The 57,671-nt window shown below is 65.0% G+C and carries 41 protein-coding genes, 1 pseudogene and 1 riboswitch (2 of these 43 only partly in view); of the genes and pseudogenes, 16 read left to right on the forward strand and 26 right to left on the reverse strand.

Annotated features, from left to right (window positions below; all coding sequences use genetic code 11):
• The 7 genes from E7811_RS10970 to E7811_RS11000 form a co-directional block, all read left to right on the forward strand.
• Nucleotides 1–437 carry the 3' end of an ABC transporter ATP-binding protein gene (locus E7811_RS10970; RefSeq protein WP_136394665.1) on the forward strand. 553 nt of this gene lie to the left of the window's left edge, so the window shows 437 of its 990 coding nt (coding positions 554–990); its start codon lies off the left edge, out of view; the stop codon is at nucleotides 435–437.
• On the forward strand, nucleotides 434–1,438 hold the full coding sequence (locus E7811_RS10975) for an ABC transporter ATP-binding protein (protein WP_136394666.1): 1,005 nt from the start codon (nucleotides 434–436) through the stop codon (nucleotides 1,436–1,438). The genes E7811_RS10970 and E7811_RS10975 overlap by 4 nt, the downstream gene beginning before the upstream one ends.
• A complete protein-coding gene (locus tag E7811_RS10980) occupies nucleotides 1,435–2,508 on the forward strand; it encodes a C45 family autoproteolytic acyltransferase/hydolase (protein ID WP_136394667.1) in 1,074 nt (357 codons plus the stop codon). Before E7811_RS10975 ends, E7811_RS10980 begins: the two co-directional genes overlap by 4 nt.
• Nucleotides 2,509–2,542: 34 nt before the next feature.
• Nucleotides 2,543–3,520 carry a sigma-54 interaction domain-containing protein gene (locus E7811_RS10985; RefSeq protein ID WP_136394668.1) on the forward strand — a complete coding sequence of 326 codons (978 nt, stop codon included), beginning with the start codon at nucleotides 2,543–2,545 and terminating at the stop codon, nucleotides 3,518–3,520.
• A 146-nt stretch (nucleotides 3,521–3,666) separates the two neighbouring features.
• Nucleotides 3,667–5,025, forward strand: coding sequence for an acyclic terpene utilization AtuA family protein (locus E7811_RS10990; protein WP_136394669.1), 1,359 nt, complete (start codon nucleotides 3,667–3,669; stop codon nucleotides 5,023–5,025).
• A gap of 8 nt (nucleotides 5,026–5,033) precedes the next feature.
• A complete protein-coding gene (locus E7811_RS10995) occupies nucleotides 5,034–5,363 on the forward strand; it encodes a DUF4387 domain-containing protein (RefSeq protein ID WP_136394670.1) in 330 nt (109 codons plus the stop codon).
• A 548-nt stretch (nucleotides 5,364–5,911) separates the two neighbouring features.
• A complete protein-coding gene (locus E7811_RS11000) occupies nucleotides 5,912–16,054 on the forward strand; it encodes a non-ribosomal peptide synthetase/type I polyketide synthase (RefSeq protein ID WP_136394671.1) in 10,143 nt (3,380 codons plus the stop codon).
• Nucleotides 16,055–16,072: 18 nt separating this feature from the next.
• Here the strand turns inward: E7811_RS11000 and E7811_RS11005 are convergent, their stop codons facing one another.
• The 14 genes from E7811_RS11005 to E7811_RS11070 all read right to left on the reverse strand — a co-directional run bounded on the left by E7811_RS11005 (nucleotide 16,073) and on the right by E7811_RS11070 (nucleotide 34,791).
• The gene (locus tag E7811_RS11005) at nucleotides 16,073–17,674 is read right to left on the reverse strand and encodes a glycoside hydrolase family protein (RefSeq protein WP_136394672.1); all 1,602 of its coding nucleotides are present in this window, start codon (nucleotides 17,672–17,674) and stop codon (nucleotides 16,073–16,075) included.
• Nucleotides 17,671–19,203, reverse strand: coding sequence for a glucosamine inositolphosphorylceramide transferase family protein (locus E7811_RS11010; RefSeq protein WP_136394673.1), 1,533 nt, complete (start codon nucleotides 19,201–19,203; stop codon nucleotides 17,671–17,673). Before E7811_RS11010 ends, E7811_RS11005 begins: the two co-directional genes overlap by 4 nt.
• Nucleotides 19,196–21,679 (reverse strand): condensation domain-containing protein, encoded by a 2,484-nt coding sequence (locus E7811_RS11015; RefSeq protein ID WP_136394674.1) that lies wholly within the window; start codon nucleotides 21,677–21,679, stop codon nucleotides 19,196–19,198. The genes E7811_RS11010 and E7811_RS11015 overlap by 8 nt, the downstream gene beginning before the upstream one ends.
• A 181-nt stretch (nucleotides 21,680–21,860) precedes the next feature.
• The gene (locus E7811_RS11020; protein ID WP_136394675.1) at nucleotides 21,861–23,099 is read right to left on the reverse strand and encodes a glycosyltransferase; all 1,239 of its coding nucleotides are present in this window, start codon (nucleotides 23,097–23,099) and stop codon (nucleotides 21,861–21,863) included.
• Nucleotides 23,096–23,974: a glycosyltransferase family 2 protein gene (locus E7811_RS11025; protein ID WP_136394676.1), complete on the reverse strand. Its 879-nt coding sequence runs from the start codon at nucleotides 23,972–23,974 to the stop codon at nucleotides 23,096–23,098. The genes E7811_RS11020 and E7811_RS11025 overlap by 4 nt, the downstream gene beginning before the upstream one ends.
• Nucleotides 23,965–24,228 carry a hypothetical protein gene (locus E7811_RS11030; RefSeq protein ID WP_136394677.1) on the reverse strand — a complete coding sequence of 88 codons (264 nt, stop codon included), beginning with the start codon at nucleotides 24,226–24,228 and terminating at the stop codon, nucleotides 23,965–23,967. The genes E7811_RS11025 and E7811_RS11030 overlap by 10 nt, the downstream gene beginning before the upstream one ends.
• A gap of 38 nt (nucleotides 24,229–24,266) precedes the next feature.
• The gene (locus tag E7811_RS11035; protein WP_246020371.1) at nucleotides 24,267–25,037 is read right to left on the reverse strand and encodes a sugar transferase; all 771 of its coding nucleotides are present in this window, start codon (nucleotides 25,035–25,037) and stop codon (nucleotides 24,267–24,269) included.
• Between the two features lie 166 nt (nucleotides 25,038–25,203).
• Nucleotides 25,204–26,634: an oligosaccharide flippase family protein gene (locus tag E7811_RS11040; protein WP_136394678.1), complete on the reverse strand. Its 1,431-nt coding sequence runs from the start codon at nucleotides 26,632–26,634 to the stop codon at nucleotides 25,204–25,206.
• Nucleotides 26,631–28,031 carry a hypothetical protein gene (locus E7811_RS11045; RefSeq protein WP_136394679.1) on the reverse strand — a complete coding sequence of 467 codons (1,401 nt, stop codon included), beginning with the start codon at nucleotides 28,029–28,031 and terminating at the stop codon, nucleotides 26,631–26,633. The genes E7811_RS11040 and E7811_RS11045 overlap by 4 nt, the downstream gene beginning before the upstream one ends.
• 97 nt (nucleotides 28,032–28,128) lie before the next feature.
• A complete protein-coding gene (locus E7811_RS11050) occupies nucleotides 28,129–28,830 on the reverse strand; it encodes a 4'-phosphopantetheinyl transferase family protein (protein WP_136394680.1) in 702 nt (233 codons plus the stop codon).
• 1 nt (nucleotide 28,831) lies between these two features.
• A complete protein-coding gene (locus E7811_RS11055) occupies nucleotides 28,832–30,007 on the reverse strand; it encodes a glycosyltransferase (protein ID WP_136394681.1) in 1,176 nt (391 codons plus the stop codon).
• Nucleotides 29,991–32,183 carry a GumC family protein gene (locus tag E7811_RS11060; protein ID WP_136394682.1) on the reverse strand — a complete coding sequence of 731 codons (2,193 nt, stop codon included), beginning with the start codon at nucleotides 32,181–32,183 and terminating at the stop codon, nucleotides 29,991–29,993. The genes E7811_RS11055 and E7811_RS11060 overlap by 17 nt, the downstream gene beginning before the upstream one ends.
• Nucleotides 32,180–33,385, reverse strand: coding sequence for a polysaccharide biosynthesis/export family protein (locus E7811_RS11065; RefSeq protein ID WP_168732995.1), 1,206 nt, complete (start codon nucleotides 33,383–33,385; stop codon nucleotides 32,180–32,182). Before E7811_RS11065 ends, E7811_RS11060 begins: the two co-directional genes overlap by 4 nt.
• Before the next feature lie 509 nt (nucleotides 33,386–33,894).
• Nucleotides 33,895–34,791 (reverse strand): LysR substrate-binding domain-containing protein, encoded by an 897-nt coding sequence (locus E7811_RS11070; protein WP_136394684.1) that lies wholly within the window; start codon nucleotides 34,789–34,791, stop codon nucleotides 33,895–33,897.
• Between the two features lie 159 nt (nucleotides 34,792–34,950).
• On the opposite strand from E7811_RS11070, the gene ugpB reads away from it, so the two are divergent.
• The 4 genes from ugpB to ugpC are packed head-to-tail and all read left to right on the forward strand — an operon-like array spanning nucleotide 34,951 to nucleotide 39,095.
• Nucleotides 34,951–36,264: a sn-glycerol-3-phosphate ABC transporter substrate-binding protein UgpB gene (gene ugpB / locus E7811_RS11075; RefSeq protein WP_136394685.1), complete on the forward strand. Its 1,314-nt coding sequence runs from the start codon at nucleotides 34,951–34,953 to the stop codon at nucleotides 36,262–36,264.
• A gap of 52 nt (nucleotides 36,265–36,316) precedes the next feature.
• Nucleotides 36,317–37,198 (forward strand): sn-glycerol-3-phosphate ABC transporter permease UgpA, encoded by an 882-nt coding sequence (gene ugpA / locus E7811_RS11080; RefSeq protein ID WP_136394686.1) that lies wholly within the window; start codon nucleotides 36,317–36,319, stop codon nucleotides 37,196–37,198.
• 8 nt (nucleotides 37,199–37,206) lie between these two features.
• Nucleotides 37,207–38,043, forward strand: coding sequence for a sn-glycerol-3-phosphate ABC transporter permease UgpE (ugpE, locus tag E7811_RS11085; protein WP_136394756.1), 837 nt, complete (start codon nucleotides 37,207–37,209; stop codon nucleotides 38,041–38,043).
• Nucleotides 38,043–39,095 (forward strand): sn-glycerol-3-phosphate ABC transporter ATP-binding protein UgpC, encoded by a 1,053-nt coding sequence (ugpC, locus tag E7811_RS11090; RefSeq protein ID WP_136394687.1) that lies wholly within the window; start codon nucleotides 38,043–38,045, stop codon nucleotides 39,093–39,095. Before ugpE ends, ugpC begins: the two co-directional genes overlap by 1 nt.
• 172 nt (nucleotides 39,096–39,267) lie before the next feature.
• On the opposite strand, the gene E7811_RS11095 is transcribed toward ugpC, so the two are convergent.
• The 5 genes from E7811_RS11095 to E7811_RS11115 all read right to left on the reverse strand — a co-directional run bounded on the left by E7811_RS11095 (nucleotide 39,268) and on the right by E7811_RS11115 (nucleotide 44,583).
• Nucleotides 39,268–39,708, reverse strand: a complete 441-nt coding sequence (locus E7811_RS11095) for a 6,7-dimethyl-8-ribityllumazine synthase (RefSeq protein WP_136394757.1) — start codon at nucleotides 39,706–39,708, stop codon at nucleotides 39,268–39,270.
• Between the two features lie 69 nt (nucleotides 39,709–39,777).
• Nucleotides 39,778–39,910, reverse strand: a riboswitch (FMN riboswitch).
• A gap of 320 nt (nucleotides 39,911–40,230) precedes the next feature.
• Nucleotides 40,231–41,040: an SDR family oxidoreductase gene (locus E7811_RS11100; RefSeq protein WP_246020373.1), complete on the reverse strand. Its 810-nt coding sequence runs from the start codon at nucleotides 41,038–41,040 to the stop codon at nucleotides 40,231–40,233.
• Entirely contained in the window at nucleotides 41,037–42,524 is a 1,488-nt protein-coding gene (locus E7811_RS11105) for a sugar ABC transporter ATP-binding protein (RefSeq protein ID WP_136394688.1), read from the reverse strand. Before E7811_RS11105 ends, E7811_RS11100 begins: the two co-directional genes overlap by 4 nt.
• A 22-nt stretch (nucleotides 42,525–42,546) precedes the next feature.
• Nucleotides 42,547–43,485, reverse strand: a complete 939-nt coding sequence (locus E7811_RS11110; protein ID WP_136394689.1) for a substrate-binding domain-containing protein — start codon at nucleotides 43,483–43,485, stop codon at nucleotides 42,547–42,549.
• Nucleotides 43,486–43,605: 120 nt separating this feature from the next.
• A complete protein-coding gene (locus E7811_RS11115; protein WP_136394690.1) occupies nucleotides 43,606–44,583 on the reverse strand; it encodes an ABC transporter permease in 978 nt (325 codons plus the stop codon).
• 204 nt (nucleotides 44,584–44,787) lie between these two features.
• Between E7811_RS11115 and E7811_RS11120 the strand changes: the two genes are divergently transcribed.
• The 5 genes from E7811_RS11120 (at nucleotide 44,788) to E7811_RS11140 (ending at nucleotide 49,902) form a co-directional block, all read left to right on the forward strand.
• A complete protein-coding gene (locus E7811_RS11120; RefSeq protein ID WP_168732996.1) occupies nucleotides 44,788–45,597 on the forward strand; it encodes a transketolase in 810 nt (269 codons plus the stop codon).
• On the forward strand, nucleotides 45,597–46,565 hold the full coding sequence (locus E7811_RS11125) for a transketolase family protein (protein WP_136394692.1): 969 nt from the start codon (nucleotides 45,597–45,599) through the stop codon (nucleotides 46,563–46,565). The genes E7811_RS11120 and E7811_RS11125 overlap by 1 nt, the downstream gene beginning before the upstream one ends.
• Before the next feature lie 72 nt (nucleotides 46,566–46,637).
• On the forward strand, nucleotides 46,638–48,107 hold the full coding sequence (locus tag E7811_RS11130) for an FGGY family carbohydrate kinase (RefSeq protein WP_136394693.1): 1,470 nt from the start codon (nucleotides 46,638–46,640) through the stop codon (nucleotides 48,105–48,107).
• 38 nt (nucleotides 48,108–48,145) lie between these two features.
• Nucleotides 48,146–49,078 carry a sugar-binding transcriptional regulator gene (locus E7811_RS11135; RefSeq protein ID WP_246020375.1) on the forward strand — a complete coding sequence of 311 codons (933 nt, stop codon included), beginning with the start codon at nucleotides 48,146–48,148 and terminating at the stop codon, nucleotides 49,076–49,078.
• A gap of 38 nt (nucleotides 49,079–49,116) precedes the next feature.
• Nucleotides 49,117–49,902 (forward strand): SDR family oxidoreductase, encoded by a 786-nt coding sequence (locus tag E7811_RS11140; protein ID WP_136394695.1) that lies wholly within the window; start codon nucleotides 49,117–49,119, stop codon nucleotides 49,900–49,902.
• 128 nt (nucleotides 49,903–50,030) lie between these two features.
• On the opposite strand, the pseudogene E7811_RS11145 reads toward E7811_RS11140, so the two are convergent.
• The 7 genes and pseudogenes from E7811_RS11145 to E7811_RS11175 form a co-directional block, all read right to left on the reverse strand.
• Nucleotides 50,031–50,126 (reverse strand): annotated as a pseudogene (locus E7811_RS11145) (IS5/IS1182 family transposase); the annotation flags it as partial.
• A gap of 170 nt (nucleotides 50,127–50,296) precedes the next feature.
• On the reverse strand, nucleotides 50,297–52,933 hold the full coding sequence (locus tag E7811_RS11150; protein WP_136394696.1) for a nitrate reductase: 2,637 nt from the start codon (nucleotides 52,931–52,933) through the stop codon (nucleotides 50,297–50,299).
• Nucleotides 52,933–53,268 (reverse strand): nitrite reductase small subunit NirD, encoded by a 336-nt coding sequence (nirD, locus tag E7811_RS11155; RefSeq protein ID WP_136394697.1) that lies wholly within the window; start codon nucleotides 53,266–53,268, stop codon nucleotides 52,933–52,935. The genes E7811_RS11150 and nirD overlap by 1 nt, the downstream gene beginning before the upstream one ends.
• Nucleotides 53,265–55,691 carry a nitrite reductase large subunit NirB gene (gene nirB / locus E7811_RS11160; RefSeq protein WP_136394698.1) on the reverse strand — a complete coding sequence of 809 codons (2,427 nt, stop codon included), beginning with the start codon at nucleotides 55,689–55,691 and terminating at the stop codon, nucleotides 53,265–53,267. The genes nirD and nirB overlap by 4 nt, the downstream gene beginning before the upstream one ends.
• Before the next feature lie 6 nt (nucleotides 55,692–55,697).
• A complete protein-coding gene (locus E7811_RS11165; RefSeq protein WP_136394699.1) occupies nucleotides 55,698–56,498 on the reverse strand; it encodes an ABC transporter ATP-binding protein in 801 nt (266 codons plus the stop codon).
• Between the two features lie 5 nt (nucleotides 56,499–56,503).
• Complete coding sequence (gene ntrB / locus E7811_RS11170) at nucleotides 56,504–57,388, reverse strand: nitrate ABC transporter permease (RefSeq protein WP_136394700.1); 885 nt, start codon at nucleotides 57,386–57,388, stop codon at nucleotides 56,504–56,506.
• Between the two features lie 12 nt (nucleotides 57,389–57,400).
• Nucleotides 57,401–57,671, reverse strand: the 3' portion of a protein-coding gene (locus E7811_RS11175; protein WP_136394701.1) for a CmpA/NrtA family ABC transporter substrate-binding protein. 1,019 nt of this gene lie beyond the right edge of the window; only the last 271 of its 1,290 coding nucleotides appear in the window; its start codon lies beyond the right edge, outside the window — the gene reads right to left on this strand; its stop codon occupies nucleotides 57,401–57,403.

Genomic DNA, 57,671 nt, shown 5'->3' on the forward strand with positions numbered 1-57,671 from the left:
CCGACGAACCCACGACCGCGCTGGATGTGACGATCCAGGCGCAGGTTCTGGAACTGATCACCGACATCCGCGAACGGCTGGGGATGGCGGTGGTGCTGATCACCCATGACCTTGGCGTGGTCGCCGAACATTGCGACCGGGTGATGGTGATGTATGCAGGCCAGGTGGTCGAGGAAGGGCCGACCGATCAGGTGATCGGCCAGCCGCGCCACCCCTATACGCGGGGGCTTCTGGCCTCGATCCCGCGGCCGGCGCTGCGTGGCCAGCCGCTGACCCCGATCAGCGGGCAGGTCCCCGATCTGGTGGGCCTGCCGCCGCAATGCCGGTTCCATTCCCGCTGCCCTCTGGCCCGGCCCGAATGTCTGGTCGAGGTGCCGATGCGCGATGCGGGGCCGGGGCGCCGCGCCCGGTGCCTCAGACTGGAGGATGTGGAATGACCCTGCTTCGCGTGGACGGTCTGTCCAAGGAATATGAGGCGCGCCGGTCCCTTGCGCAGCGCCTGACGGGCGTGCCGCGCAGCGTCGTGCGGGCGGTGAACGACGTATCCCTGACCGTCGAGAAGGGCGAGGTTCTGGGCCTGATCGGGGAATCGGGCTGCGGCAAGTCCACGCTCGGCCGGGCGATCCTGCGCCTGCACGAACCGACCGCGGGCCGGGTCACCTTTGACGGCACAGATGTGACCGCCCTGTCGCCCCCCGATCTCAAGGCGATGCGGCGGCGGATGCAGATCATCTTTCAGGACCCCTACGCCAGCCTGAACCCCCGCCGCACCGTGGCCGAGATCGTAGGCCTGCCGCTGGCCTTGCATGGCATCGCCGAAGGCGAAGAGGCGCGCGCGATCACCGCCCGCGTGCTGGAACGCGTTGGCCTGCGCGCGGGTCAGCTTGACCGCTATCCGCACCAGTTTTCCGGCGGCCAGCGCCAGCGCATCGGGATCGCCCGCGCGCTTGTGTCGAACCCCGAATTCATCGTCTGCGACGAACCCGTCTCGGCGCTGGACGTGTCGATCCAGGCGCAGATCATCGCGCTATTGCTGGAACTGAAGCGCGAACTGGGCCTGACCTATCTGTTCATCAGCCACGACATCTCGGTCATCGGCTATCTCGCCGACCGGGTGGCGGTGATGTATCTGGGCGAGATCGTGGAAACAGGTCCTGTGGACCGGGTGCTGGACAACCCGCGCCACCCCTATACGCAAAGCCTTCTGTCCGCCGTGCCCGAGGTGGGGCCGCGCCGGGCGAAGGCGCGCGTGCGGCTGCAGGGCGACCTGCCGTCGCCCCTGAACCCGCCGAAGGGTTGCAAGTTCCATACCCGCTGCCCGCTGGCGATCCCGGCCTGCCAGACGCTTGCCCCCGAAAGCCGGACGGTGGGGCCGGGCCATGTCGCCGCCTGTCACCGGCTCGACGAAAACCTGACCCTTCTGGAAGGCGCGCGATGATCGAGGTTTCGGCATCGGGCCCGGCCTATGACCGGGGTCGGGCGCAACAGGGCGCGGCGCCGGTCGAAACGGTGCGCCGCGCGACCGTGGCGCGCGTGGAACAGGCCCGTGCCGATGGTCTGATCGACGCCGATGCCGTGGCCTACCTGGCTGCGCAACGCCGCTTTCACGAAAAGCATGATCCCGAAAGCCTTGCCGAACTTCGCGGGGTGGCGGACGCCTTTGGCCTGGCCGAGGCCGACATGTTCGCGCATCTGCACCTTGGCACGCTGCGCGACATAAAAGGCGGTGCTGCGCTGATCGACGGGTGCAGCGCGATTGCCATTGGCGGTGGCCCCGAGGGGCCGATGGTGTTCAAGAACCGCGACTTTTCGGGCGCGCATCTGGGCATCCAGTGCGTGCTGCGCCATGCCGGGCCGGACATCGCCACAGGGCAGGTCCTGAGCCTGGGCAGCCTTGGCAGCCTGGCGGCCTGGTCCTCGGGGATCAATGCGGCGGGGCTTGCGGTGGCCGACACGCAGGTTGCGGTCAACCGCCACCGGGTCGGCTGGCTGCGGTATTTCCTGCTGCCTCGCCTTCTGGCGCGCGCCGCGACGGTGGCCGAGGCGCTGGCGATGATCCGCGCCACGCCCCATGCGGGGGGCGGCACGCTGGTTCTGGCCGATCGTTCCGGCGCGACGGCCTCGGTCGAACTGTCGGCGCGCGGCCCGGCGATTGCCGAAGGCGGCCTGCAATGGCGCACCAACCATTACACCGACGCGGCGACCTGCGACGAAACCCTTGGTGCCGATGGCGACCGGATCGCCGGCAATTCGCACGCGCGTTACGATCACCTTGCCCGCGTCCTGCCGGGCCACGACTGGACGCGCGCCGCCGCCCGCGCGCTGATGTCCACGCATCCCGGCCCAAATGGCGGCACCGAGGGCGCGCCGATCTGCCAGCACGGAAACGGAAGCGACGGTGCCGAAACCATTTCCTCGGTCGTCTATTCGTGTAGTCTGGGGGAAATGGAGATCAGCGAAGGCACGCCCTGCCTTGGCCGCTGGCAGCGGATGGCCCCCTGCCGCTGACAGGTAAGGCGCGGCCGGGCATCCGGAAGACGGCATGGCGGATTACAGCAACGAACTGGTGGGCACCTCCCCGGCCATCGAATCCCTGCGAAAGCTGGTCGACAAGATCGGCCGCAGCCCGACACGCACCGTCCTGATCTATGGCGAGACCGGCACCGGCAAGGGCCTTGTCGCGCGGATGATCCATCAAGTGTCATCCCGCGCGGCGCGCGATTTCGTCGACATCAACTGCGCCGCGCTTCCCGCAAGCCTTCTGGAATCCGAACTGTTCGGGCACGAGAAGGGCGCCTTCACCGGGGCTGTGGATCGCAAGCTGGGGCTGGTGGAGGCCGCCAATCAGGGAACCGTCTTTCTGGACGAGATCCGCGAGATGGACTTGACGCTTCAGGCCAAGCTGCTGACGCTGCTGGATACCCAGCAATTCCGCCGGGTGGGTGCGGTGAAACCCGTCAAGGTCGACGTGCGCTTCATTGCGGCGACGAACAAGGTGCTTCTGTCCGAAGTCACCTCGGGCCGGTTCCGCGAAGACCTCTACTACCGGCTTCAGGTCGTGGCGGTGAACCTGCCCGCCCTGCGCAACCGGGGCGACGACGTTCTGACACTGGCGCGGCACTTCATCGCGCGGTTCAACCGGTCCTACGGCCGCGCCGTCCGCGGGCTTGCACCGGAAACCGAGGATATCCTGCAACGCTATGCCTGGCCCGGCAACGTGCGCGAGCTGGAAAACCTGCTGGAGCGAATCTTCATCCTTGAAGATGAGAACGAGATCCTGCCGCGTCACCTGCCCGACCGGATCCTGCGCAGCGTCGCGGGCACGAAGGATCAGCCCGCCCAACCAGTGGCGACCGACCCGACCGATTACCACGCCGCGACCGAAGCCTTCCAGCGCGGGCTGATCGGGCAGGCGATGTCGACGGCGGGCGGCAACCCGCAAGAGGCCGCACGGCTTCTGGGCCTGTCGCGCCATGCGCTGCGTCACCAGATGATCAAGCTGGGCCTGCTGAAGGCCTGATCCGCCACCGCGCGTGATCCCCACACCACCGCGCGGAATTCGCGCAGTCGCCCCCCGTCCGGGCTGCCCCCGCAGGCCAAACCCGGCACCGTTCTGGCACGGTTTGCGCATAGGAAAGGGCACCACGCCAAGCGCGAGAGGAAGACATGTCGTCCATCAGGATCATCTGCCCGAACGGGCACCTGGGCTTTGCCCCGCTCAAGACCGAAAGTTTCCGCCTGGCGGTGGAAACCCGTCCCGATTTCATCGCCGCCGATTCCGGCAGCGACGACATCGGCCCCGTGCCCCTGGGCAATGACAGCTGCGCCAGCCCCCGCGCCTGGCAGGAACATGACCTTGAGGAAATGCTTCTGGCCGCCCGGCGCATCGGCGTTCCGATGCTGATCGGTTCGGCGGGGGATACCGGCACCAACAGCCGCGTCGACATGTATGTTCAGATCATCCGCGACATCGCCGCGCGCCACAACCTGCCCCCGTTCAAGCTGGGCTGGTTCTATTCCGAGGTCGACCGCGACCTGATCCGCGCGAAGATCCGCGGCGGATCGCCCGTGCGCGGCCTCGACGCCCGAGACGACCTTTCTGAAGCCGAACTGGACGCAACATCGCGTGTCGTGGCGATGGCCGGGGTGCATCCCTTCGTCAAGCTGCTTGAGGAAGGCTGCGACGTCATCATCGGCGGCCGGTCCTCGGACAGCGCGATCTTTGCCGCCTGCGCGCTTTTCAAGGGCTTCCCCGAGGCGCAAAGCTATTACCTCGGCAAGGTGCTGGAATGTGCCTCGTTCTGTGCCGAACCCTATGGCGCCAAGGAAACCGTGATGGGCGAGATCACGACCGACGCGGTCGAAGTCACGGCGATGGCCCCCTGGCAGCGCTGCACCGTCGCATCGGTCGCCGGCCACGCGATGTACGAACGGTCGAACCCGTTCCACGAATATGTGGCGGGCGGCCTGCTGGACATGACCAACTGCCGCTATGAACAGGTCGGCGAAAAGACCACCCGCGTGACGGGGATGGAATTCGTCCCGGCCGAGGATTTCCGGGTGAAACTGGAAGGCTCCGGCAAGGTCGGCGAACGCTTTGTCGGGATGGCGGGCATACGCGACCCCTATACCATCGCCAATGTCGATGCGGTGATCGACTGGGCGCGCAAGCAGACCGAGGAACGCTTTGGCCCCGAGGGATGGGAACTGCATTACAGCGTCTTCGGCCGCAACGGCGTGATGGGCGACATGGAACCCCTGAAGGACAAGCCGGGCCATGAACTGTGCGTCGTGGTGCAGGGCGTGGCCCCCACCCGCGAAATGGCCGAAGAGGTCTGCATGACGGGCACCCGGCAGATGTTCTATGCCCGCCTGCCCGATGTGAAGGGCACCGCCGGCGGCGTCTCGTTCGTGCTGGACGAGGTGATGCAGGCCAGCCCCGCCTATCGCTGGACACTCAATCACACGATGTCGGTCAGCGACCCGCTGGAGCTTTTCCCCACCCATACCGCCGTTGTCGGCTGAGGCGCGCGATGAACACCCGCAAGAAACTTTCCGATCTGGCCAAGACGATCCGGTCCAAGAACGCAGGGACCGACAAGATCACCTTCGACATCATTTTCCGCGAACGCGACACCTATGACATGGTCAAGCGGTCGGGCGTGCTGACCCGCGAAAGCGTGTGCCGCATCCTGAACGTCGATCCGGCGCGGCTGACGGATTTCGTCGAATACGACCCGGCCTATGCGATCAAGTTCACCATCCTGCGCGTGCGCCCTTCGGGCAGCGCGGGCGATGGCGACATCTTCGGCGCGCAGCAATACGCGCCCTTCCTGGATGTCGATGTCGACATCTCGGCCTGATCCCCGGACCTTGGCGGTGCGGGCCCGGAACCGGGCCTGCCCGCACCGGTGCGACACCGGATTTCCGGTCCATCGCGCCACGATGCTGCCCGGTCGGGAAGGCCTAACCGGCGCGTCGGGCGAATCACGATCCGAATCGTTGGCCGGGAGTGGCTGGACCAGCCGGGCCCTCACCGGCCCGCCCGTCACCAATGGATGTTTCCGATGAACGAATTATGTCAATATTTGGGCAAGACCCCCAGATATTGCGGACGCGATCCCAACCCGTCCTGCGTTTCCCGATGATGAACAATACAGGGCCAAAACCCTGCGAATGGCGTCATAACCGCACATTTTTGCTTAAGAAATCCGAAATTCGCACGACTCCGGAGTCCACAGGCACAAGGAATTGATCTAGCCTGAACCCATGCCGGAACCGAGTGCGCGCGGCGGTTATCGGCGTGAAATGGGGCGGGAATAAGGCCTGTTTCCAGTTGCATTTTTAACCGGCGAAGGCCGGGTTATTTCTTGGCCAGTTCCCGTCACCTCTTTTGGGGTGGGGCTGCAAAATGACAAACTCGGAACGCTTGGCCTTGCGCGATCTTGGCTATGATCGGTCGCTTGGCCTGTTCGACTGCATCGCGCGTGTACGTGACATCGAGCCGGATCATCCGGCGCTGATCTGCGGCGAACAGATCGTCACCTACCGGGAATTGCTGGATGATGCCGACCGCGTGGCCGCACGTCTGATCGCAGCCGGGGTCCGGCATGGCGACCTTGTGGCGCTGGTGGGCGGGCGGTCGATCGCGACCACGGTGACGATGCTGGGCATCCTGCGCGCCGGTGCCGGATATGTGCCGATCGACCCCGCCTATGACGCCGAGCGGCTGTCGCTGATCATCAATGACACGCGCCCCGCGGCGATCCTCTGGCTGGAACCGTTCGGCGATCTGGCGCAGGGGCTGGCAAGGTGCGATGGCGCGACCCGTGCCCCGATCCTGCCGGTGGTGGACATCGTGGCCCCCGGCGGCCCTGCATTGAAGGATGCACCGCAGGTCAACGGGGGCGACAAGGCCTGTATCCTTTATACCTCGGGGTCCACCGGGCGACCGAAGGGCGTGGTGGTGACGCATCGGGGGATCACGCGGCTCGCCTTCGACCAACCGGCCGCCACGATCCTGCCCGAGGACCGGATGCTGCATGCGGGAACGCTGGCGGCAGATGCCTCGCTTCATGAAACCTGGGTGGCGCTTTGCGCCGGGGCGACGGTGGTCATCATTGACCAGCCGAAACTCGCCATCGACCTGATTTCCGAAGCCGTGGAAACCCACGGCGTGACAACCGCCGTCTTCTACACCGGTGTCTTCCACCTGATGGCGGAACACGCACCGCAGACGTTGGGCAGGATGCGCATGGTCGTCTCGGGCGGGGATGTCCTTTCGCCCGTTCTGACAGAACGGATGCTGCAAGCCTATCCGACGTTCCGGCTGTGCAACGGCTATGGGCCGACGGAAAACACCGTCTTCACCACGATGCACGAAATCCGGCCCGAAGATCTGGACGGCCGTCCCATCCCGATCGGCCGGGCAGAACCCCAGGGTGAATGTTTCGTCGTCGACGAGGCCCTGAACGAGGTTCCCGATGGCGAGATCGGGCAACTTCTGGTCACCGGCGACGGGCTGGCGGATGGCTATCTGAACCTGCCCGAACAGACCGCCGAACGCTTCATCCCCGATCCGCGCCCCGGCGCGACCGGGCGTGCCTACATGACCGGCGATCTGGTCCGCCGCCGCGCGAACGGCGTGTTCGACTTCTTCGGCCGGGTCGACCGGCAGGTGAAGATCGGCGGCCGCCGGATCGAACTGGACGAGATCGAACATGACCTGCGCGCGCTGCCGATGCTGGCGGACGCCGCCGTGGCGATGGTGGACCTGTCGCCCGACGACCATCGGATCGGCGCCTTCCTGCGCCCCGAGGGGCCGATGCCCGAGGACGAACGCACCTTCCTGCGTGCCGTACGCGCCGAACTGGCAAAGGTCCTGCCCGAGGCGATGCACCCGCGGCATTACATGGTGATGGCCGAATTCCCGCTGACCGAAAACGGCAAGGTCGACCGCAAGGCGCTGGTGCGGATGGTCACGGCGGAACCGCCTGACATGGCAGCCGCGGACCAGCCGGACGACACCGCCAATGCACCCCCGGCACCGGCCGAACCTGCCGCGCCCGCGGTGCGCGCGCTGTCGGCTTCGGAGGTCCGCGGGATCATTTCCGATCTGTGGCACGACATGCTGCATTGCGGGCCGCTGGACGGCGACAGCACCTTTTTCGAGGCGGGCGGCACCTCGCTGCAACTGATCGAGGCCCACGCCCGGCTGGAAGAACTGCTTGGCTTCCACTTCGACCTGACGCTGATGTTCGAAACGGCACGTCTGGCCGACCTGTCGCGGGAACTGGCGGCGCTGTCCACCTCGGACACGGCGCGCCCCTGGGCCCCTAAGGTGCAGGCCGAAACGCCTAGTGCCGCCGCCTGCGCCCCAACCTGCGCCCCCGCCGAAGCACTCGCCGAAGCGCCGGCCGAAGCACCGGCCGCACCGGCGGAACCCGCCGTTCGAAGGATCGACCATCAAGGCGCGATCGCGATCGTCGGCATGGCCGCCCGCCTGCCTGAAAGCGATTCCCTCGCTGCGTTCTGGGAACACCTGCGCGCCGGGCGGAACCTGATCCGCCGCTTCGCCCCCGACGAGATCGAGGACGGCTTCACCCCCGAGGAACGCGCGCGCCCGACCTATGTGCCCGCGCGCCCCTGGCTGAACGATGTGGACCAGTTCGACGCGAAATTCTTCAAGCTTTACCCCCGCGAAGCCGCCGAGATGGACCCGCAGGGCCGCGTGTTCCTGGAAATCTGCTACGAGGCGCTGGAAAACGCGGGCCACGACCCGCGCCGCTTTGGCGGGCCGATCGGGGTCTTTGCCGGATCGTCCATGCCGACCTACCTGATGCGCCACGTCCTGGGCAGTGGCGACCGGCTTGAGGATTTCACGGCGAATTACCAGGTGGGCAACTACACCGAATTCACCGGCAACCTTCAGGACAGCCTTGCCACCCGCGTGGCCTTCAAGCTGGATCTGCACGGCCCGGCCTATACGGTGCAGACCGCCTGTTCCACCTCGCTGACCGCGATCTCGCAGGCGGTGATCAACCTTCGCGCAGGCCAGTGCGACATGGCGCTGGCCGGGGGCGTTTCGATCACCTTCCCGCAAAAGCGCGGCTACTTCTCGCTGGATGGCGGGATCGTTTCGGCCGATGGCGTCTGCCGTCCCTTCGACGAAGGCGCGAACGGCACGGTCTTTGGCCACGGCGCGGGCGTGGTCGTGCTGCGGCGGCTTGAGGATGCGCTGGCCGACGGTGACCATATACATGCGGTGATCCGGGGCGTCGGCGTGAACAACGACGGCTCGGACAAGATCGCCTTTACCGCACCCTCGGTCGCAGGCCAGGCGGGCGCGATCCGCGCCGCACTGCAGGATGCGGGCATCACCCCCGACAGCATCAGCTATGTCGAATGCCACGGCACCGCCACACCGCTTGGCGATCCGGTCGAACTGCGCGGTCTGGCCAGCGTCTTTGGCGCAGGCGGCGGGCCGGGCAGTTGCGCGCTTGGATCGGTCAAGGGCAACCTGGGCCATCTGGATGCGGCGGCGGGCGTCGTCGGTGTGATCAAGACCGCGCTGATGCTGACGCAGGGCGAAATTCCGGCGGTGGCGAATTTCACCCGCCTGAACCCCAAGATCGACCTGAACGGAACACCCTTCCGCGTGCAGGACCGCACCGCGCCCTGGGTCGCGACCGGGCCGCGCCGGGCCGGGGTCAGCTCGTTCGGGGTGGGCGGCACGAATGTCCATGTGGTCATGGAAGAGGCGCCGCCCCCCGCCCATGTCGAAACGCCCGAAACGGTGCAGATCCTGCCGATCTCGGCCCGCTCGGCCGAGGCGCTGACGGCATTGGCCGCGCGGCTTGCCGACGCGGTCGGCGGCACGGATGCCCCGCCCCTCGCCGATGCCGCCTTCACCCTTCAGGAGGGCCGCACTGCCTACGAGTTCCACGCCGCCGTGGCCGCCCGCACGGGGGCCGAGGCCGCAGCCGCCCTGCGCGGCCTTTCCGCGCCACGGGCGGCGATCCCTTCGGAACCGCCTGCCATCGCCTTCATGTTCCCCGGTCAGGGGTCGCAATACCCCGGCATGGGCAGCGGGCTTTACGGCAGCGAACCTGAATTCGCCCGCTGGATCGACCTTGGCGCCGAAATCGCCCGGCCGCTGCTGGGGCTGAACATCAACGACCTGCTCTGCTTCGGCGATGTGTCGGACGAGGCGGCAGCGCGTGCCCTTCGCGACACCCGCCTGACCCAGCCTGCGCTTTACATGATCCAGTTCGCCTGCGCGAAACTGTGGGAATCGCGCGGCATCCGCCCCGACGCGATGATCGGCCATTCGGTGGGTGAATTCGCGGCGGCGGCGCTGGCCGGGGTGTTTGACTTCGAGACCGGCCTGCGCCTGATCGCGGCACGCGGGCGGCTGATGCAGGATCAGCCGCCGGGCAAGATGCTGTCGGTCCGCGCGCCTCTGGAACGGCTGCAACCCTTCCTCGACGGGTCGGTGGACCTTGCCGCGCAGAACGCGCCGCAACTGAACGTGCTGGCGGGCGATGGCGCGGCGATCGCCGCGATGGCCGCGCGGCTTGAGGCTGCGGGCATCCCCAGCAGCCCTCTCCATACCTCGCACGCCTTCCACTCGCGGATGATGGACCCGGTCTGCGATGCGCTTGCCGCCGAGATCGCGGGGCTGCGCCTGCAACCGCCGTCCATCCCCTATGTCAGCTGCGTCACCGGCGACTGGATCACCCCCGCCGAGGCGACCGATCCGGCCTATTGGGCGCGTCAGGCGCGGCAGGCGGTCCTTTTCGCCGACGGCATCACCCGGCTTGCCGCCACCCGGCCGACGATCCTTGTCGAAACCGGGGCGGGGGGCGTGCTGTCGGCCTTTGCCGCGCAGACCCTGCCACGCACAGGCCACGCGGGGATCGTGTCCTCGCTTCCCGACCATCGCCGCGAGGTTTCCGACGATGTCGCGATGGCCTCTGCCCTTGGCCGGATCTGGAGCCTGGGCCACCCCGTCGACTGGGCAAGATCCGGCCCGCGCGGGGCGCGGCGCGTCCCGCTTCCCGGCTATCCGTTCGAACGCAAGCGGTGCTGGATCGACCCGCCCGCCCGTGCCGGACGGGATGCATCGGCACCGTCCGCCCCCGCATCCACCCTAGTCCCCCAACCGCTGCCCGCACTCGAGGCCGCCCCGGTCAATGCCGCGCCGGCCATCGTTCCGTTCCAGTCACAGGAAAGCCCTGCCATGACCCTGCCCGCCGCCGCCGACCGCAAGCCGCGCCTGACGACCGAGATCCTTGCCCTGCTCGCCGATCTTTCGGGCGAAGAGCTTGGCCCGGATGATGCCGCTGCGACCTTTCTGGAACTGGGGTTCGATTCCCTGTTCCTGGGGCAAGTCTCGCAGAGGCTGGGGGCGGATTATGGTGTCAGCCTGACCTTCCGGCAGCTTCTGTCGGATTATCCCAGCACGCTGGCGCTGGTCGATCATCTGGATGCCACCCTGCCGCCGGAACCCGCGGCAGCACCCGTTCCCGTCGCGCCGCCCGCAGCCGCAGCGCCTGCCGTGGCAGTTGCTGCCGCGCCGACGGCCCCCGTTATGGCGACCCCTGCAGTGGCCGCCCCTGTTCTGGCGGCGCCCGCCGCGGTGCAGGTTCCGGGCGAAGGATTGACCGGCGTCATGCAGGCGCAGATCAACGCCATGCAATCCATCTTCGCACAGCAGATGGCCGTTCTGACCGGTCAACCCGCGATGCCCGCCACGCAGGCCGCCCCTGCCCCGGTTCAGGTTCCCCCGGCGGCGGCAACGCCCGTGGCGACAGCGCCCGCCCCCGCGTCAATGCCCGCCCCGGTGTCAATGCCTGCCCCGGTCGCGGCAGGGTCCGAGGCTGCACCGCCCGCCACGCCTGCGGCAGAAGATGCGACGCCGCCTGCGCGACCCGCCTTCAGCTTCGGACGCGCCGCCGTGGCGGTGGCCGACCTGACCGACGAACAGAAGGCCTATGCGCAGGATCTTTGCCGCCGCTATTCGGCACGCAGCCCGAAATCCAAGGCCTATTGCGACCGCTACCGCCCGGTTCTGGCCGACCCGCGCACCGCCGCCGGGTTCCGCGCCGAATGGAAGGAACTGGTCTATCCGGTGGTGGCCGACCGGTCCAAGGGCGCCCGGATCTGGGACATCGACGGCAACGAATACATCGACCTCGTGAACGGTTTCGGGCAGACGGCCTTCGGCCATTCCCCCGATTTCGTGATCGAGGCGGTAAACCGCCAGATGGAAAAGGGCTTTGCCATCGGCCCGCAATCCGACCTGGCCGGGCCGGTCGCGGAAAGATTTGCACGCATGGTCGGGCATGAACGCGTGACCTTCTGCAACACCGGGTCCGAGGCGGTGATGGCCGCGATGCGGCTTGCCCGCGCGGTAACCGGGCGCGAGACGATCGTGGTCTTTTCCAACGACTACCACGGCCAGTTCGACGAGGTCCTGGTTAAGGGCAAGCAGAAGACGGGCGATGACCCCGCGGCCCTGCCCATCGCACCGGGCATCCCGCGGTCGGGCCTGGGCAACATGAAGGTGCTGCCCTATGCCGCCGATGAAACGCTGGACTGGCTGCGCCGGAATGCCGGAAGCCTGGCCGCCGTTCTCGTCGAACCGGTGCAAAGCCGCCACCCCGAACTGCGCCCGGCCGAATTCGTGCGCGAGGTCCGCCGGATCACCGAGGCCGCCGGGGTCGCGATGGTCATGGACGAGGTGGTGACAGGCTTCCGCGTGGGGCCGAAGGGGATGCAGGGTGAATGGGGCATCGCCCCCGACATGGCGACCTATGGCAAGGTCGTGGGCGGCGGCATGCCCGTGGGCATGCTGGCCGGCAAGCGCCGTTTCATGGATGCGCTGGACGGCGGCACCTGGCAGTTCGGGGATGATTCCATTCCGCAGACCGCCCCCACCTTCTTTGCCGGAACCTTCGTGCGCCACCCGCTGGTGCTGGCCGCGGTAGATGCGACGCTGGACCATATCGAACGGCATGGCCCCGACCTCTGGGGCCGCGTCGCGCAACGGACCGGCGCGCTGGTCGACGAGTTGAACGCGATCCTCGCCGCGCGCGGCCTGCCGCGACTGGTCGAAAGCTATTCCAGCTGGATGATCTTCAACCTGGCCAACCACGATCCGAACGCGGCCTTGCTGTTCCCGCTTCTCAGGATGCGGGGGGTGCATGTGCAGGTGGGCTACATGGCGATGTTTACCACCGCCCATTCCGAAGAGGATTTCCGCGCCGTGGCCCGCGCCTTCACCGAGGCCGTGGACGAACTGCAATCGGTGGGCATCCTGCGGCCTGTCGGGGCTGTTACCGCCACCGCCAGCGCGGCGCCCGCCGCAGCACCCGCCACAGCAGTCGCCGCACAGGCGGCGCCCCTTCCGGTTGCCGTGCCCCTGACCGAGGCGCAGCGCGAGATCTGGATGATCAGCCAACTTGGCGATGAACCGTCCTGCGCGTTCAACGAAAGCTCGTCGATGCGGCTTGAGGGCGCGCTTGACGCGGCCGCCCTTGAGCGCGCGCTGGCACGGGTGATCGCGCGGCACGACGGGCTGCGGCAGAAGTTCGCCCGAAACGGCGAAACCTTCGACATCCTCGCACCCTTCGCGGCCGATCTTCCGCTGATCGACCTGTCGGGCGAGACCGATCCCGAGGCAGCGCTGACCGAGGTTCTGGCCGAGGATGCGGGCCAGCCCATCGACCTGGTCGAAGGCCCGCCTTTCCGCACCTTCCTCGTGAAGCTGTCGGACCGGTTGCATGTTCTGGTGATGAACGCCCATCACATCGTTTGCGACGGCTGGTCCTACAACGTGATCTTCCGCGACCTTGCCGCCTTCTATTCCGAGGAAACCGGGCATGGCACCACCAGCCTGCCGCCCGCACCGTCTTTCGCGGATCATGCCAGGGCCGTCGCCGGGGCCGAACCGCTCCCCGAGGTGCGGGCCTTCTGGCGCGGGGTCTATCACGATCTGCCGGACCTTCCGGAGCTTCCCTCCGACCGCCCGCGCGGCGCGGTGAAAAGCTATGCCGGCGCGACCTGCACCGCGCATGTGGACGGCGACGTGATGCGCGCCGCCCGCAAGGCCGGGGCCAAGGCGGGATGCACGCTGTTCTCGACCCTCTTCGCGGCGTTGCAGGTGGTGATTTCGCGGTTGACCGGATCGTCCGACATCGTCCTTGGCGTGCCGACGGGCGGGCAAAGCCTGCTGCCGAACCCCGATCTTGTGGGCCACTGCGTCAACTTCCTGCCGATCCGCGCCCCGATCGACGCCAAGGACACGATGGCAGAGCACCTTGCCCGCGTGGGGCGGACGGTGATGAACGCCTTCGACCATCAGGATTACACCTATGGCACGATGGTCCGCGATCTGGGGGTGGAACGGTCGTTGAACCGCCTGCCGCTGACCGAGATCCAGTTCAATCTGGAAAAACTCGCGGACGGGCTCCAGATGGGCGGCATTCAGGCGATCGTCCACCCGAACGCCAAGCGGGCGGTGAATTTCGATCTGTTCGTCAACGTGGTCGAACGGAAGGACGGTCTGCGCATCGACGTGGATTATAACCGCGACCTTTACGACGCCTCGACCGTCGAGCGGTGGATCGGGCATCTGGACACCGTTCTGCGGGAAATGGCCGCCGGGCTGGATCGCCCGGTTGCCAGCTTCCCGATCCTGACCGCAGCCGAAACCGGATGGCTGGCCGAGACGGTCAATGCAACCCGCGCCGATTATCCGCAGGATGCGCTGATCCACGATCTGGTGGCCGAAGTCGCGCGCGCCAATCCCGACCGCGTCGCCATCGAAGACGCGCGCGGAACCGTCAGCTACGGGGCGATGATGGCCCGCGTCGATGCGGTGGCCGCGGCGGTGCAGGCGGCGCTGCCCGCACCGGGCGGGCGGGTGGCCGTGGCGATGCAGCGCACCTCCGACACGATCGTGGCGCTTCTGGGGGTGATGAAGGCGGGCCACGCCTATGTGCCGATGGACCCGACCCAGCCCGAAGCCCGGCTGCGCGCCGTGCTGGCGGCGTCGCGGGCGGATGCGATCCTGCACGACGCCCCTGCAACACCGGCCTTTGCCACGGGTTCGGCGGCACGGCTGATCGCGATGGCCGGCCTTGTCGAAGGGGCCACGCCTGCCCCTGTCAGCCGAAGCGCCAACCCTTCGGCCTATGTGATCTTCACATCAGGATCGACCGGAACGCCGAAGGGCGTCGAAGTCGGGCATCGGCAGGTCGTCAACCTGCTGACCTCGATGGCGCGTGAACCCGGCTTCGGGGCGAATGACGCGCTTCTGGCCGTGACGACCAAGACTTTCGACATCTCGGTGCTGGAATTTTTCCTGCCGCTGATCCGGGGGGGCAAGGTCGTCCTGGCGACCAAGGGCGACGTGCTGGGCGGGTTCAGGGTGGTGGAACGCATCGCGCGGGGTGACATCACCCACATGCAGGCCACGCCGACCCTGTGGGCGATGCTCTTGGAAGCGGGGCTGAAACCGCGTCCGGGGCTGACCATGTTCTGCGGCGGCGAACCCATGCCCGCCGATCTGGCCGAACGGCTGCTGGCCGGAGGCGGGGCGCTGTGGAACCTCTACGGCCCGACCGAAACGACGATCTGGTCGGCGGTGGAACGGGTGCGGCCGGGCGACCGGATCACCATCGGCCACCCGATCGCCAACACCGAACTGCATGTCCTGGGGCAAGACAAAGACCTGCTGCCCATCGGTGCTGCCGGGGAATTGTGGATTGGCGGCGACGGGCTGGCCAAGGGGTATTTCGACCGCCCCGACCTGACCGCGGCAGCCTTCCACGAGGTCACGGTGAACGGCCGTCCCCGCCTGCTGTACCGCACCGGCGACATCGCGCGGCGTCTGGATGACGGGCGCATCGCGGTTCTGGGCCGGCGCGACGACCAGATCAAGCTGCGCGGGTTCCGGATCGAGCTGGGCGAGATCGAAGCCGCCCTGCGTGCAATCGACGGGGTCGAGGCCGCCGCCGTGGCGCTGCGCCCCTCGCCGCGGGGCGGACAGCAACTGGTGGGCTATGTGGTGGCAAACCGCAGCCGCACGATCGAGGGGCTTGCGATCGGCCGGGCACTGTCGGGCGCATTGCCCGATTACATGGTGCCCACGGCCTGGGTGATGCTGAGCGACCTGCCCAAGACCGCGAACGGCAAGCTGGACCGCAAGGCCCTGCCTGCACCCGAGGCGACGGCGACCGTCCTGCCGATGCACACCGGGGCCACGACGGAAACCGAACGGCGCCTGGCCGAGATCTGGGAAAATGTCCTGGGGATCGAGAACATCAGCACGTCCGCCACGCTTTACGCGCTTGGCGCGGATTCGCTGACCGTGTTCCGTATCGCCGCCCGGATGATCGACGCGGGCCTGAACCTTGAGGCGAAGGACCTGCTGCAATACCCCAGCATCGCAAGCCTTGCCGCCTATGCCGATGCGCGCGGGTCCGATGCCGGCCCGTCAAAGCCCGCGCTCAGGGCCTATCGGGCCGGGGCGAAGCGGGGGATCTGAACCGGGCGGGCCGTTGCCCTAGGGCAGCGGCCCCTCGATCCGGATGCGGCGGCGCACCGATCCGTCGCCGTCCGGTCCGGCGGGTCCGACCTCGAATTCCACGGTCGCGCCTTCGGCCAGATCGCGTTCGACCGGCGGCATTTCAAACCGGGCGGCACCCGTTTCCCCCTGGGCCAGCACCTCGCCCCTCAGCAGCACGCGGATGGCCGAAGGTTCGGCCCCGTCGGCCGCCTGCCACCAGCCCTCGATCCGGTAGCGGCCTTCGGCAGGGGCGGTGAACCGTTCGACCGCAGCATAGGGGCGATCACCGAAACGCGCCGTGGTGATCCAGTTCGCGTTGATGGCCAGGGGCGACAGGTCGGGCGCCCCCCGGAAACTTGCCCATTGCCAGTCACGCCATTCCAGAGGGGTCAGCCCGATGTCGGGCCGGCGGGCGTGATAGCTCCACGGCGGCAGGTCGTAATGGAAAAGCGAGTCGTGAACCGGCGCACCCTTGACGACAATCTCGATCCCCTGCCCCAACAGGATCACCGGGTCATCGCCCAGGACGCTTGGCAGGTCCACCGGATTGCCCGTCGCATCGAAGGCTTGCGCAGTGCCCCGCACCTCGACCGGCAGGCCGGCGCCCCAGGCGACGACCGCCTGACCTTCCCCGCCATAGGCGAAGATGCGGGCGGCACGGGTCGGGCTGACATCCGTCGGGCGACCCAGCGGGATCAGGTTCTTCTGCACGAAAGCATAGGCCAGCCCCGCCGGCTTGATCTGCCCCTGCGGGGTGAAAAGGCCCATGTTGGGCCACCAGGGTTCGTCGATCAGGGCATACCATATCGCATCCCCCACCTTGGCCGCGGCCATCGCGGCCACGGATTTCACAAGGAACCCTGCCGACTCTTCCGGCCGGTCCGTCCATTGGCCGAACTCGGTGACATGGACCGGCTTTTCGCCGCCCATCTCCTGCATCAGCGCCCGAAGGCGACCGATTTCCAGATCGACCGTTTCAGGCGGTGCGCCATAGGGGTGGACAGACACGGAATCGCAGGCCTCAAGCCCGCCCGAACGGAAGAAATCGCGCAGGAACCCCATCGGGATGGTGTTCGTGCCCGCGCACAGAACCTCTGCCCGCGCCCGGACCGGACCGGCGGCACGCGCAAGCGACGCAAGTTCCCTTGCCGGGTCCTGTTTGAACGGGCCACCGATGCTTTCGCCCGCGTTCACCTCGTTTCCGATCTCGAACCGCGTGACCTGCCCGGCATAATGCGCGGCGGTCTCGGCCAGAAACGCGGCATGGGCGGCGCGGCCCTCGGGCGTGTGCGGGGTGTTGCCCGCATCGTGCAGCGGGTTCGTCCCGGTCTGGACGACCATCACCTCGATCCCCATCGCGGCCAGCGGCGCCATGTAGGCATCCGCCGGGGCGAAATCGTATTCGCCCGGCCGTGTCTCGATCCCCGCCCAATCCAGTTCGTCGCGCACCAGCGTCGCCCCCACCTCGGCCAGACGCGGCAGCAGGTCCAGCGACCAGCCCTGTTCGAAATGGGTCTGCACCCCAAGGCGGAACGGCGGTTCCGCCAGCGCCGCACCACCAAGCAACAGGGCGGGCGCAAGAAATCGCGCCAACCTCATGCCGGGCTCCGATCCACGACGAAAATCCCCTTGTCGAAGGTGGCGTGGTGCAGCCGCCGCCAGCCCGGCAGCGAACCGGGTCTGTAGCGCCGATGCAGGCGTTCGCGATAGGTGTCGGGGGTCAGTTCCTCGATCTCCATGATGTTCAGCCCGTAGCCATAGACATTCCGCCGGTTGTCCTGCGCGGGGCGGAACAGCCGCCCGCCGCTGCGAACCGCAGCACCCGCGTTGCGGGCGGTATCCGACCCGATCACGACCGGGTTCATCGGATGCGGCCGCAGATTGGCCAGCGAAGGACCGTCGCAGGAAAAGAGATGCAGCGCGATGGAATGTTCCTGAAACCGCCGGTGTTCTGAAAGGTTGGTGAACAGCCACCAGTGCCCGCCATGGCGCAGAAGGAAGGAATCCGCCAAGTGGCACCCTTCGAACGCGGTCGCGTGAAGTTCCCATTTCAGCGGGAAATCGACGGCACGCCACACCTCCAGCCGTCGATTGGACTGTGTTTCCGGGATCATGTAGACGCAATCGCCGTCGCGGAAGACATGCGGAAAGGACAGGTGCGTATCGCATCCAAGCGCCGTCCCCAGGGGGCGAAGGACACCGTCTTTCAGTTCCGCCACGTCGATCCGGGCGATCGTGTCGCGGCGATCCATTGCCTCGTAGAACAGAAAATCGCGGCCCGCGTGATGGAACAGGAACGGATCGGCCATCAGGAAGGCAAGGCGCGGCAGGGGGCGGCCCTGCGCGGGTTCGAAGGCATCTGGATCGCCGGTGCCAGCGACCAGTTCCCAGTGATCCTGCGACAGGCCCGACCGGTGCAGGATCGCGCCGGCCAGCCGTTGCACGATCGTCCGCCCGATCGATCCAAGGTATCCGGGCAAGGTCACGACCCCCGGAACACCGGCAACCGGCGCTGGCCCGACATGGGGGCCAGCCTCGCCCAGATGGGCGAGGGCCTTGCACAACGGCACGGCCGCGGCCTCGGCCACGAATTCGGCGGTCAGCGCGCTGGTGGGCTTGGGGTTGAACCGTGTCGAAAGGATGATCCGGGGTGGCGTGGCGCCCTGCTGCACGATCTCGACCGTGACCAGATCGCGCGCACGATCCGCGCGGGCCATGCGGGTGAACCCGCAGCCAGGGGGATGACCGTCGGCCCGGATCGTGATCTCGCCATGGGGCAGGGCGGCGCGGGTCGCGAAATCAAGCCTGCCTGTATCCAGTGACAGCGCCACGTCGGGGCCGTCCGCGCCCGCCTCGATCAGGGGCAAACCGTCAACGATCCGCTGCGCGGCGGCGGTATCCACCACGCCGAAGCGCCGTTCGACCATCCGCCGTTCCGCCGCCAGAACCGCGCGCAAGGGAAGGGCGGGCCGTGGCGCGGCCTCGGTCACCGAGGGTTGCAGCCGGCCGGTCAGCCGGAACCGCGGATCGGCCGCCATCACCGCGACCAGATGGGCCTGCCACCCGGACAGCCGCCATCCCGGCGCGGCGACCAGCGCGATGCGAAGGGGTGATGCGGCCCTAGCCATCCTGCGTCCGGCCGCGCGACAGGCGTTTCAGCTTGTCGTCCAGCACGCGTGTCACCCTGTCGAAACCCGAACGCAGAACGGATTCCCCGTGCCAGCCGCGGATGCGATGCACCGCCGTATCCGCCGAAAGCAGCGATCCCCAGCCCAGAACGCCATCCCGTGGCACGATCCCCTGCGCCTCGGTCACGAACAGGACAACCTCGCCCGAATAGGGCCGGAAGGCATAGGCCCTTGTCTGCCCCACGAATTGCGTGACGGTCGCGTCGATCATCGCATCCAGATCGGGGCGTTCACCCGCCTTGCCGGAAAGCCGCAGCAGGCGCTGGCCAAGACTGTACTGCTTCAGAAGGTCGGCCCAGCCGATCCGCCCCTGCATCCGCATCTTCAGGAAATAGCCAAGCCTGCGGGCGCGCACCGTCAGCTTGTCCAGCCAGCGGCGCAGTGCGGAAAACTCCTGCACCGCACCGGGCGCCCAGGTGTCGATCATCGCGACCGAGGCAACCGGGTTGTCGCGCGCCTCAAGTGCCTGCGCCAGCCGCAGCGCCAGCCGGCCATCGACGCAGAGTCCGGTCAGGATCAGCGGACGCCCGCCATAGCGCCGCACGACAAGGTCCGCCGCCTGTTCCATCGCTGCGTCGAAACCCGCCGCGGCCTCGGCGGCAAGCGCCTCGCGATCAGGGATGGCAATGTTGGCAACCGTCGCTTCCGCCCCGATACCCTGCCCGATCGACTGGTAGAGGAACGTCTGGTTGACCGACAAAAGCACCGGGCCCGCGGGCGCACCGGGCCGCAGTTCGATCAGCCCCCACATCGGGCGGGCGGGCGGTTCAGTCGCGGGGGCCGGGGCGGTTTCGGTGTTCCGGCCGATCAGGTCGGCCATGCCCCGAAGCGTGGGATCAGCCAGGAATTCGTAAAGCGAGGGCCTATAGCCGAAGGTTTCGCCAACCTTCGCCAGCATCCTGAGCGACAGCACGGAATACCCGCCCAGGTCAAAGAAATTGCCATCGACCGCGTCTGTCGGCAGGGCCAGAAGATCCGACCAGATCCGCGCAAGCCGGGGCAGAGCCCCGGCGTCCTCTTTCACGGCGGGCTGGGCTTCGGACGGGGCGGGGGCAGGTTCGGCGACCGGGGCGCGAAGGATGGGCGCCACCGCCGAAATCGGCTTGTCTGGCGCGTCTATCGCCTGGGTCAGAAGATCCACCATCGCATCGGCGATCCGTTCGACCGTCGCCGCCTGGAACAGGTTCGCGTTGTAGTCGATCACGATCCGCCAGCCCGACTTGCGGCCAAGAATGGCAAGGTGCAGGTCGTAAAGCGTGCCCGGCGAATGGGACTGCACCGACACAAGCTCGAACGGCCCGTAATCGAGTTCCTGAAGAAAGGCACGCTGGAGGTTGAACATGATCGACACGACCGGGATGCGCAGCGGATCGCGTTTCGGGTTCAGCTTCTGCACCAGCCGGTCGAAGGGCAGGTTCTGATGGGCGATGGCGTCGTTCACCAGCGCGCGGGTGGCCAGCGCGTGGCTTGACAGCGTCTGACCGGGGTCGATGTTGAAGCGCAGTACGATCGGGTTGGTGAAGATCCCGATCAGCGGTTCCAGATCCACGTCGTTGCGCCCGGCAACCTGGATCGCAAAGCTGACATCGCCCCGCCCTGACGCGCGTTCCAGCGCGGCACTGGTGGCGGCCGTGCCAAGCGCGAAGAACGACACATCCAGCCGTCGTGCGGCCTCGGTCATCCTTGCGTCGAAATCGGCAGGCAGGTCGCGGGCGATCGACCGTGTCTCGGGCTTGGCCACGCTGCGCGGATGATCCGAGGGCACCTCGAAATAGGCCATGTCGCGCAACTGCCGCAGCCAGTATTCCTCGTCCTCGGCCAGCGCGCCGGCGGCCTCGTAGTCGCGGAACCACATGGCATAGTCGCCATATTGCAGGGGCAGTTCCGGCAGGCCATGCGGGCGCCCCTCGATCAGGGCCGAGGCGATGGTGCCGAATTCATGGCCCAGAACCCGGATCGAAAACCCGTCAAACACCGAATTGTGGACGCTGATCAGCAGCGCGGCGCGGTCGCGCGACATCTGCACCATCGCCACGCGGAACAGGCAGGGCCTCGACAGGTTGAACGGCTCGTCGGCATGGTCGCGGGCGATGGCACGGATCCGGTCTTCCTGATCGGCCTCGGGGATGTTGCGGATATCGACGCGGTTCAGCTTGAAGTCGACATGATCGACGACCTCCTGCATCGGTTCGCCATCGCGTTCGACAAAGCGGGTGCGCAGGATCTCGTGCCGGTTGACGATTTCCTGGAAGGCTGCCTCGGCCACGTCGCCCGGCAGGTTGCCGCGCGCCTCCCAGCGGATCGCGAGGTTCAACCCCCGGTTCCCCGGCTGGATCTGGTCCATCACCCAGCAGCGCGCCTGCGTCACCGAGGCGGGAAATGTCGCCAGCACCTGTTCGGGTTTGACAGCCTTCATTGTTCCGATCCCCCGTTTGCCCGGACAGTCACCCGCCGGGCTTCTGGTTTCCGTTCGTCTGTAGTCCCTGCGGCATCCCGCGCGGCACCGACTGCGCCCGCCCCGGTGATGACTGCCCCAGTGATGACTGCCCCAGTGATGACTGCCCCGGTCATCACTGCCCCGTTCATCCCCGGCTCGTTCATCGCCGGCCCTCCGCTTCGGCCAGCATCTCGGCATAAAGCGCCAGAAGCCGGTCGCCCCAGTCGCCGGGCGCAAGCGAAATGCGCGCAGCCGTGCGCGGGCCGTGGGCGGCCATTGACCTGATCCTGGCGTCATCCCGCGCAAGGTCCGCCAGAAGCGTGGCCAGCGCCGCCGCATCGCCCGCCGGGAAAACCGCCCCCGCCCCCCCGGCCGTGATGTCGCGGGCCAGAAGCATGCCATCCGACAGGATCACCGGAACGCCGGTGAGCAGCGCCTCGACCGGGGCCAGACCATAGGGCTCGGGGCCAAGGGTGGGCGCCACCAGCGCGCGCGCCCCCATCAGCCGCCGCGCCAGCCCGGCGCGGTCGGCCCAGCCGTCGAACAGGTGTTCGGGATAGGCGTCCTGCAACCGGGCGCGGTCCTGCCCCTCGCCGACAAAACGCAGGCGCACCCCGGCGCGACGCGCGGCATCGGCCAGAAGAAAGACACCCTTGTAGGCGTGGATATCGCCGACATAGAGAAATTCGTCACAGGACCCCGGATCGGGCGCCAGTTCGGCGGGCCGGTCGGCGGGGTTGGGGATCACCACCGCCCGGACCCCGGCCATCCGGTCGCGCCAGAGGCGGGCGCCCATGCCCTCGTGGATCAGGGCCACCCGGCCATCGCGGAACAGGGGCGCCGCGCCCCGGTCCTGCAACGCCTGCCGCGCCACGCGCCACAGCTTTTGCGCGCGGCTGCGCTTGTCGCAGTTTCGCGCAAGGCAGGCCATCGACAGCGGGCGGCGCGTGCAGGTCGCCGCGGCGCGGTAGTCGAAGAACGCCCCGTTCGGACAGGCCAGAAAATAGTCATGCGCGTGCAGCACCACCCGGTGACGGACCGCCCCCAACGGGGCAAGAACCGAAGGCGAAAGCGTCTGCTGGATGCCGTGGACATGATAGATCGTGTCCGGCCGGTCGTTCGCCGCGATCCAGTCCCGCAGGGCGGAATGGGCGGCACGGTTCCACAGCCCGCCCAATGCCGCCGCGACGCGCCCCTGTTCCAGCAGCCGCCGCGCCCCCAGTGCGACCAGTTCGGCACCTGCCGGTTCATCGCCGCCCTCGTCCCCGGCAAAGACGGTGACGGGCAACCCGCGCCCTGCCATCAGCCCGGCATGCAGCATCGCCAGTTTCGACGCACCGCCCCGGGCGCGGCCGAAGTCTGTCAGGATCACCAGCCGTCCGGGGTGCCGCACCATCATTCCAGCTCCGCCGCGCGTTGGGGATGCAGCCTGCCGCGCAGAAGATCGGCGAAGGCCCGCAGGTTGCCGCGCAGCCTTCCGCGCCGGTCGACCTCGGGTTCGGGCCAGAGCGCGCGGGCCAGGTTGCGCACGAGATTGCGCAACAGGATCGCCGCAGCCCGCGACGCACGCATCGTGCCCTTCGACATCAGGTAGATCGGGTTTGCCACCTGCGAATAGCCCAGCCGCAGCCCGCTGACCCGCCCGGTCTTGGTGCCCATGTGCACACCGCGCAGCGCATCGGACCTGACCAGCGCACCATGCGGGGCCAGCGCGCGCGAGAAGTCCACATCTTCAAGCCAGCCGTAAAGCGGCAACGCCACGTCAAAGCGCAGGCCGGTTTCCACCACCGGCCGCCCCCGCACCGCCATGTTGCAGCCATAGCCGTTGTAGACCGGCACCAGACGCGGATCCCCGACCGGCGGCAGCGCGGCCACCGTTGCGACCGCTTCGTCCAGCGGGATGCCCGGGCCGATGATCCCGTCCTTCAGGACCGTTCCTGTGGCCAGAACCACATCCGACCGGGAGGTGAACAGCGCCTCGAGCGCGGCCAGATAATCCGGCGCCATCAGGAAATCGTCATCGAGAAACAGCAGAACGTCATCCGGCACGATCAGATCCAGCGCGCGGTTACGCTGGCGGGTCAGGCCCAGGTCTGACCGTTCCAGACGGGCCGGGAAGGGCAGCGACCGAAGGTCGGCCGCGTCCACGTCGCCCTCGCGCGCCGTGACGACGATCAGCAGGTCGGGAAGACGGGTCTGGTCTGCGATGGCGCGGATCGTCGGCCCGACGATGGCACGCCGCCCTGTCGTGGGGATGGCGACGATCAGGCGCATCGGCGAAAATCCCCCGATGAACCGCCGGTTTCGGCGCAATCCTGCCACCGGGATTCAGCTTTGTTGACCGGAACAGGCCGTGCACGTAGCAATATCTTTACGGCACCCTCAGGGTTGTGGCATCCAAAGATGGACATGAGCACGCACCGAACCACAACATATTCACGTTGCGCGGCTTGGTTGGCCTCGGCATCCGGCAGCACGTTGCGCCGGATCGTGATCGCCGGTTGCGCTCTGTTCTGGGTGCTGGTCATCTATCTGATCGCGTTCTGATACCTTTTTCGATCCGTCCTCAGACCGACCCTTCCCGGCGCAGCACGGCCCGCACCGTCTGAAGGATGATCTGCAGGTCCAGTTGCAGGCTGCGGCGGCGCACATAGTCGCAATCCATCGCAACCCGTTCCGGATAGGTGGTGTTGCTGCGCCCGTTGACCTGCCACAGGCCGGTGATCCCCGGCTTGACCGACAGGTAATCGGCATAGTGTTCGCCGTAGTGGCGCGCTTCGTCCTCGACGATCGGACGCGGGCCGACGACCGACATCTCGCCGCGCAGCACGTTCCAGAATTGCGGAAGCTCATCCAGGCTGGTCTTGCGGAAGAATTCACCGACGCAGGTGATGCGCGGATCGTCCGAAAGCTTCTGGTTCGCCTCCCATTCGGCGCGCGCCACCGGATCGGTGGCAAGAATGCGCGCCAACTGTTCCGGGGCATCCCGGTACATCGTGCGGAACTTCAGGCAATGGAACGGTTTGCCGTCCTTGCCCACGCGCTTGTGGCGAAAGAAGACGGGCCGACCGTCCTCGATGAGGATGACAATCACGATGACAAGAATGAACGGCGCGAGAAACAGCAGCGCCGAGAACGCGAAGACCTTGTCAAAAACCCACTTTGCGACATCGCCGGACCTGACCGTTCTGGAAACGGCAGTAACCGCTTCTTTCGGACCCGACTTGATACTCGTCTGCACCAACCGCTCAAACTGCACATCTGAAGGCATGGCAGCTACCCCAGTGCTGTAAACGTCAAGGATGAAAAATTTTGGGAGCGAATCGTAAGGCGTCACCGCTTATGTATTCAGTTTACTGCAATCATGCGGGGAAGCACGGCTTTTGCCTTGATTTTGCCTCTTTTCACGCTATGCGTGTGCACCTTTTGTCGATTCCGCCCAGGGCCGAAACGGTGGCTCAACATATGGTAGGAAAAGGGATTTCACCCCCAAGTGCGCAGGATCAGTCGCCCTTCCGGCGATCCAGAATCAGCCGCAGGAAGCGCCGGTCCACCACCATGAGAGCGCCGGAATAGACCACCAGCGCCACCACCGACGACAGGACAAGCCGCAGTGCGGCGGGCCAGACCTGAAGCGGGGCAAGCCCGTTGAAACCCCACGCAAGGCCAAGGGCCACCGCCAGCGCCACGGGCATCGCCCAGAGCCGCGCCAGGATCTCGACCCATCGGATGCGGGCGGCATGGAACTGGACCAGCATCGTGGTCACGAAGATCACCGTCGCCGCCGCGACCTGCGCCCAGGCCGTCGCCTCCAGCCCCCAGTGCGCGGCGATGACCGTCAACGCGACCCCGATCACGGCATAAGCGGCGACAAGCCAGGGCAGAAGGCCGATCCGCCCGGCCAGCGACAGGATCGCCTCGGTCGCGGCACCCGAGGCATACAGCGCGTATGCGATGGCCAGGATCCGCACCACCGGCACGGCGGGTCCCCATTCCGGCCCCAGCACCACAGCGACCAGATCCTCGGCCAAGAGGGCGAGGACCGCAAACAGCGGCACGGAAACCACCAGAAGCGCGGAAAAGAACCGATTGGCGGTGTCGCGGAAATCCACCTGCGGCCCGGATGAAGCATTGCGCGCGGCGCGAAACAGGCTCCAGGCCAGAACGCGGGTCGGCTCGCCCAGAACCTCGCTCAGCGCGCCGACCAGCCGTTGCGCGGCGCGGAAATACCCGGCATCGGCCGCCCCCAGATAGAACCCGATCACCAGCGTCCCCGCGTAAAGCCGCAGGTTCAGCAACAGCCTGACCGCGATGATGCGCGAGGAAAACCGGAACACCTCAAGGAATTCGGCCAGCGTCATGCGCGGATCGGGCCAGAGCCGCACAAGGACGAAGACCGCCAGCAACCAGACAAGCCCGCCCGCCAATCGCCCGTAGGCCAAGGCAAGCACACCGTCGCCGTTCAGCAATGCGGCGATGGACACGGCCAGATTGGCAAGCTCTCCAAGGCTCGAGGCGATGGCCGCCGGGACCAGACGATCCTGAAGGTTCAGGATGCCCGCATATGTGGCACCAAGGCTCACCACCGGGATCCACAGCGCCAGAACCCACATCAGCCGCAAGGTCGCGTCGTCGTCATAGGGCAGGACATGGGCCGCCACGACACCGAGTGCCGCAAAGCCCGTGCCTACGAACAGACAGACAGCCAGAACCTGCCGCAACCTTCGGGTCGTGCCCGCCCATTGCATCACGAACTCGGGCCAGCCGGCCAGCGAGAATTGCGACAGGATCACCGTCCAGGCCGCGACAACCGCAAAGACCCCGAATTCGGCTGCCGACAGAAGCCGCACTGCCACAAGGAAGATGATGAACTGCGACGCCTGCGCCAGCACGCGCGACGCCGCCGTCCACGCCCCCGCCCGCAACACGCTCATGCCGGGTGCACCCTCGCATGGGCAGGGGCCGCCTGCATCGCCCGCGCCCGCTGGCGCGCGGCCGCCGACATGGCCGTGACCGCCATCAGGAACAGCGTGGGATTGGGGGTCGTGGCCGAAAGCATCAACGCCGCCAGAAGCGTCAGCGCGGTGGCGCGCGCCGCGTGAAACGCCCTCCGGTCATGCGGGTCGGTGATCCGCCGCCCGCCGCTGATCGCCAGAAGGAAGAAGATCGCGAAGGACAGCGTGCCGGGCAGGCCCACGCTTCCCATCAGCACCGCCGCCAGCCCGTTGGCGCGCAGCGAACCCGCCCCCGCCCCCAGACCGCCGGTTTCCGCGAAGGCCTGGAACCCGGCCCTGGCCCAGGCGCTGCGTTCAATTCCGGATTCGCTGCTTGCCTTGGAAAAGATCAGCCAGTCCAACACGTTGCTTGCGGATTTCGTCACGCCCGGCAGCAGGAACAGCAGGCAGATCGCGGCAAGGCAAAGCGACACCACGATGACAAATCCATGTGCGAACCCCCGGCTCATGCCGCGGCCCAGATAGACGGGCATATGCGCCAGGATCACCACACCCGCCACCGCAACCGCGACGAAGCCCGAGGAGGACAGCGACGTCAGGGCGCAAAGCAGGTTGCCAAGCGCCAGCCCCCCGTGCGCCCCCCGGCGATGGATCAGGAAGGCCATGGTGAAATAGGCGAAGAACGCGGCCGAGGTCGCACCGAAGGCCGAGGCTTCGGAAAACCCGCCGATCACGCGCGGAAAGCCGTTGAAGCTGTGTTGGTTCAGCAGGCTGTAATCGGCCGTGCGGATCACCGAAAGGAGCGTGTCCAAGGCCATCAGGTCGAGCACGCCCAGAAGGATGTTGATCCCTGCCGCAATCGCCAGGCCGCGTTCGCCCAGTGCGGGCGACCGGCGAAAGAACACCGCCGCCGCCGCAACGAAGAAGCCGAAGGACAGCAGGATATATCCCGCCTGCGCGACATTCGACATTCCAGGCGCAAGGGGTTGCATCGTCGACTGGAAAAAGATGCTGACAGCGATCCCGGTCGCCGAGACGTTCATCGGAAAGACCAGGAATTGACCTGCGAAAAGGCGCACAAGGATCGTGGCCGAGATCAGCGCATAGACAGCATAAAAGCCAAGAAACGCATTCGTGGCCGTCAGCACGCCACGTTCGACATGTGCACCCGCACGCACCCAGGCAAGGATCAGCGCCGCCATCGTCAGCGAGGCCAGCAGGTCGGTGACAAGCAGCGACAGCCCGGCCACCTTCACCGCGGCGAACATGCCGAAGGGCAATGTGGCGATGGCCACGACAACGCCGTTGTCGGGGCTGCGGATCACCCGTGCGATCCAGATCAGAAGAAAGACTGCCGATGCGGGGAAAAAGGCCATCAGCGTCCTCGCTCTGCGAATGTACTGCGGCCGGCGGCGTTGGCAGGGCCGATCCTTCGTTCCTTCGGACGGGTGTCAGGGGTTCGGGCCAGTATCGTCATGGCAGGTCACGCCTTTGCAGCCGTATCGCGCGCCCGCCACTGCGCAGGGCGATGGCCCCCTCGAACCCCGGCGCCGGGTCAAGCCCGATCATCACCCAGGCCGCGGCATCGTCATCGGCGATTCTGACGACGCGGGGCGGGTCGTTCGCCGCCAGCGTGACGTCAAACCCCTTCAGCGGCAGCGACAGCCCGTGCCCGATGGCCTTCACCATCGCCTCTTTCCGGGTCCAGCAGCGAAAGAAGCCCCGCGCCCAGTCCTGCCCCGTCAGGGTGCCCAGCACCGCATTCTCGGCAGCCGAGAAATGGTGCAGGGCCACCGCCGGTTCCACCGGCCGGATACGTTCGATGTCGATCCCCGGCTGAAGCCCGGTGCAGACCGCAAGCGCCGCCATCCCGCCGGAATGGGAAAGGTTGAACAGCGGCATCCCCGCGCCGCGCAGAGCCGGGCGGCCATGACTGCCGTAGTCGAAGACCAGCGCCTCTGGCGCCTGTCCGACCACAGCGCCCAGAACCTCGCGCAGTTGCCCGCGCCCGGCGATGAAGGCGTCGCGGTGTTCGGCCCGAAGGAACCGCGCGGCGCGGGTCGCCTCGTCGGCGGACAAAAGATCGTGCCAGCGCGCGATCCGTTCAGGCGTGGCCTGAAGCGACCATTGCCACAGATCGACCGTCACGGGTGCATCTGCCGGGGGCGTCTCCATCTCAGGTCACGCCGATGCTGCCGGTGTGGCGTGCGGCCTGCCGCCTTGCCAGTTCCTCGGCCGCGCGTTCGACGGCAGCGGCGAAATCCCGGCGGAACCTGTCGGGGCCGAAGCGCTGCGCCTGCCGCGCGATCGCCTGAGGGTCGAACACGCCCTCGCCCGCTTCGAACCGTTCCACCGCAGCGCGGATCGCCGCAGCGGACTGTTCGGGAAAGAAAAGCCCCGTGCGCCCGTCGATCACACTGTCCAGAACACCGCCGCGACCATAGGCCAGAACCGGCGTGCCGCAGGCCATCGCCTCAAGCGGGACGATCCCGAAATCCTCTTCGGCCGGAAAGATCAGCGCCTTTGCCCGCTGGTACAGGCCCGGCAGGTCTTCGGCCCGCGCCCGCCCCAGCAGCGTGACATTCGGCGGAAGATCGCGTTCCAGCGCCTTGCGTTCGGCCCCCTCGCCCACCACCAGAAGCCGGTGCGGCAGGCCTCGGAACGCCTGGATTACCAGATCGGCGCGCTTGTAGCGCACCAGTTGCGACACGAACAGGTAATGGTCGCGCGGCCCGCCCGGATCGGGCAGGCGGTAGGCGCCCAGATCGACCGGAGGGTGCACCACATCGGCATCGCGATTGTAAAGCCGGTGGATGCGGTCGGCGATGAAACGCGAATTGGCGACGAAGCGATCCACCCGCGCGGCGGTTGTCACATCCCAGGCCCGCAGGCGGTGCGCGGTGCGCGCGAAATAGGCCCGCGCCAGCCCGGACGTCCGTTCGCGATAGATCGGGTAATGGTCCCAGATATAGCGCATCGGCGAATGGGCATAGCAGACATGAAGCGACCCCGGAGCACCGATCACCCCCTTGGCCGGGCCGCTTTCCGACGACAGGATCAGATCGAAGTCGCGCAGGTCCAGTTCTTCCAGCGCGCGGGGCATCAGGCCCAGGTATTTCTGGTAATGCCTTTTCGCGCCCGGCAGACGGCCGACGAAGGTTTCGGTGATCGGATGGGCAAGGATGCCGGGCGACATCCGTTCGCGGTCCACGACATGGGTGAAGATCTCGGCCTGCGGATAGATCCGCAGCATTTCCTCCAGCACCTTTTCCCCGCCGCGCATCGACACGAGCCAGTAATGCACGATGGCGACGCGTGGTTCGGTGCGGCCCGGCCTAGTAGGAATAGCCATAGACTTCACGCGCCGCGACATCGTTGTGGCGGACCTTGGTCATCACCGTTCCGGCGATGGTCACATTGGCCTCCTGCAGGCGGTGCAGGATGTCGCGCAGCATCTTGACCGGCGTCTGCCCGCTTTCGACGACCAGAAGCGTGGTATCGGCGTAACGCGCCAGCACGACCGCATCCAGCAGGTTCAGGACCGGCGGGCCGTTCACGATCACCACGTCATAGCGCGACGAAAGACGCGCGATCAGCCCCGACATCTTCGGATCGGCCAGAATGTCGGCCGCCGTATTCACCCGCCGGTGCGGCAGCACCACATCGGCGCCCAGAAGATCCGAATGATGCAGCAGGTCCTTCAGGTTGCCGCCATGTTCGAGGAAATCGAGAAGGCACAGACCCGACTTTTCAAGCCCGAGCGCCCTCACCGTGTCGGACCGGCGCAGGTCGGCATCAAGGATGACGACGGAAAGCCCCGTGGCCGAAAGCGACTTGGCCAGAAGGTAGCAGACCGTCGACTTGCCCTCGCCCGCACGCGCCGAAGTAACCGTCACCACCTTGGGACGTTTCGCCGGGGGTTTGTCGAAGAGCCGCATCCGCACGTTCACCACGCCCTCGCGCAGCGGCGACGCGGACTGTTCGGTCAACGCATCGCGCAAGGTCGAGGTGCTGTCGCCCAGACCCCGCACATAGGGCAAAAGCGCAAGATTGGGCAGGCCCGTCGCCTCGCGCAGTTCGGTCGAGGTGCGGACCGGATGGGCAATGATGCTGCGGCCAAAGACGAAGGCCACACCCAGGAACACCCCCGCCAGCATCGCGACCGTCAGCGACAGAAGCTTGCGCGGCGCGGTCGGCACGATCGGCACATCCGCCCGGCTGATCAGGCGCGCTTCGGGCGTCTGGTAATCGGACCGCTGGCTGGTTTCCTTGAACCGCGCCAGGAAGTTTTCATAGACCACCCGCGTAGCGGCCGCGGTGCGTTCAAGCTGATCCAGGCGGACCGAAGCCGTGGCCAATTGTTCGGACCGCTGCGACACCTCGTCGATCTGTTCGCGCAGCGCCGCCTCGCGGTTTTGCGAAACGCTGACATCGCTGCGCATCGCCTCGACCCGGCGGCGCAGCTCATCCTCGATGCTGCGGTCGATATCGGCGATCTGGGCCGATATGCGCACCATCTCGGGGTGCCTGCGGCCAAGCGTGCTGCCCAGTTCGGCCTGCCGCAGCGCAAGTTCGGTGCGCTGCTTGTTCAGCGCCTCCAGAAGAGGTGATGTGACCACATCGGCCACCGCGACCAGCCCGCCTTCGGCTTCTATCATCCGTTCCACCAGGCGGTAGCGGACTTCGGCATCGGCGCGTTCGGCGCTGGTCGCCACCAGCCGGCTGTTCAGTTCGGCCAGAAGCTGATTTGTCGTCTCGATCCCGCCGCCCGCGGCATCATTCATTTCGTTGCGGAAGGCGACCACGGCGGCGTCGGCCTCCTGCACCTGCTGGCTCAGGTCGGCGATGCGCTGCGACATCCAGACGTTCACCCGGTCGGTCGCGGCCTCTTTCGCCCCGATCAGATTGTCCAGATACTGGTTGGCGACCGCATTGGCGATGAAGGCCGCCACCTTCGGATCGGTCGAGGAATACTGGACGCTGATCGCGTAAGACACCCCGATCTGGCTGGTGGTCAGGGCGCGACGGATATCGCTGATGACGATGGAACGCAGCGCATCATCCGACATTGCCGCCGCCTTTTCGTGGAACGGCGCATCGAACTTCACCAGCCGCTTGATGCGCGAGACGATCCCCTCGGGCCGCGGCACACGCGGATCGAAGGCGGGGTGATTGATCAGGTCGTTGGCATCCACCACATCCCCGATCAGCGAGGTCGACCGCATGGTGATCACCTCGCCCGCGATCACCGAATTGCTCACGTTCAGATTCGAGACGACTTCCTCGACGGGGGAAAGCCGTTCTTGGCGCGTGTCGATCAGGATCTGGGCATAGCCCGTGTAGGTCGGTGCGACGGTCATCAGGTAGATGAACATCAGGACGACCGCACCCAGCGTGATCGCCCCCACATGGACGGCATTTCCGCGCAGGATGTCCCAGAGATAGACAAAGTCTATGCCCGCCGCGCGTTCACCGCCGAAGCGGATCGGTGTCGGCTCCGCCTTTTCGAACCCGGTCGATCTTGTCATCCGCCCTGCCCCGTTTCTTCCAGCCCGTCCGGGGGCCGGACCGTCACCACAAGCTGATCACCGGGCGCGAGTTCGTCCTGCGCCGACAGTTGCAGGCTGACCAGCCCGTCCGCCGTGCGCCTGCGCGCGACGTAACCGACCAGAAGCTCGGACTCGGCCCCGGCGCCGATGCTCATCCATTGTTCAAGAAGCCGCAGCCGATCTTCGATCGAGGCGCGTTCGGTCATCAGCTTTTCGATATTGCTGCGATGGGTCTGCGATTCCCCGATCAGGGACTTCTCGCGTTCGTTGTCGATGCGCGACAATTCGCTCTGCAACTGGTTCAGCTGAACCAGTGCCCCCGACCGCTGTTCGCGCAGCGAAAGAATCTCGTTTTCCTGCCTCGCGATGGTCTGTTCGGCGTTGGACACGGCGGTTTGCGTGGCAAGCCCCCGCTCGGCCAGATCGCGGGCGCGCTGCAATTCGTCCCTTCCCAGGTCAAGCGCTGAAACCAGAACCGTTTCGCGCTGGTCGATCAGGGCAACGCGGTTCTCGGCTTCCTGCGCCGCATCGGCGATCAGCCGACGCTGGGTCGTACGGTTCAGGTCGTCCAGCGCGATGATCTGGTCTTCCTTGGGCTTCAAGGCATCGAACATCTCGCGGTCGACGACAGCGCGCAGCGTATCCGGCAGGTCTGTCCATCGCACTTCGGGGCTGCCTTCGATCTGGGCCTGCACGCGGGCGAACTGCACCGCAAGTCTCGCCAGGTCGGCATCGGTTCCGTTCAGCGCGCCTTCAAGGTTGCGGCGTTCCAGGATCCGGGCCTCTTCGTTGTTGGCCGATACCGCCGTACCCCCGGCCAGCCCGACGGCCTGTTCGGCCGTAAGAAACGGCTGGTATTCGTAATTGCCGGGATTGCGCACATCGCCCATCACGAAGATCGGGCGGAAATTGGCGACCGAAAGCTCAACCGTCGGCGCGACGAAGATCTCGCGCTTGACGTAGGCGTCGGCAATCAGTTGCCGGGCCTCGCCCAAGGTCACATCGGCAACCTCGATCCCGCCGATGAAGGGCAGTTGAACCAATCCGTTGGTCCCGACGACAAATCGCTGCGGCGGGTCGCTGTCATCAAGGATATCCAGTTCAAGTTCATCACCGATCGTGATGGTGTAGCCGTCCGGAGTGACTGCGCCTGCGATGCCTGTGGCCAAGACGAGGGACATCAATATCCCCGCCACCATCACACCAAAACGACATCGCAAATTCATGCCTGCCCTTCCAAGCCATTCGACAAACGAATCGTAAAAGAAGCACTGACAATGTGTTGAGTATAACGAATTTCCTGATTTCAAACCGAAGAGTTCGCAGGAAATTCCGCAATGTCGGGGCGAATGCGCGCGCGATGGCTCCGCCATGGCCGAAAGGCCTCGCGCTTTCCCGCCAGGGTTGCAGATCGCAACAGGATTGTACACGGCCGGGGGCAGGTGCCCGCATTTCCGGCGCGCCTCGAACGCCCGTCGCCGCGCGTCTCGATCCGGCACATCGGCGATTTGGCGGACGGCAGTACCGCCCTTGCAGAGGCATTCGACCTTCTTGATCGGCTTGGGCACAGGCGTTTCGCCCAAGTGACGATCAAATCACCGATGATGTTCCGCCACCGCCAGACCGATGGATTTGCGCAACCTTGCCGCATGGGCCTGCGCCACGGGGCGGAGCCGTGAGGAACCGCGGTTCACGATACGCGGAAGGGCGCAAGGCTGTCTTCGAACATCTCCATGAACTCGGAAGCAAGAAGCGAACTGCGGGCGGTCGGCGGGCGGATCAGCGACAGGTAATGCGGCGTCTCGGGCAGGAAGGGCCGCAACACCAGACCGCGCGATTCGTATTCCCGTGCGTCCATCTCGGACACCACGGCAACGCCCGCCCCCGCCGCCACCAGCATGCAGGCCGCCGTGAACTGCCGCGTCTCGATCCGGCTGCCAAGCTTCAGGCCCCGGGCCGAAAAGACATCGCGCAACTGGTGAAAGAAGCCCGAATCGCGCCGCGTATGGATGATGTTCTCGTTCACGATATCCTCGGGCCGGATTTCGTGCCGGGCCGACAAGGCATGACCCTTCGGCAGGATGCAGACCGTCCGCATGCCCACCATCCGCACGCGGATCGCGGGGTGGGTGCTGTATTCATCCGAGATGCCGCAATCATAATGTTCCCTGATGATCCATTCCAGGATCCGTTCCGGCCGGTCGGGTTCCAGGGTCACGCGCAGTTTCGGACGCCCGGCAAGAAAGTCCGCCAGAACCTTCGGCAGATGGCTGACAGCAAACCCTGGAAGGCAGGCGATGCGCAGGTGGCCCGCCCGCCGGTCGGTCAGGTCATGGCTCAGCCGGTCGATGGTTTCCAGATTGTCCAGCAACCGTTCGACTTCGCGCAGAAGGATCGCGCTTTCGGCTGTCGGCTGAAGCTGTCCGGCGCTGCGGTGGAACAGTTCGAACCCGACGCTTTCGGCAAGGGACGACAGCAGCCGGCTGACCGCGGGCTGCGATATCCCCAGATATTCCGCTGCACGGGTGATTGAACCCTTTCGGCAGGTGGCATGAAACGCCTCAAGTTGACGGATCGGAATCGACATGCGGCTCGGCCTTTTCTGCTTTCCGGAACACGATTCATAACATGATATTATATTTGTTAAATCAAAATTTTACTTGAATTATGGTCACAATCTGCTTTGCTTTTACCGCAAGGACGCAGCGCAACAGACCGCTCGCCTGAGCCAATGGAGGAGCAAATCATGAAACATTTTTCCACGAGCCTGATGGCTCTGGTCGCGGCGACGACCTTTGCGAATTCCGCTGCGGCGCAGACCGAGATCCAGTGGTGGCACGCCTTCACCGGCCGCCTTGCCGAACTGCTGGACGCCCAGGTGGCCGAATTCAACGCCAGCCAGTCCGACTTCAAGGTGGTCGCCACCAACAAAGGCAACTATTCCGAGGCGCTGAACGCGGGCATCGCCGCGTTCCGTGCGGGTGAACAACCGCATATCCTTCAGGTGTTCGAGGTGGGCACCGCCACGATGATGGCCGCCAAGGGCGCGATCAAGCCGGTGCACGAGGTTATGTCCGAAGCCGGCAAGCCGTTTGACCCGGCGGGCTTCATTCCCACCGTGACCGGCTATTACACCACGCCCGAAGGCCAGATGCTGTCTTTCCCCTACAACGCCTCGACCCCGGTGATGTATGTCAACCGCGACATGCTGCAGAACGCAGGCATCGACCCGAACACCGACCTGTCGACCTGGGAGGCCGTCGGCCCGGTGCTGGATCAGCTGAAGGCTTCCGGGGTTTCCTGCCCCTTCACCACTGCCTGGCAAAGCTGGGCGCATCTGGAAAGCTTCTCGGCCTACCACGACCTGCCCTTTGCCACCAAGGCGAACGGCTTCGAAGGGTTTGACACCGAACTCACCTTCAACGGCCCGGTCCAGGTGCAGCATATCACCATGCTGGGCGAATGGGCGCGCGACGGCAAGTTCATCTACAACGGCCGCCGCAACGAGGCGGGTGCGAACTTCCGTGCGGGCGAATGCGCGCTCTTCACCGAAAGCTCGGCCGGTTACGCCGGCGTGAAGGCCGAAGCACAGTTCAACTGGGATATCCGCCCGCTGCCCCACTGGGCCGCCGTCGAGGGTGCACCGTGGAACACGATCATCGGCGGCGCGTCGCTGTGGGTCATGGCCGGCCATGAACCGGCCGAATATGCCGGCGTGGCGGCCTTCCTCGAATACCTTTCGTCGCCCGAGGTGCAGGCCAAGTGGCATCAGGACACCGGCTATCTGCCTGCCACCCCGGCCGCGGCAGAGCTGACCGCAAGCCAAGGCTTCTATGCCGCCAACCCCGGCACCGACATCGCGGGCAAGCAGATGACCGCCAAGCCGCCGACCCCGAACACCAAGGGCCTGCGGCTGGGATCGTTTGACCAGATCCGCACGATCATCGACGAAGAGCTTGAAGGTGTCTGGGCCGGGCAGAAGGATGCTCAGGCCGCGCTTGACTCGGCGGTCAGCCGCGGGAACGAGCTTCTGCGCCGCTTCGAAGCCGCCAACCGCTGACACGTGATCAGGCCGGGGGCGCCCGTCGCGCCCCCGGCCTTTCTTCCGACAGATGGACAAGCGCGTCACCTTCAAGGGCCTCTGGCTGCCCCTGCTGCTCGTCGCACCGCAAGCGGTGGTGACGGCGGTCTTCTTCTTTTACCCGGCGGGGCAGGCGATCTGGCAGTCGCTGTTCATCCCCGACCCGTTCGGCCTGTCGATGCAGTTCGTCGGCCTTGGCAATTTCGAATACCTCTTGGGCAATAGCTATTACCGCGCAAGTTTCGTGACCACGGCGATCTTTTCGGTTTCGGTCACGCTGCTGTCGATGGGCATTGCGCTTTACCTTGCCGTGCTGGCCGACCGGCTGATCAAGGGGTCGGGCACCTATCGCACCCTGCTGATCTGGCCCTATGCGGTGGCCCCGGCGGTCGCGGGTGTGTTGTGGATGTTCATGTTCAACACGCGGATCGGCGTGGTCAGCTGGTATCTGGGCCAGCTTGGCTATGACTGGAACCATGTCCTGAACGGGGGTGAGGCGATGGGTCTTGTCGTCGTCGCCAGCGCCTGGGGGCGCATCAGTTACAACTTCCTGTTCTTCCTTGCGGGGCTCCAGGCAATCCCGAAATCGGTGATCGAGGCGGCGGCGATCGACGGCGCGCGTTTCTGGACGCGGTTCCGCACCATCGTCTGGCCGCTTCTGTCGCCCACGACCTTCTTCCTTCTGGTCGTCAATGTCGTCTACGCCTTCTTCGAAACCTTCGGGGTGATCCACACGATCACGGCGGGCGGTCCGCAGCAATCGACCACGATCCTTGTCTACAAGGTCTATGCAGACGGTTTCGTGGGGCAGGACCTGGGTTCGTCTGCGGCGCAATCGGTGATCCTTCTTCTGGTCGTCGGCCTGCTGACGGTGATCCAGTTCAAGTACATTGAACGGAAGGTGCACTACTGATGTCGGGCATGGTCGAAAAGCGTGGCCTCTCCTACTGGCTGACCCATCTGGGGCTGATCGTCGGCGTCCTGTTCATCTTCTTTCCGATCTGGCTGGCCTTCGTCGCCTCGACGGTGACGCAGGCCGAAATCGCCCGGCCGCCCATGCCGCTGCTGCCCGGCCCTCACCTTGTCGAAAACTATTCAAAGGCTCTTGTGGCGGGTGTGAACGTGCCCGTCGCCACGATGATGCTGAACTCGCTGGTCATGGCCCTGGGCATCGCCTTCGGCAAGATCGCGATCTCGCTGCTATCGGCCTTCGCGATCGTCTATTTCCGGTTTCCCGGGCGCAAGGCATTCTTCTGGTTGATCTTCCTGACGCTGATGCTGCCGGTCGAGGTGCGGATCGTGCCAACCTTCGAGGTGATCGCGAATTTCGGCATGCTGAACAGCTATTCGGGCCTGATCCTGCCGCTTGTCGCCAGCGCGACCGCCACCTTCCTGTTCCGCCAGTTCTTCATGACCGTGCCCGATGAACTGGCCGAGGCCGCGCGGGTCGATGGCGCCGGGCCGATGCGGTTCTTCTGGGATATCCTCGTTCCGATGAGCCGGACCAACATGGCGGCGCTTTTCGTCATCCTCTTCATCTACGGCTGGAACCAGTATCTCTGGCCGCTCCTCATCACCACGAACCCCGAAATGAACACCATCGTGATGGGCATCAAGCAGATGTTCCCCTCGGGCGACGATCTGGCCGACTGGCCGGTGATCATGGCAACCTCGATCCTTGCGATGCTGCCGCCCGTGATCGTCGTCATCTCGATGCAGAAACTGTTCATCCGCGGCCTAGTCGACAGCGAGAAGTAATGGCAACCCTATCCCTGCGGAACCTCCAGAAAAGTTATGGCCGGACCGCCGTGATCCACGGTGTGTCCATCGACGTGGCAGATGGCGAATTCATCGTCATCGTGGGCCCTTCGGGCTGCGGGAAATCCACGCTTCTGCGCATGGTCGCGGGGCTTGAGGCGATCACGGCGGGCGACCTGTTCATCGGTGCCGACCGGGTCAACGACCGCGAACCGATGGACCGCAATATCGCGATGGTGTTCCAGAACTACGCGCTTTATCCGCACATGAGCGTGGCCGAGAACATGGGCTACGCCCTGCGGATCGCCGGCAAACCCAAGGCCGAGATCGCCGCGCGGGTGGCCGAGGCCGCGCGGATGCTGCAACTGGAACCCTATCTGGCGCGCAAGCCGCGCGAACTGTCCGGCGGGCAGCGCCAGCGCGTCGCGATGGGACGCGCCATCGTGCGCGATCCGTCCGTGTTCCTGTTCGACGAACCCTTGTCGAACCTTGATGCAAAGCTGCGGGTGCAGATGCGGCTGGAAATCAAGGGGCTGCAACGCAAGCTGGGGGTGACCGCGCTTTACGTCACCCATGACCAGGTCGAGGCCATGACGCTGGCCGACCGGATGATCGTGATGAATGCGGGCGTCGCCGAACAGATCGGCACACCGCTTGAGGTCTATGAACGCCCCGCAACGGTCTTTGCCGCCCAGTTCATCGGCAGCCCGGCGATGAACATGCTGGATGGCACCGGTGAGGGGCGGCAGGTGCGGCTGGCCAATGGCGTTGCCGTCCCGGTCGCGGTCGAGGCGCAGGGGCCGGTCAAGCTGGGCCTGCGTCCCGAACACCTGACCCGTGACGAGACGGGCCCGCTGACGATGCAGTTGCGCATGGCCGAGCCCCTGGGCGCAAACACGCTGGTCCACGGAACGATGGAAGGCGTCCCCGGCGATGTCGTGGCCAGCCTGCCCGGCGTTCACCGCGAGGATGATTTGCCATCGGTCATACGGTTTTCGATCCCGCCCGAAGCCACGCATGTCTTCGACGCGGCAACGGAACGGCGGATCTGAACGGGCCGGGAACTCGCCCCCGGCGCGCTTGCCCGACAGGAAAATGAACACTATCCGCCCCAACGACTCCCGATGACGGGGGGCAGGTCAGCATCTGGCGGGTTGGTGTGAACGTCATGTCAGGATTTCCCGACGTCTGACTGTTCACACCGTCTTTCGGTCACACCCTCCTTCAGTCGACGAAACCGGCAATCATTCGGACTGCGTGTGCTGCCTCGGCGCCCTTCTTCACGAAATGCTCAAGGAAGAAAGCATGATGCGCTTCGGAGGGCTGGAAGTGATGCGGCGTGAGGCTGACCGAGAACGTCGGGACATCAGTCTGCATCTGGGCGTCCATAAGCCCCGTCACGACAGCCTGCGCCACAAAATCATGTCGGTAGATACCACCGTCCACCACCAGTGCTGCAGCGACAATGGCGTCATAATCTCCGCTCTTGCCCAGCTTCTTTGCCAACAGGGGCATTTCGAAAGCCCCTGGAACATCAAAAGCCGTAATTTCATGCGGCACGCCGGAACTGACCATGTCTTGCTGGAAACCGACCAGTGCCTGATCAACAATATCGGCATGCCAGCGCGCTTTGATGAAAGCGATCTTCAGTGTCTTTGTCGTCATTGCGGAACCTCCTGTGTCCAGATCGGTCCCAAGGCGATATTGGTCGGTGCCGGCATAACGCACGATCCCGTCCATTCTCTTCCATCCGGACTATACCGTCGGCCCCGGAGTTTCACCGGATCTGCTGACCCTCTGCCAAAGGCAGAAGCGCTCGCGGGCTGTAACCGCCGGTGGGGAGTTTCACCCCGCCCCGAGAACGGTGGCACCATCTCTGCAGCAGACCGGAAACGCAAGTGCCCTTATCATCCTCATTCGCGCAATAGCGCACAGGCTCGGTTTGATCGGCCACAACGCGTGCGGGCTGTTCCCCCTCGACACCCATCCGGTGATGAAATGACGACGCTCTTTCCGCCGAAACGGGACCCGTTGGCCGCGTGCAGATTTGCCCGATCACTTCGACGAAGTTTCGACCCGGCCTTGCGAAAAGGGAACCCTTCAGGCAACGCCTGCAGGTCAGACAGCGCGCCACGCTTGCCATTGATCTTCCGGTCTCCGGCCGCAAGCCGATGACGGAACATCATCTTACCAGCAGCAGAAGCCCCCATCGACCAAGAGGTCGACACCGGTCACGAAGCTTGCCGCATTCGATAACAGGAAAACGGCCGGACCCACCATTTCGTCGACATGCGCCATGCGTTGCATGGGGGTCTGTTCCTCGAACAGTTTGGTCTGGTGGACCATTTCGGGCCGGGTGTTCATCGGGGTCGCGGTATAGCCCGGGCTGATGGTGTTGACGCGAATGCCACGTCCCACCCATTCCATCGCCATGGACTTCGACATATGGATCACGCCGGCCTTGGAGGCGTTATAATGGCACTGCATCAGGCCGCGGTTCACGATGACGCCAGACATTGATGCGATGTTCACGATGGCCCCACGCCCGTTCTTCAGCATGGCCCGCGACTCGGCCTGACAGGACAGGAAAACGCCTTTCAGGTTGATGTCCATCATCGTCTGGAACTGGCTTTCCTCCATTTCCTCGGCGGGATTGGCGTTTGCGATGCCCGCCGCGTTGACAGCAAGGGTCAAAGGCCCAAGTTCGGCCTCAGTGCGCTGAACGGCATCATTCAGTGCCTGGGACGAAGTCACGTCGGCCGCAATCTGGATGCTCTTGCGACCTGCCGCAGCGATGAATTCCGCCGTCTTGGCCAGACCGTCATCCGTGCGGCGATCCAGAAGCGCGACATCGGCACCACACTGGGCAAGGCCAATGGCGATTCTTTGGCCAATTCCGCTGCCGGCGCCCGTGACGAAAGCCACCTCGCCGCTAAGGTCGAACAACTGTGGGGCGTTCAGAGTGATGCCAGACATATCGGTACTTTCTTCGTTCAAAGCGTTGCAAGTTCCATGACGGACACGTCGTTCGCGTCATTCCGGTCAAGTATCCCGGCCTGGTTGCCTTGAGCCATGACCATGATCCGGTTTGAAACGCCAAGGACTTCTTCAAGATCAGAGCTTACGACCACGACGGCGACGCCGTCCCGGGCCAGATCCATGATCAATTCGTAGATGGACGACCGTGCGCCCACATCGATCCCCCGCGTCGGTTCGTCGAGCACGACGACACGCGGCTTTCGCGCCAGCCATTTGGCCAGAACGACCTTCTGTTGATTGCCGCCGGAAAGCTCGCCGGCGTTTTGTGCGCCGTGTCCCTTGACCCCGAACTTGCGTATGAACGCGTCTGCGAAGGCTGACAGCTTCCGGTTGGTGATCCAGCCCGAATTGGTGAGCTCATCAAGGTTCGCATAGCCGATATTGTCTGCAATCGTGTGGTCAAGAACGACCCCCTGAAGCTTTCGGTCCTCGGGCACCAGGACTATGCCATGTCGGATCGCCTCTCGCGGAGAACGAGGGGTTATTTCCTTCCCGTTCAGCTTCACGCTTCCTTGCGAGATGGGGTCCGCGCCAGTCAGGGCACGGACAAGCTCGGTGCGCCCGGCGCCCATCAATCCCGCGATCCCGAAGACTTCCCCCGTCTTCACCGAAAAACTTATGTTTCGGAACGTGTTGTCGGGCGACGAAAGATTGGTCACCTCAAGCATGACTTCGTCAGATGGCGTCGGGATCGTCGGGAACATCCGTTCGAGGGAGCGCCCAACCATCGCTTCGACAATCGTTCGTACCGGGACATCCCCGCTGTCGAACTCCTGGACCTTGGCTCCATCTCGCATCACCACGATCCGGTCAGCGATCTGGCGGATTTCCTCAAGACGATGAGAAATATAGATGATCCCGACGCCCTCGGACTTCAGGCGCTCGATCTGACGGAACAGGAGTTGCGTCTCTTCGCCACCCAATGCGGCGGTTGGTTCATCCAGAATAAGAAGGCGCGCATTCAGGGTCAGCGCCTTGGCAATCTCGATCAGCTGTTGATTGGCAGTCGAAAGGCCATCCACTATGCGCGACGGCGGGATGTCCAGACCCAGCCGTTTCAGGCCGGACTGCGCCTTTTCTTCCATGGCTTTGCGGTCGATCCTGCCACCCGACATCAGATAGCGGCCAACGAAGACGTTTTCGGCGATCGACAACTGCGGCAGCAGCTTGAGCTCCTGGTGGATCATGCCGACGCCAGCATCCATCGCTTCGCGCGGAGTGGCCGGGGCGTATGCCGCCCCAAGCCATTTCATCTCGCCCGAGGTGGGCGAAACGGTTCCGGAAATGACGTTCGACAGTGTCGATTTTCCGGCCCCGTTTTCGCCAAGCAGCGCCACAACCTCTCCTGGAAAGATATCCAGATCGACGCCGTGAAGAACTTCGATCGACCCATACGATTTCCGGATGTCTCGAAGCGACAAGATCGGCGAGGGCTTCGTCATGGCGCAGCTGCCTTTCCGCGGATTACGGGTGGTTTGCCACGAATTCGGCGGCGTTTTCGCAGGTCGTCAGCACAGCTTCAGAGACCTGGGACGCCGGAACTTCTTCGCCAGCGGCAACCGCGATGGCCGAGTCAACCGCCAACACACCCATGCGACGGGTGCTCTGGGTTGCGGTCACAACGAACGGGCCTTCGCACTTCGCCAGATATTCAAGCGCGGAACCGTCACCGTCGTAGCCGCCGATCACAACCTTGTCCGAGAGGTTCGCCACGTCAACCGCCTTGGCGGCACCCATCGCGATGCCATCGGCCTGACCAAAGATCATGGTGATGTCCGGGTTCGCGGTCAGCATGTTCTGCGTGATCGCAAAGCCTTCGTCGGCCGACCAGCGTTCGGTCCACTGCTGGTCAACCAGCTGAACGCCCGTGTTTTCGCTGATTGCCTTCATGCAGCCTTCCGTACGGTCGATTTCCGGCGTGGTGCCCTTCTGGCCGTGGATGATGACCATCTTGCCGCTGCCACCGGCGCGCTTGATGATTTCGCTGCACACCTGGTAGGAGGAGTTCACGCCTTCGCCACCGATGAACGTGTCACCGGGCTCGCCCTCGGGGAAGCGGTCGACGTTGATGACCGGAATGCCGGCTTCACGGGCCAGACGGGTCGGCACCGCTGCCGCGGCAGCACCGGCCGGAATGTAGATGAAGGCATCGATGCCCTGGGTCATCAGATCCTGGACCTGGCTGACCTGGGTGGCGGTGTCATTTTTGGCATCGACGACGATGACCTCGATACCCTTTTCCTTGGCGTAGTTTTCGACACCAAGCTTGATCTGGTTGAAGAAGTCTGCCTGCAGGTTGGGAACCGCAAGACCGATCTTGGTGACGGCTTCCGCAGACGCCCCCATGGGCGAGAACAGTGCCGCACAAGCAGTCGCGGCCATCAGCACCTTCTTGAGTTTCATGTGTTTCTCCTCCGACATGAATTGGGGCATCCGATTGGCGAGAGGCCCCTCCCTGTTCGACGGTCGTTATCGGCCGTCGTCTTGCAATCCAGGCAACGTGCGGCTGCCTGGAAAAGTTCGCTATTTCCGCTTCCGGAAGGTCTCGGCTGTCACAGCCAGCACGATCACAAGTCCGATGATCACTTGTTGCATGAAGGGCGAGACACTCAACAAATTCAGGCCGTTGCGCAAAACACCGATGATCAGGACCCCGATGATCGTGCCGCCGATGCCCCCGGTCCCGCCGGAAAGAGAGGTTCCTCCGATCACGACAGCTGCAATCGCATCAAGCTCGTATCCAACACCCGACGAAGGCTGAACCGAGTCGAGGCGCGCACCCAGAACGATGCCCGAGAGGCCCGCAAGAACACTGCAGACCACATAGACCATGATCGTCATCAAGGTGACGTTGATGCCTGCAAGTCGCGCCACTTCGGGGTTTCCGCCGATGGCATAAAGGGCGCGCCCGCCATACCGATACCTTTGGTAAAGGATGGCGATGAGGAACACGCCGAACATCAGGGCGACCGTCATAGTCAGAAAGCCACCATACCGGATGATGGCCGAAAGGTTGAACCAGGCAGGAAACCCGATGATCTGCTGGCCATTCGTGATCATGCTGGCAAGGCCGCGCGCGATCGACATCATGGCAAGCGTCGCGATGAAGGCAGGCACGTTGAAGCGCGTTATCAGGACGCCGGCAACAAGCCCGTTCAGCGCCGCCACCACAAGCGCCGCCGGGATCGCTATGCCCATCGCCAAGCCGGCTTCGACGTGCAGGTACCCCATCACCATCATCGTCAGGGCCATCACCGACCCGACGGCCAGATCGATACCGCCGATCAGAATCACAAACGTCATGCCCACGGCCATGATCCCGAGCACCGTGATCTGATCGAGGATGTTCAGGAAGTTCCGAACAGAAAAGAAAGTATCCGTCCAGAATGTCAGGAAGAGACACAGCACAATCAGTCCGATCAGCGGACCGGTGGCCCCTTTCATTGATCCCAGGATCTGGAAACCACCATTGTGGGTTCGCCCTCGCGTTTCTGTCGTCATTGCGCCCGCCCCCCTCGCTGCCCCAGGAATTGATCGACGGCATAAATATTCAATATCGGTTGATAATGCGTAACTTATCCGAAGAAGGGCTGTCAATCATCTTTTTCCGCCTTGCTCCTAGCCGCCATGCCCATTTTAGCTTGACAGAAAGCCCGCAACTGCAACTATATTACTAATTGTATAATTATGCACACGAGGAACTCCATGCAGCCGAACGATCTCGAGCGCATCGCCCGACAGATCCGCCTACGCGATCTGCAGGCGGTTTATGAAGCTGGCGCAGGACACATTGGCGGCGAAATGTCGGCAACCGACATCCTCACTGCGCTTTACTTCAAGGTGCTGCGTGTGTGGCCGGAGCAGCCAAAGCATCCCGAAAGGGATCGCTTCGTCCTTTCGAAGGGGCACGTCGCGCTTGCCCTCTATGTCACCCTGGCGAAACGTGGTTTCATCCCCGAGGAAGAAATCCACACTTTCCTCAAACCGCATTCGCGCCTGAACGGACATCCGAATTGCAACAAGGTGCCAGGGGTGGAGACCAATACAGGGCCGCTTGGTCATGGCTTGCCGGTGGCGGTCGGCATGGCACTTGCAGCGAAGTTGCGCGGCGCAACGTACCATACCTATGTGCTGACCGGTGATGGCGAAATGCAGGAAGGTTCGAACTGGGAGGCTATCAGCTCCGCCGCCCAGTTCGGGTTGAATAACTTGACCCTGATCATCGACCACAACCGTTTTCAGCAAGGCGCGGCCCTGAAAGACACCAACGACCTCGCCCCCTTTGCGTCGAAACTTGTGGCGTTTGGCTGGGACGTGACCGAGATCAACGGCAACGAAATGGCAGAAATCGTGCCCGCCCTGGAAAAGCGAACGGCCCGGCCTCATTGCATCGTCGCGCATACCAACAAGGGCCACGGCATCTCTTTCATGCAGGATCGTGTGGACTGGCATCACCGCGTTCCTAACGCCGAGCAGTACCAGATTGCGCTTGCTGAACTTTCGGAGACCTTGTGATGAACGCTATCGCCACCCCCGCAAAACTGCATGACTGCCGGGACGCCTTCGTCGCGGTCCTGGAACGGCTCGGCGCCGAAAATCCGAACGTCGTTGCGGTGTGCAACGACTCGGTCGGATCGTCGAAACTTGGCGGTTTCAAGTCGAAGTTCCCCGAACGGCTTGTCAATGTCGGCATTGCCGAACAGAACATGGTCGGGGTCGGCGCCGGGCTGGCAAATGGGGGGCTTCTTCCTTTTGTATGCGGGGCCTCGTGCTTTCTGACGGGCCGCTCGCTTGAGCAGGTCAAGGCAGACATTGCCTACTCGAATGCCAATGTGAAATTGGTCGGGATTTCGTCCGGCATGGCTTACGGTGAACTCGGCCCAACCCACCACTCCATCGAAGACTTCGCGTGGACCAGGGTCTTGCCCAACCTTCCTGTGATCGCCCCCTGCGACTCGATCGAGACGGCTGCTGCCGTGGAGTGGGCGGCAAACTATCCCGGGCCTGTGTTCCTGCGCCTTTCCCGCGTGGGGGTCCCGGACCTTTTGCCCGCGGGGCATGTGTTCCAGATGGGCAAGGCAAACCTGCTGCGGGATGGCGACGCGGTGACGCTGATCGCCAACGGCACCCTGACCCATCGCATGATGAAGGCGGCCGAGATTCTGGCCACCGAGGGCATCCAGGCGCGTGTATTGAACATGGCCACCGTCCGTCCGATCGACGTGGAAGCGGTGGTCGCAGCCGTGCGGGATACCGGTGCGATCCTGACGGCCGAGGAACACTCCGTCTTCGGCGGCCTGGGTTCAGCCATCGCCGAAGTCGTCGTCGCGGAAGCCCCCGCTCCGATGAAGATCCTGGGCGTTCCAGGCATCTTCGCGCCGACCGGCTCGGCCGAGTTCCTGCTCGATGAGTTCGGAATGGCGCCCTCTGCCGTCGCCGAAGCCGCCAAGTCCCTGCTTGCCCGCAAGTCCGGCCGCGCTTGAAAAGGCCTCGGCCTGCAGGGGCGCGACTTTCCTCCCGTGGTCGCGCCCCACATATTTCCTCCCGGAGCTGATATGACCCGAGCCATCCTCGCCATCGATCAGGGCACCACGAATTCGAAGGCCGTCCTGGTTTCACCTGAGGGGTCGATCCTTTCGCGCGGGTCGGCAGCCGTGGGCATCGAGCATCCAAAGCCGGGCTGGGTTGAACAAGATCCGCTGCGGATCTGGGCATCTGTGCAGGAGGCAATCGCGCAATGTCTGGCAAACGGTCCGGCTGTCGAAATTCTTGGAGTGGCAATTTCCAATCAGCGTGAATCTGTAACGGTCTGGGACGCGGTGAGCGGCGCTCCTCTCGGTCCTGTGGTCAGTTGGCAGTGCCGTCGGACCTCTGCGGTATGTGCAGAGCTGATAGAAGCCGGACATGCCCCAAGGGTGCAAGACCTGACCGGGCTTCCGATTGATCCGATGTTTCCGGGCCCCAAGATGAAATGGCTGCTGGATCGCGTCCAAGAAGGGGTGGATGCGCGCGTCGGCACGATCGATTCCTGGCTGATCCATTGCCTGACCGATGGCAAGGTTCATGGCTGCGATGCATCCAATGCTGCCAGAAGCCAGCTGTTCGATCTGAATCGTCAGGAATGGAGCGACGAGCTTTGCACGCTTTTCGGCGTTCCGAGGGCTTGCTTGCCGGAAGTGCACGACAGCGCGTCCGTTTTCGGCGTGACCCGCGGTGTTGCCGGGCTGCGAGACGGCACACCTATTGCCGCGGCCATCGGTGACAGTCATGCGGCATTGTTCGGTCACGGCGCATTCCGTCCGGGCGACGGAAAAGTAACATTCGGCACCGGATCCTCGATCATGACCACCTTGCCGGGGTTCATTGCGCCGCAAGGCGGCATCACCACCACGATCGCATGGTCGATCAACGGGACACCGACCTATGCCTTCGAGGGGAACATTCTGGTTTCCGCTGCCGCCCTGCCATGGATGGTCGAGATGCTGGGGCTGGAAGATGTGCAGGCGCTGACCGACCTGGCCGCAACGGCAGAGCCCGGTGGCCCGGGTTTTGTGCCGGCCTTTGTCGGCCTTGGCGCGCCGCATTGGCATGCCGAGGCCCGCGCCCTGTTCTGTGGCATTACCTTCAACACATCGCGGGCGCAGATGGCGCGGTCGGTGACTGACTCCATCGCATTCCAGGCGCATGACGTGTTCGCTGTCATGTCGAGCCAGTCGCCAGCGCCGTTGGGCAGGCTCTTTGCCGATGGCGGGCCAAGCAAGAATACCTTCCTCATGCAATGTGTCTCCGACACCCTGAATCATCCGTTGATCCAGTGCGATGCCCCCGAGGCGTCAGCAATAGGGGCGGCCTATCTCGCTGGCCTGTCGCTGGGAGTCTGGTCAGGCCTCGATGACATCGCGGCCCTTCCGCGTCATGACAATGAACTGCATCCGCGGCCAGGCGATGCCGCGGCCCGGCTGGCCGTTTGGCGGGACGCGATCCAACGCTCGACCTTGGAAACGTCTTCATTTAAGCGTGAATAAAAATTCACTTTGGAGGGGACATGGGAAGAGCTAACGAGTTGAGACTGATTGCGCGGGTCGCGCAGATGTACCACTCGGAAGGCAAACGCCAAGCCGAGATTGCCGGCCAACTGCACATGTCTCAGGCGACAGTCTCGCGCATGCTCAAGCGTGCCGAGCAGGAAAATATCGTCCGAACGACAATCATTCCTCCACCCGGGACTTTCGCGGAACTTGAGGCATCCCTCAGGCAGCGCTTCGGGCTGACCGAAGCGATTGTGATCGACTGCTCTGAAGACCGCGACGGGGCGATCATGGCGCGGATCGGCGAGGCGGCAGCGCATTTCCTTGAGGTCACCCTCCAACCCGACGAGATCATCGGGGTTTCGAGCTGGAGCCAGACCATTTTGCGGATGGTGGACAACATTCATCCCTTCCGCGGCGTGAAAGCAAAGTATGTGGTGCAGATCCTTGGCGGGATGGGCGAGTCCGCCGTCCAGACGCACGCTACCGAATTGATTTCGCGCCTTTCCCGCCTGTCGGGTGCCGAGTCACGCCTGCTTCTGGTTCAAGGCATCACATCGTCGCGCGAGGCCAAGCTGGTCATGCTTGCCGACCCTGTCGTTCGCGGCACGATGGATCTTTTTGATCGGCTGAGCCTTGCGATCGTAGGCATTGGCGCAGTCGAGCCCTCGGAACTTCTGGCCCGATCCGGCAACGTCTTTTCCAAGCAAGAAATGGCACTGCTGCAAGAAGCGGGTGCCGTCGGAGAAATCTCGTTCCGGTTCTACGACAAAGACGGGCAACCCGTTGACACGCCTTTGAACGAGCGCGTCATCGGCGTCACCTTGGACCACCTCAAGAAAGCCAGGCGGGTCATGGCCCTGGCTGGCGGCGCCTCGAAGACCGAAGCCATTGAAGGCGCCCTGAAACTTGGAATCATCGACATACTCGTGACCGACAAATTCACCGCGGCGCGCCTGACCTCCTGAAAGATGGATCGTCTGCCGCGCAATTCAAAGGAGACGACATGAAGCGCTTTGCCGGACAGACGGTCATGGTCACAGGCGGAAACAAGGGGATCGGTCGGGGCATCGCCACTCGCTTTGCTCAAGAAGGGGCGAAGGTTGCCATCGCTGCGATCGACAAGGATACCCCGGACGCCGCCCGCGAAATTGCCGCGGAAACCGGAACCGAGGTTCTGGGACTGATCCTCGACGTTACGGACAGCGGTGCCATAAGGGCGGCTTTCGGCGAGGCCGAGGAAAGGCTTGGGCCGCTATCGGTCTCGGTACAGAACGCGGGTGTGATCACCATCGCGAAGGTGGAAGACCTTACCGAACGGGAATGGGATTTGAACCTGGACGTCAACACCAAGGGCGTCTTTCTGTGCTGCCAGGAAGCGATCCGCCGCTTTCGCGCAAGCGGCACGAAGGGACGTCTGGTGAATACGGCCTCTGGGCAGGCGCGGCAGGGTTTCATCTACACGCCGCATTACGCCGCTTCAAAGTTCGGCGTTGTTGGCCTCACCCAGAGCCTTGCGAAGGAACTCGCCCGCGAAGGGATCACCGCAAATGCGATCTGCCCCGGCATAATTCACACTGAAATGTGGGACTACAATGACCGCGTATGGGGCAAGATGCTGGGAGAATACGGACCGGGCGAGCTTATGGCCGAATGGGTCGAGGGCATTCCCATGGGGCGGGCCGGCACACCGGCAGAAGTCGGGGCACTTGTCGCCTTCCTCGCTTCGGCGGATGCAGCCTATATCACCGGCCAGACGATCAACGTGGACGGCGGGCTGATCATGTCTTGATGCGGGCCATGCCTTCGCTGCTGGTCGCTTCAGCGCTTGCTCTGGTTCCCGCGTTGCAGCCAGAACTGACGGTCGCGGCGAAGGCGCAGAAGATGGCCCTCAGGCATCTGTCGCAGGTGTGGCGACCCGCCACGCGACTTCCTGCCCGGGACGCAGGGCGTTATGCCCCCGTCTTTCAACGCGTCCCCGAACCAGTCGGCGTCTTGGCCACGGTCGGCCAGAAGAGAATGCTCACCGCTCGGCCCCCTTCGCCGGCAACCATCCGCCTGCCCCGGACAGCGGATCGCCCGCAGGGTCGGAAGGTCCGCCGCACCGGCGCCGGCACCGGTCGGTGGGATCCGGCCACGGGTCCCACCGACGGCAGGAACGATGTGGGACGGAGGCTGCAGAAAGGTCATTCTGCGGCCTCGCGGTGGCTGTGGCGGTGGATCAGAGCCGCAAGTTCGGGGCGGCAGGAACCGCAGTTCGTGCCCGCACCAAGCGCCTCGCCCAAAGACTGCACGCTGAGCGCATGCCCTTCCGCGATGGCGCGCAGGATGCTGTTCAACCCGACGTTCAGACAGGCGCAGACGGTCGGCCCGGGGTCGGGCTGATCCGCACCGGGCCGACCGGCCAATGCCCCGCTCTCGGCCTTGCCCAGCATGGATGCAACGTGACCTCGCGCCACCAGCACAGGGTCCCGCGCAACAAAGACGGCGCCTTTCAACTGGCCGTCCTGGGCGAAGGCAAAGCGATGCGTGCCGCGCCCGGGATCCGACACGGCGGCCGTCGGTGCCGTGCCGAACAGCCGCGAGGCCCAGTCCGCCCAGTCGTCCGGGGCGCATGCCCCTGCCAGTTCCACCTGCACCCCGCCCACGACCGGAGCCTTGGCCCAGTAGTCGCAAGCGGGCGCCAGGTCGTGGCTCGATACGGCAAAGCCATACCAGCCGGCGGAAAAGGGGCGGATTGCAACCGGGGTCGATTTGCTGGCCGGCTGGCCCGAGACGAGGTCGGTCACCGCCGCGACCAGCGCATCGACACGGCCGGAGGGGGCGGTTTCGCCTGTCCAGTGCATCGGCGCGAAGGGGTGGCCGGGGGCAACGGCATCGCTGACCATCGCCCGCAAGATTGCGCGGCCTTGCGGGCTGGTCACCTCGGCCAGCGCGGCAGGGGCAAGGCCCAGACGCGCGGCATCAGCCGGATGGATTTCAAGATAGGGCTCGCCCAGATGTTGGGACAGGCGCGACGAAAGTCCGGTGCGGGTCATCGTGTGCCACTGATCGCGCACCCGACCGGTGTTCAGACGAAAAGGATGCTCGGCGGACGTGGCTTCTGGCAGCCGGGCCGTGACGGGAACCATCCGCCCGCGCCCGTCGGGGGTGTGAAACCGCCCGTCGCCAAAGAACCGCCCGCCCTTTCGCGCCGCCAGCGGCCAGACCACGGGGGCAAGCGCCTCATAGTCGGCCCCCCGCAACCCCGAGATGTCGAAGTCGCTGCCAAGCGCCCCCGCCACGCCCGAAAGCGCGGCATACTCGGAAAAAATCTCGGCGGGCGAGGTCCAGTCAAACCCGGAAAACCCCATCCGACGCGCCACTTGCGCCAACTGCCACCAGTCGGGGCGCGCCTGCCCCGGCGCAGGCAGGAAGGCGCGTTGGCGGCTCATCATGCGTTCAGAGTTGGTGACCGTGCCGTCCTTTTCCCCCCAGGCGGTGGCCGGCAGCAGGACATGTGCCAGACGGGCCGTATCGGTCGAGCCGAAGGCGTCGCTGACAGCCACGAAGTCACAGCTCGCGATCGCCCGTGCCACGCGGTCGGCATCGGGCATCGAGACGGCAGGGTTGGTGTGCAGGATCCACAGCGCCTTGATCCGGCCGTCCTCTACCGCGCGGAACATGTCGACGGCCTTCAAGCCCGGCCTTTCGGCCATGGTCGGGCTGGCCCAGAACCTCTGCACGGCGGCGCGGTGCGCCGGGTTTTCCAGATCCAGGTGGCAGGCCAGCATATTGGCCAGCCCCCCCACCTCGCGCCCACCCATGGCATTGGGCTGGCCGGTGACCGAGAACGGCCCCATGCCGGGGCGGCCGATCCGGCCGGTGGCAAGGTGGCAGTTCAGGATCGCGTTCACCTTGTCGGTGCCGCTGTCAGACTGGTTGATGCCTTGCGAATAGACGGTCACGACCTTCTCGGTGCCTGCCCAGAGGGCAAGGAAACCGTCCAGATCGGCGGGCGACAGCCCGGTATCCTCGGCCCGGCTGGTCCGGGCTGCGGCGACGGCAACATCAGTTCCGGTCAGCCGCGGCAGAAAGTCCGTGCAAGAACGACCGCGGTCGAACAGGTGGCAAAGCAGGAGGTTGAACAGATGCGCATCCGCCCCGGGGGCCAGCGCCAGATGCAGGTCCGCGCCTTCGCAGGTCGCGGTGCGGCGCGGGTCGATGACCACGATCTTCGTGCCCCGCGCGGCCTTCGCGGCAAGAAGCCGCTGGTGCAGAACCGGGTGGCACCAGGCGAGGTTGGAGCCGACCAGAACCACCAGATCGGCCAGTTCCAGATCCTCATACTGTCCGGGAACGGTGTCCGTGCCGAAGGCCCGGCGGTGCCCGGCAACGGAAGAGGCCATGCAAAGGCGGCTGTTGGTGTCGATATTGGCGCTGCCGATGAAGCCTTTCATCAGCTTGTTGGCCACATAGTAATCCTCGGTCAGCAACTGACCCGAGACATAGAGCGCCACCGAATCCGGCCCGTGCATGGCGATGGTCCGGGCAAACCGCTGCGCGATGAGGTACAGCGCAGCGTCCCATCCGGCCTCTGCCCCGTTGATGCGCGGCGCCAGAAGACGCCCATCGGTCGCCAGGGTCTCTCCCAGTGCCGCGCCCTTCACGCACAGGCGCCCGCGGTTCGCAGGATGATCCGGGTCGCCCGTCACGGTGACGCCCCCCTTGCCGTCCGGGGCGGCAAGAACACCGCATCCCACACCGCAATAGGGACAAGTCGTCCGGATGATCGAAGCGCCTTCATGCCGTGATGCGCGCAAGATCGCAGGCGAACCCGACATCACGCCGCCGACCGCCGCAGAAGGAATTCGGCATCCAGCAGCACCCGGCCAGCCTCGACGCGCACGGCGTAACGGCGCACCGCCCCTTCGTCCGCCCCGACAGAAAGACCGGTTGCCAGATCGAACACCATCGCATGCAGGGGACAGGTCACCGACGTTCCATGCACGATCCCTTCGGACAGCGGGCCGGCCTTGTGCGGGCAGCGATCGTCGATCGCAAAGACCTGGTCGTCGGCGGTGCGGAAGATGGCAATGCAGCCCTGCGGGGTCTTCACCACCCGGGCTCCCTGGCGGGGGATGTCGTCAAGCGCGGCGATGTCGATGAACCCGTTCATTCTGCAGCCCTCAAAGTCAGGTCGGCCACCGGCGCCCAGTCGGCCGGGGTTGTGGCGTGTTCGGCCCAGGGGTCGGCCTGATAAACCGATTGGCTTTGCATGAACCGGTCATGAAGCGCGTGGCGGTTCACCGGGTCCTCCACTTGTGCGCGGCACCAATCAAGGCCCACCTTCGCCACCCATTTGTAGATTCGGTGCAGATAGCGGGCGTTTTCGCGATAAAGTTGGACAAAGGCCGCGATCACCTCCATCACCTCGTCCTCGGTGGTGGCCTTGTAAAGGAATTCGGTCTCCTTCACGTCCATCCCCGCGGCCCCGGCGACGCTGATCTCATAGCCACTGTCCACGCAGACCACCCCGATGTCCTTGCACGTCGCCTCGGCGCAGTTGCGCGGGCAGCCGCTGACCGCGAGCTTGACCTTGGCCGGCGTCCAAGACCCCCAGAGAAGTTTCTCCAGCCTGATCCCGAGGCCGGTCGAATCCTGCGTGCCAAAGCGGCAGAATTCGGACCCCACACAGGTCTTTACCGTGCGCAGGCCCTTGGCATAGGCATGACCCGAGACCATCCCGGCGGCGTTCAGGTCCGACCAGATCGCGGGCAGGTCTTCCTTCCTGACGCCCAGCAGGTCGATCCGCTGGCCGCCCGTGACCTTGACCATCGGCACGCTGTACTTTTCCGCGGCATCGGCGATGGCGCGCAACTCGGCCGGGCTGGTCACGCCGCCCCACATGCGTGGGACGACCGAATAGGTGCCGTCCTTCTGGATGTTGGCGTGGTTGCGTTCGTTCACGAAACGGGACTGGCGGTCATCGACATATTCGGTCGGCCAATCCGAGATCAGGTAGTAATTCAGCGCCGGGCGACAACTGGCACAGCCCCCGACCGTCTTCCATCCCAGTTCCTGCATCACTGCGGGGATGGACTTCAGCCCCATGGACTTGATCAGCCGCCGCACGTCTTCGTGCGTATGGTCGGTGCATTTGCACATCGGTGGATTGGCGATGGCGGTGAAACCGTCGCCCAAGGTCAGCGCCATGACCTGCTCGACCAGTCCGGTGCAGGTGCCGCAGCTGGCGCTGGCCTTGGTCTGCGCCCGGACCAGGTCCAGCGTCGTCGCCCCGCCTTCGATGGCCTGCACGATCCTTCCCTTGCAGACGCCGTTGCAGCCGCAGATTTCCGCCTCAGGCGGCAAGGCTGCAACGGCTGCCAGAGGGTTTGCCGAAGCGCCCTCCGCAAAGGCCGGGCCGAAGATCAGCGTGTCGCGCAGGTCGGACACGTCTTTCTTCTGCTTGATCAGGTCAAAGAACCACGACCCGTCGGCAGTATCGCCATACATCACCGCGCCGATCAGTTGGTCGCCCTCGAGGATCAGCCGCTTGTAGACCCCGCGCCCCGGATCGCGGAATACGATATCCTCGCGCCCCGGGCCTTCGGCAAAATCGCCCGCGCTGAACAGGTCAACCCCGGTGACTTTCAGCTTTGTCGCGGTCTGGACAGGCTTGAACGCGGCCTCCTGCCCCAGCAGGGTCGCGGCCAGCACCTTGGCCTGGTCATAAAGCGGCGCCACCAGCCCGAAAAGTTGCTGGTCATGCTCCACGCATTCTCCCAGCGCAAAGATCGCCGGGTCGGACGTGCGCAACTGGTCGTTCACCGTGATGCCGCGCCCGACGTCGAGATGCGCGTCATTGGCAAGTCTTACTTCCGGCCGGATGCCCACCGCCATGCAGACAAGGTCGGCAGGGTAGACCGTGCCATCCTCCAGCAGCACGGCCTCGACACGGGTGTTTCCAAGAATGGCCTTGGTGGCCCCCTTGCAGTGAACCCTGATCCCGCGCGCCTCCAGGTCCTTTTGCAAAAGATACCCCGCCGCAGGGTCCAGTTGCCGCTCCATCAGGTGGCCCATCAGGTGGATCACCGTCACATCCGCCCCGCGCGCGGCCATGCCCGCCGCCGCCTCCAGCCCCAGAAGGCCGCCGCCGATCACCACCGCCTTCGCGCCCGGACGGCTGGCTGCGATCATCGCGTTGGTATCTTCCAGATCGCGGTAGGTGCAGACACCGGGCAGGTCCTTGCCCGGCACCGGGATGATGAAGGGGGCGGACCCCGTGGCGATCACCAATGCGTCATAGCGCACCCCGCCTTGCGCCGAATAGACCACCCGGTTCTCCCGGTCGATCTTGACGACCGACTCGCCAAACCGGCAGTCGACGCCATGGCTTGTGTACCAGTCGGCATCATGGGTGACGATCTCGTCATAGCTCTTCTCGCCCGACAGCACCGGCGACAGCATCAGCCGGTTGTAGTTGCCGCGCGGCTCGGCGTTGAAAAGCGTGACGTCGAAATCGCCGCCCGCTTCGAAGATGTGCTCCAGCATGCGGCCTGAGGCCATGCCAGCGCCGATCACCACAAGTCTCTGTTTCATCGCTGGTCACTCCGCCGCTTCGACAAAACGGTGACGTTCGTACAGGAACCGCAGCACCGCCTCGCGGGCGCGGACGTAATCGGGCTGGCTGGCCAGCGCGATGCGGTCGCGCGGGCGGGGGATGGCGACGGGCAGCACCTCTCCGATGGATGCCGCCGGACCGTTGGTCATCATCACGATGCGGTCGGCAAGCAGCACGGCCTCGTCCACGTCATGGGTGATCATGATCATGGTGTTCTTCAGCCGCGCGTGAATGTCCATCACCGCGTCCTGCAGATGTGCCCGGGTCAGCGCATCCAGCGCGCCGAAGGGTTCGTCCAGAAGCAGGATCTTCGGCTCCATCGCCAGCGCCCGCGCGATGCCCACGCGCTGCCGCATCCCGCCCGATATTTCCCCGGGCCGCTTGTCGGCGGCATGGGTCATCTGCACCAGATCAAGGTTCTGCATGATCCAGTCGTGGCGTTCGGCCTTGGTCTTCGTTGCCCCAAAAACCTTGGTCACCGCCAGCTTGACATTGTCATAGACCGACAGCCACGGCAGCAGGCTGTGGTTCTGGAACACCACCGCGCGGTCGGGGCCGGGGGCGTTCACCTCGCGCCCTTCCAGCTTGATCGCACCCGTGGTGACCCCTGTCAGCCCGGCGATCAGGTTCAACAGTGTGGACTTGCCGCAGCCGGAATGGCCGATGATCGATACGAATTCGCCCTTGTCTATGGTCAGCCGGATGTCGGCCAGGACCTCGGTCGTCTTTGCGCCTTTCGAGAAGCTTTTGAAGACGCGGTCGATCTTGAGATAGCTTTGATCCATTTCCGTTACTCTGCCGTTCCGCGCGACACGACGCGCCCGATCCAGCCGACCAGACGGTCCAGCACGAACCCTGTCAGCCCGATGTAGACCAGCGCCACGATGATGTCGGTCAGGCGGCTGCTGTTCCATGCGTCCCAGATGAAGAACCCGATCCCGACACCGCCGGTCAGCATTTCCGCCGCCACGATCGCCAGCCAAGACAGGCCCACCCCGATCCGCAGGCCCGAAAAGATGTAGGGCGCGGCCGCCGGCACCATGATATTCCAGAAGAATTCCATCTGGTTCAGGCGCAAGACGGCGGCAACGTTGCGGTAATCCTGCGGAATGGCGCGGACCCCGGCGGCGGTGTTGATGATGATCGGCCAGATCGCGGTGATGAAGATCACGAAGATGGCCGAGGGTCGGCTGTCCATGAAGGCTGCCAGGCTGATCGGCAGCCAGGCCAAGGGCGGCACGGTGCGCAGCACCTGAAAGATCGGGTCAAACCCCCGCATCATCAACGCAGACTGCCCCAGCACCGCGCCGACGAGCACGCCCACGACGGCGGCCAACCCAAACCCGTAGGCCACCCGCTCCAGTGAGGTCAGCACCCGCCAGCCAAGGCCTATGTCCTGGGTCCCGTAGACATAGAACGGGTCGAGGATAAGGTCGGCGCTCTCGGCCCATACAGTGGCGGGGGTTGGGAGACCCGAACCTTCCCCGGAAAAGGCGACCTGCCAGACCGCCAGCAGCAGCATCACCACCACCAGCGGCGGCAGGACCTTTGCCGCGGTCTCGGACAGGATCCGCCCGACTGCCAGCCGGGGTTTCGGGGCAGACGGCATGGTCATGACCTTTGCCGATGGCTTGGCCTGTTCGGCCGGCGGGGTTTTCAACGCAACAACGGACATGCCACCCCTCCCTTACGCCATGGCCTTGATCGACAGGCTGTCGAGGTAGGCATCCGGGTTTGCCGGATCGAAGATCTTGCCATCAAAGAAGGTCTCGACCCCCCGGCTGTCGCCAAAGCCCGAGGTATCCAGCCCCAGACCCGCCGCCGCCTGCAGCCACAGATCGCTGCGGTTCGTCGCGTCCACCGTGGCCTTGGTGTCCAGATCGCCCGGAAAATACCCCCAGCGCTTGTTTTCGGTGATGAACCAGCTGTCCAGCGACTTCCACGGGAAGGACGTCGCG

The sequence above is a fragment of the Aliigemmobacter aestuarii genome, assembly GCF_004799285.1.
GTDB classification, from domain to species: Bacteria; Pseudomonadota; Alphaproteobacteria; order Rhodobacterales; family Rhodobacteraceae; genus Aliigemmobacter; species Aliigemmobacter aestuarii.

Coding starts and splice junctions, on each gene's coding strand:
- E7811_RS11030 (WP_136394677.1), bottom strand. CDS start 24,228: ATGACCAGCACCCAGAACAGAGCGCAACCGGCGATCACGATCCGGCGC.
- E7811_RS10980 (WP_136394667.1), top strand. CDS start 1,435: ATGATCGAGGTTTCGGCATCGGGCCCGGCCTATGACCGGGGTCGGGCG.
- E7811_RS11105 (WP_136394688.1), bottom strand. CDS start 42,524: ATGACGAAGCCCTCGCCGATCTTGTCGCTTCGAGACATCCGGAAATCG.
- ugpB (WP_136394685.1), top strand. CDS start 34,951: ATGAAACATTTTTCCACGAGCCTGATGGCTCTGGTCGCGGCGACGACC.
- E7811_RS11150 (WP_136394696.1), bottom strand. CDS start 52,933: ATGTCGGGTTCGCCTGCGATCTTGCGCGCATCACGGCATGAAGGCGCT.
- E7811_RS11070 (WP_136394684.1), bottom strand. CDS start 34,791: ATGTCGATTCCGATCCGTCAACTTGAGGCGTTTCATGCCACCTGCCGA.
- E7811_RS11115 (WP_136394690.1), bottom strand. CDS start 44,583: ATGACGACAGAAACGCGAGGGCGAACCCACAATGGTGGTTTCCAGATC.
- E7811_RS11055 (WP_136394681.1), bottom strand. CDS start 30,007: ATGGCTATTCCTACTAGGCCGGGCCGCACCGAACCACGCGTCGCCATC.
- E7811_RS10975 (WP_136394666.1), top strand. CDS start 434: ATGACCCTGCTTCGCGTGGACGGTCTGTCCAAGGAATATGAGGCGCGC.
- nirD (WP_136394697.1), bottom strand. CDS start 53,268: ATGAACGGGTTCATCGACATCGCCGCGCTTGACGACATCCCCCGCCAG.
- E7811_RS11110 (WP_136394689.1), bottom strand. CDS start 43,485: ATGAAACTCAAGAAGGTGCTGATGGCCGCGACTGCTTGTGCGGCACTG.
- E7811_RS11130 (WP_136394693.1), top strand. CDS start 46,638: ATGACCCGAGCCATCCTCGCCATCGATCAGGGCACCACGAATTCGAAG.
- E7811_RS11020 (WP_136394675.1), bottom strand. CDS start 23,099: ATGATGGTGCGGCACCCCGGACGGCTGGTGATCCTGACAGACTTCGGC.
- E7811_RS10990 (WP_136394669.1), top strand. CDS start 3,667: ATGTCGTCCATCAGGATCATCTGCCCGAACGGGCACCTGGGCTTTGCC.
- E7811_RS11095 (WP_136394757.1), bottom strand. CDS start 39,708: ATGACGACAAAGACACTGAAGATCGCTTTCATCAAAGCGCGCTGGCAT.
- E7811_RS11165 (WP_136394699.1), bottom strand. CDS start 56,498: ATGGATCAAAGCTATCTCAAGATCGACCGCGTCTTCAAAAGCTTCTCG.
- E7811_RS11120 (WP_168732996.1), top strand. CDS start 44,788: ATGCAGCCGAACGATCTCGAGCGCATCGCCCGACAGATCCGCCTACGC.
- ugpC (WP_136394687.1), top strand. CDS start 38,043: ATGGCAACCCTATCCCTGCGGAACCTCCAGAAAAGTTATGGCCGGACC.
- E7811_RS11050 (WP_136394680.1), bottom strand. CDS start 28,830: ATGGAGACGCCCCCGGCAGATGCACCCGTGACGGTCGATCTGTGGCAA.
- E7811_RS11040 (WP_136394678.1), bottom strand. CDS start 26,634: ATGAGCGTGTTGCGGGCGGGGGCGTGGACGGCGGCGTCGCGCGTGCTG.
- E7811_RS11005 (WP_136394672.1), bottom strand. CDS start 17,674: ATGAGGTTGGCGCGATTTCTTGCGCCCGCCCTGTTGCTTGGTGGTGCG.
- E7811_RS11060 (WP_136394682.1), bottom strand. CDS start 32,183: ATGACAAGATCGACCGGGTTCGAAAAGGCGGAGCCGACACCGATCCGC.
- E7811_RS11000 (WP_136394671.1), top strand. CDS start 5,912: ATGACAAACTCGGAACGCTTGGCCTTGCGCGATCTTGGCTATGATCGG.
- E7811_RS11015 (WP_136394674.1), bottom strand. CDS start 21,679: ATGAAGGCTGTCAAACCCGAACAGGTGCTGGCGACATTTCCCGCCTCG.
- E7811_RS11140 (WP_136394695.1), top strand. CDS start 49,117: ATGAAGCGCTTTGCCGGACAGACGGTCATGGTCACAGGCGGAAACAAG.
- E7811_RS11065 (WP_168732995.1), bottom strand. CDS start 33,385: ATGTCCCTCGTCTTGGCCACAGGCATCGCAGGCGCAGTCACTCCGGAC.
- E7811_RS11045 (WP_136394679.1), bottom strand. CDS start 28,031: ATGGCCTTTTTCCCCGCATCGGCAGTCTTTCTTCTGATCTGGATCGCA.
- ugpA (WP_136394686.1), top strand. CDS start 36,317: ATGGACAAGCGCGTCACCTTCAAGGGCCTCTGGCTGCCCCTGCTGCTC.
- E7811_RS10995 (WP_136394670.1), top strand. CDS start 5,034: ATGAACACCCGCAAGAAACTTTCCGATCTGGCCAAGACGATCCGGTCC.
- E7811_RS11010 (WP_136394673.1), bottom strand. CDS start 19,203: ATGGCTAGGGCCGCATCACCCCTTCGCATCGCGCTGGTCGCCGCGCCG.
- E7811_RS10985 (WP_136394668.1), top strand. CDS start 2,543: ATGGCGGATTACAGCAACGAACTGGTGGGCACCTCCCCGGCCATCGAA.
- nirB (WP_136394698.1), bottom strand. CDS start 55,691: ATGAAACAGAGACTTGTGGTGATCGGCGCTGGCATGGCCTCAGGCCGC.
- E7811_RS11025 (WP_136394676.1), bottom strand. CDS start 23,974: ATGCGCCTGATCGTCGCCATCCCCACGACAGGGCGGCGTGCCATCGTC.
- ugpE (WP_136394756.1), top strand. CDS start 37,207: ATGGTCGAAAAGCGTGGCCTCTCCTACTGGCTGACCCATCTGGGGCTG.
- E7811_RS11125 (WP_136394692.1), top strand. CDS start 45,597: ATGAACGCTATCGCCACCCCCGCAAAACTGCATGACTGCCGGGACGCC.
- ntrB (WP_136394700.1), bottom strand. CDS start 57,388: ATGTCCGTTGTTGCGTTGAAAACCCCGCCGGCCGAACAGGCCAAGCCA.